At 38.1% G+C, this 57671-nt stretch carries 50 protein-coding genes (1 of these 50 only partly in view); 16 read left to right on the plus strand and 34 right to left on the minus strand.

All coding sequences use genetic code 11. From position 1 onward, the window contains the following. Nucleotides 1–81 precede the first annotated feature (81 nt). The 3 genes from TOL5_RS13950 to TOL5_RS13960 all read right to left on the minus strand — a co-directional run bounded on the left by TOL5_RS13950 (nt 82) and on the right by TOL5_RS13960 (nt 6176). Nucleotides 82–1776 carry an AMP-binding protein gene (locus tag TOL5_RS13950; RefSeq protein ID WP_121774779.1) on the minus strand — a complete coding sequence of 565 codons (1695 nt, stop codon included), beginning with the start codon at nt 1774–1776 and terminating at the stop codon, nt 82–84. A 778-nt stretch (nt 1777–2554) separates the two neighbouring features. Next, nucleotides 2555–5392, minus strand: coding sequence for an RNA polymerase-associated protein RapA (gene rapA, locus TOL5_RS13955; RefSeq protein ID WP_151780777.1), 2838 nt, complete (start codon nt 5390–5392; stop codon nt 2555–2557). A gap of 139 nt (nt 5393–5531) precedes the next feature. Next, complete coding sequence (locus tag TOL5_RS13960) at nt 5532–6176, minus strand: RluA family pseudouridine synthase (protein ID WP_121774777.1); 645 nt, start codon at nt 6174–6176, stop codon at nt 5532–5534. A 307-nt stretch (nt 6177–6483) separates the two neighbouring features. Between TOL5_RS13960 and TOL5_RS13965 the strand changes: the two genes are divergently transcribed. The 3 genes from TOL5_RS13965 (at nt 6484) to TOL5_RS13975 (ending at nt 8473) form a co-directional block, all read left to right on the plus strand. Then, nucleotides 6484–7185 (plus strand): hypothetical protein, encoded by a 702-nt coding sequence (locus TOL5_RS13965; RefSeq protein WP_004831431.1) that lies wholly within the window; start codon nt 6484–6486, stop codon nt 7183–7185. 285 nt (nt 7186–7470) lie between these two features. Next, nucleotides 7471–8043: an SRPBCC domain-containing protein gene (locus TOL5_RS13970; RefSeq protein WP_121774776.1), complete on the plus strand. Its 573-nt coding sequence runs from the start codon at nt 7471–7473 to the stop codon at nt 8041–8043. Between the two features lies 1 nt (nt 8044). Next, nucleotides 8045–8473, plus strand: coding sequence for a MerR family transcriptional regulator (locus TOL5_RS13975; RefSeq protein ID WP_121774775.1), 429 nt, complete (start codon nt 8045–8047; stop codon nt 8471–8473). A 1108-nt stretch (nt 8474–9581) separates the two neighbouring features. On the opposite strand, the gene TOL5_RS13980 is transcribed toward TOL5_RS13975, so the two are convergent. Further along, nucleotides 9582–10151: a TetR/AcrR family transcriptional regulator gene (locus TOL5_RS13980; protein WP_005029937.1), complete on the minus strand. Its 570-nt coding sequence runs from the start codon at nt 10149–10151 to the stop codon at nt 9582–9584. Between the two features lie 259 nt (nt 10152–10410). Between TOL5_RS13980 and TOL5_RS13985 the strand changes: the two genes are divergently transcribed. Then, the gene (locus TOL5_RS13985; RefSeq protein ID WP_005029939.1) at nt 10411–11259 is read left to right on the plus strand and encodes a hypothetical protein; all 849 of its coding nucleotides are present in this window, start codon (nt 10411–10413) and stop codon (nt 11257–11259) included. A gap of 347 nt (nt 11260–11606) precedes the next feature. On the opposite strand, the gene TOL5_RS13990 is transcribed toward TOL5_RS13985, so the two are convergent. Then, on the minus strand, nt 11607–12248 hold the full coding sequence (locus tag TOL5_RS13990) for a cation transporter (RefSeq protein ID WP_042090219.1): 642 nt from the start codon (nt 12246–12248) through the stop codon (nt 11607–11609). A gap of 173 nt (nt 12249–12421) precedes the next feature. On the opposite strand from TOL5_RS13990, the gene TOL5_RS13995 reads away from it, so the two are divergent. Beyond that, a complete protein-coding gene (locus TOL5_RS13995) occupies nt 12422–12826 on the plus strand; it encodes a Cd(II)/Pb(II)-responsive transcriptional regulator (RefSeq protein ID WP_004831437.1) in 405 nt (134 codons plus the stop codon). Nucleotides 12827–12891: 65 nt separating this feature from the next. Here TOL5_RS13995 and arsB read toward each other — a convergent pair whose 3' ends face one another. Together arsB and TOL5_RS14005 are read right to left on the minus strand one after the other, a co-directional pair. Continuing rightward, nucleotides 12892–13920, minus strand: coding sequence for an ACR3 family arsenite efflux transporter (arsB, locus tag TOL5_RS14000; protein ID WP_171496485.1), 1029 nt, complete (start codon nt 13918–13920; stop codon nt 12892–12894). 33 nt (nt 13921–13953) lie between these two features. Further along, the gene (locus tag TOL5_RS14005) at nt 13954–14277 is read right to left on the minus strand and encodes an ArsR/SmtB family transcription factor (RefSeq protein WP_151780779.1); all 324 of its coding nucleotides are present in this window, start codon (nt 14275–14277) and stop codon (nt 13954–13956) included. A 102-nt stretch (nt 14278–14379) separates the two neighbouring features. On the opposite strand from TOL5_RS14005, the gene arsC reads away from it, so the two are divergent. From arsC to TOL5_RS14020, 3 genes are all read left to right on the plus strand, one after another. Further along, entirely contained in the window at nt 14380–14808 is a 429-nt protein-coding gene (arsC, locus tag TOL5_RS14010) for an arsenate reductase (glutaredoxin) (RefSeq protein ID WP_004831440.1), read from the plus strand. A 164-nt stretch (nt 14809–14972) separates the two neighbouring features. After that, a complete protein-coding gene (gene yegQ / locus TOL5_RS14015) occupies nt 14973–16373 on the plus strand; it encodes a tRNA 5-hydroxyuridine modification protein YegQ (RefSeq protein WP_004831441.1) in 1401 nt (466 codons plus the stop codon). 9 nt (nt 16374–16382) lie between these two features. Continuing rightward, nucleotides 16383–16634 carry a YfhL family 4Fe-4S dicluster ferredoxin gene (locus TOL5_RS14020; RefSeq protein WP_004831442.1) on the plus strand — a complete coding sequence of 84 codons (252 nt, stop codon included), beginning with the start codon at nt 16383–16385 and terminating at the stop codon, nt 16632–16634. Nucleotides 16635–16819: 185 nt separating this feature from the next. Here the strand turns inward: TOL5_RS14020 and TOL5_RS14025 are convergent, their stop codons facing one another. After that, nucleotides 16820–17704 carry a LysR substrate-binding domain-containing protein gene (locus tag TOL5_RS14025; RefSeq protein ID WP_005029950.1) on the minus strand — a complete coding sequence of 295 codons (885 nt, stop codon included), beginning with the start codon at nt 17702–17704 and terminating at the stop codon, nt 16820–16822. A 114-nt stretch (nt 17705–17818) separates the two neighbouring features. Here TOL5_RS14025 and TOL5_RS14030 point away from each other — a divergent pair, with 114 nt between their 5' ends. Then, nucleotides 17819–18505, plus strand: a complete 687-nt coding sequence (locus TOL5_RS14030; RefSeq protein WP_151780781.1) for an FMN-dependent NADH-azoreductase — start codon at nt 17819–17821, stop codon at nt 18503–18505. Nucleotides 18506–18629: 124 nt separating this feature from the next. Here TOL5_RS14030 and ahpF read toward each other — a convergent pair whose 3' ends face one another. After that, nucleotides 18630–20195 (minus strand): alkyl hydroperoxide reductase subunit F, encoded by a 1566-nt coding sequence (gene ahpF, locus TOL5_RS14035; protein ID WP_009584885.1) that lies wholly within the window; start codon nt 20193–20195, stop codon nt 18630–18632. Between the two features lie 406 nt (nt 20196–20601). Between ahpF and TOL5_RS14040 the strand changes: the two genes are divergently transcribed. Continuing rightward, on the plus strand, nt 20602–21222 hold the full coding sequence (locus tag TOL5_RS14040; protein ID WP_004831448.1) for a DsbA family oxidoreductase: 621 nt from the start codon (nt 20602–20604) through the stop codon (nt 21220–21222). Between the two features lie 91 nt (nt 21223–21313). Here the strand turns inward: TOL5_RS14040 and TOL5_RS14045 are convergent, their stop codons facing one another. The 7 genes from TOL5_RS14045 to cxpE all read right to left on the minus strand — a co-directional run bounded on the left by TOL5_RS14045 (nt 21314) and on the right by cxpE (nt 30784). Next, nucleotides 21314–22231 (minus strand): hypothetical protein, encoded by a 918-nt coding sequence (locus TOL5_RS14045; RefSeq protein WP_151780783.1) that lies wholly within the window; start codon nt 22229–22231, stop codon nt 21314–21316. A gap of 48 nt (nt 22232–22279) precedes the next feature. After that, the gene (locus TOL5_RS14050; protein WP_085944247.1) at nt 22280–23389 is read right to left on the minus strand and encodes a toxic anion resistance protein; all 1110 of its coding nucleotides are present in this window, start codon (nt 23387–23389) and stop codon (nt 22280–22282) included. Nucleotides 23390–23443: 54 nt separating this feature from the next. Beyond that, a complete protein-coding gene (locus tag TOL5_RS14055) occupies nt 23444–24226 on the minus strand; it encodes a tellurium resistance protein (RefSeq protein WP_151780784.1) in 783 nt (260 codons plus the stop codon). A gap of 168 nt (nt 24227–24394) precedes the next feature. Then, a complete protein-coding gene (locus TOL5_RS14060) occupies nt 24395–26863 on the minus strand; it encodes a CSLREA domain-containing protein (RefSeq protein WP_151780785.1) in 2469 nt (822 codons plus the stop codon). Nucleotides 26864–26873: 10 nt separating this feature from the next. Next, a complete protein-coding gene (gene rbtA, locus TOL5_RS14065; RefSeq protein ID WP_151780786.1) occupies nt 26874–28682 on the minus strand; it encodes a rhombotarget A in 1809 nt (602 codons plus the stop codon). Nucleotides 28683–28858: 176 nt separating this feature from the next. Further along, nucleotides 28859–29566, minus strand: a complete 708-nt coding sequence (hda, locus tag TOL5_RS14070) for a DnaA regulatory inactivator Hda (protein ID WP_004831456.1) — start codon at nt 29564–29566, stop codon at nt 28859–28861. Between the two features lie 15 nt (nt 29567–29581). Continuing rightward, nucleotides 29582–30784, minus strand: coding sequence for a chloramphenicol efflux transporter CxpE (cxpE, locus tag TOL5_RS14075; protein WP_004831457.1), 1203 nt, complete (start codon nt 30782–30784; stop codon nt 29582–29584). A gap of 135 nt (nt 30785–30919) precedes the next feature. On the opposite strand from cxpE, the gene purM reads away from it, so the two are divergent. Next, nucleotides 30920–31990, plus strand: a complete 1071-nt coding sequence (gene purM / locus TOL5_RS14080; RefSeq protein ID WP_004831458.1) for a phosphoribosylformylglycinamidine cyclo-ligase — start codon at nt 30920–30922, stop codon at nt 31988–31990. 8 nt (nt 31991–31998) lie between these two features. Beyond that, the gene (gene purN / locus TOL5_RS14085; RefSeq protein ID WP_005029963.1) at nt 31999–32631 is read left to right on the plus strand and encodes a phosphoribosylglycinamide formyltransferase; all 633 of its coding nucleotides are present in this window, start codon (nt 31999–32001) and stop codon (nt 32629–32631) included. A 154-nt stretch (nt 32632–32785) separates the two neighbouring features. Here purN and TOL5_RS14090 read toward each other — a convergent pair whose 3' ends face one another. Further along, nucleotides 32786–33583 carry an alpha/beta hydrolase gene (locus TOL5_RS14090; RefSeq protein ID WP_042090280.1) on the minus strand — a complete coding sequence of 266 codons (798 nt, stop codon included), beginning with the start codon at nt 33581–33583 and terminating at the stop codon, nt 32786–32788. A gap of 380 nt (nt 33584–33963) precedes the next feature. Continuing rightward, nucleotides 33964–34995 (minus strand): signal peptide peptidase SppA, encoded by a 1032-nt coding sequence (gene sppA / locus TOL5_RS14095; protein WP_004831461.1) that lies wholly within the window; start codon nt 34993–34995, stop codon nt 33964–33966. 195 nt (nt 34996–35190) lie between these two features. On the opposite strand from sppA, the gene TOL5_RS14100 reads away from it, so the two are divergent. After that, nucleotides 35191–36150 (plus strand): lysophospholipid acyltransferase family protein, encoded by a 960-nt coding sequence (locus TOL5_RS14100; RefSeq protein WP_221260410.1) that lies wholly within the window; start codon nt 35191–35193, stop codon nt 36148–36150. Here TOL5_RS14100 and TOL5_RS14105 read toward each other — a convergent pair. From TOL5_RS14105 to TOL5_RS14115, 3 genes are all read right to left on the minus strand, one after another. Beyond that, nucleotides 36121–38577 carry a DNA internalization-related competence protein ComEC/Rec2 gene (locus TOL5_RS14105; RefSeq protein ID WP_221260411.1) on the minus strand — a complete coding sequence of 819 codons (2457 nt, stop codon included), beginning with the start codon at nt 38575–38577 and terminating at the stop codon, nt 36121–36123. The two genes, TOL5_RS14100 and TOL5_RS14105, sit on opposite strands and share 30 nt — an antisense overlap. Nucleotides 38578–38694: 117 nt before the next feature. Then, nucleotides 38695–39390: a lipoprotein-releasing ABC transporter ATP-binding protein LolD gene (gene lolD / locus TOL5_RS14110; protein ID WP_004831464.1), complete on the minus strand. Its 696-nt coding sequence runs from the start codon at nt 39388–39390 to the stop codon at nt 38695–38697. Beyond that, entirely contained in the window at nt 39383–40618 is a 1236-nt protein-coding gene (locus TOL5_RS14115; RefSeq protein ID WP_004831465.1) for a lipoprotein-releasing ABC transporter permease subunit, read from the minus strand. The genes lolD and TOL5_RS14115 overlap by 8 nt, the downstream gene beginning before the upstream one ends. 22 nt (nt 40619–40640) lie before the next feature. Between TOL5_RS14115 and TOL5_RS14120 the strand changes: the two genes are divergently transcribed. Further along, the gene (locus TOL5_RS14120) at nt 40641–41216 is read left to right on the plus strand and encodes a PilZ domain-containing protein (RefSeq protein ID WP_005029975.1); all 576 of its coding nucleotides are present in this window, start codon (nt 40641–40643) and stop codon (nt 41214–41216) included. A gap of 22 nt (nt 41217–41238) precedes the next feature. Further along, nucleotides 41239–41862, plus strand: coding sequence for a LysE family translocator (locus tag TOL5_RS14125; RefSeq protein WP_042090236.1), 624 nt, complete (start codon nt 41239–41241; stop codon nt 41860–41862). A 349-nt stretch (nt 41863–42211) separates the two neighbouring features. On the opposite strand, the gene TOL5_RS14130 is transcribed toward TOL5_RS14125, so the two are convergent. Next, complete coding sequence (locus tag TOL5_RS14130) at nt 42212–43048, minus strand: SDR family oxidoreductase (RefSeq protein WP_121774762.1); 837 nt, start codon at nt 43046–43048, stop codon at nt 42212–42214. Nucleotides 43049–43128: 80 nt separating this feature from the next. Then, nucleotides 43129–44631 (minus strand): flavin-containing monooxygenase, encoded by a 1503-nt coding sequence (locus TOL5_RS14135; protein ID WP_151780790.1) that lies wholly within the window; start codon nt 44629–44631, stop codon nt 43129–43131. 109 nt (nt 44632–44740) lie between these two features. Here TOL5_RS14135 and TOL5_RS14140 point away from each other — a divergent pair, with 109 nt between their 5' ends. Continuing rightward, a complete protein-coding gene (locus TOL5_RS14140; RefSeq protein ID WP_058968432.1) occupies nt 44741–45376 on the plus strand; it encodes a TetR/AcrR family transcriptional regulator in 636 nt (211 codons plus the stop codon). 111 nt (nt 45377–45487) lie between these two features. Here the strand turns inward: TOL5_RS14140 and TOL5_RS14145 are convergent, their stop codons facing one another. From TOL5_RS14145 to TOL5_RS14195, 11 genes are all read right to left on the minus strand, one after another. Continuing rightward, nucleotides 45488–46003, minus strand: coding sequence for a hypothetical protein (locus TOL5_RS14145; protein ID WP_009584909.1), 516 nt, complete (start codon nt 46001–46003; stop codon nt 45488–45490). 121 nt (nt 46004–46124) lie between these two features. Then, complete coding sequence (locus tag TOL5_RS14150; RefSeq protein ID WP_151780791.1) at nt 46125–46583, minus strand: lysozyme inhibitor LprI family protein; 459 nt, start codon at nt 46581–46583, stop codon at nt 46125–46127. A 325-nt stretch (nt 46584–46908) separates the two neighbouring features. After that, nucleotides 46909–48180 (minus strand): Glu/Leu/Phe/Val family dehydrogenase, encoded by a 1272-nt coding sequence (locus TOL5_RS14155; protein ID WP_042090244.1) that lies wholly within the window; start codon nt 48178–48180, stop codon nt 46909–46911. A 37-nt stretch (nt 48181–48217) separates the two neighbouring features. Next, the gene (gene hutG, locus TOL5_RS14160) at nt 48218–49138 is read right to left on the minus strand and encodes a formimidoylglutamase (RefSeq protein ID WP_151780793.1); all 921 of its coding nucleotides are present in this window, start codon (nt 49136–49138) and stop codon (nt 48218–48220) included. A gap of 33 nt (nt 49139–49171) precedes the next feature. Then, a complete protein-coding gene (gene hutI / locus TOL5_RS14165) occupies nt 49172–50377 on the minus strand; it encodes an imidazolonepropionase (protein ID WP_151780794.1) in 1206 nt (401 codons plus the stop codon). Between the two features lie 51 nt (nt 50378–50428). Next, complete coding sequence (locus tag TOL5_RS14170; protein ID WP_009584892.1) at nt 50429–51841, minus strand: amino acid permease; 1413 nt, start codon at nt 51839–51841, stop codon at nt 50429–50431. 64 nt (nt 51842–51905) lie between these two features. Then, the gene (gene hutH / locus TOL5_RS14175) at nt 51906–53444 is read right to left on the minus strand and encodes a histidine ammonia-lyase (RefSeq protein ID WP_009584903.1); all 1539 of its coding nucleotides are present in this window, start codon (nt 53442–53444) and stop codon (nt 51906–51908) included. Nucleotides 53445–53533: 89 nt separating this feature from the next. After that, nucleotides 53534–55210, minus strand: coding sequence for a urocanate hydratase (gene hutU, locus TOL5_RS14180; RefSeq protein ID WP_139419444.1), 1677 nt, complete (start codon nt 55208–55210; stop codon nt 53534–53536). 238 nt (nt 55211–55448) lie between these two features. Further along, nucleotides 55449–56030: a HutD family protein gene (locus TOL5_RS14185; RefSeq protein WP_046760189.1), complete on the minus strand. Its 582-nt coding sequence runs from the start codon at nt 56028–56030 to the stop codon at nt 55449–55451. After that, on the minus strand, nt 56027–56779 hold the full coding sequence (gene hutC, locus TOL5_RS14190; RefSeq protein ID WP_046760190.1) for a histidine utilization repressor: 753 nt from the start codon (nt 56777–56779) through the stop codon (nt 56027–56029). Before hutC ends, TOL5_RS14185 begins: the two co-directional genes overlap by 4 nt. A 328-nt stretch (nt 56780–57107) precedes the next feature. Beyond that, nucleotides 57108–57671, minus strand: the final stretch of a protein-coding gene (locus tag TOL5_RS14195) for a ShlB/FhaC/HecB family hemolysin secretion/activation protein (protein ID WP_151780795.1). 1122 nt of this gene lie beyond the right edge of the window; the window shows 564 of its 1686 coding nt (coding positions 1123–1686); its start codon lies off the right edge, out of view; the stop codon is at nt 57108–57110.

Raw genomic sequence — 57671 nt, forward strand, 5'->3', positions numbered from 1 at the left:
AATGCAAAGTAAAACCTTATTCATTCAAAAGACGCTTTAAAGCGTCTTTTTTTCAGGTTTGATTTAGTCGTTTTCAAGCAACTATTCCCAAACAATCTCTTGCTTTTGTTGCGCCCAATTATCCAGAAATGGTGCATAACGGCTTTCAATCTTATTACGTTTAATCTTCATTGTCGGTGTGAGCAAATCATTTTCCATAGTCCATGGCTCATTGACAATCACAAAGAAACTCAGCTTTTCATGTGGCTCAAGCTCTTCGTTGATTGTCGTCCTTAAAGTTTTTAGCGTATTTTCAATATCATCTTTTTGTCCATTCTCCTTTAAATGAAGCCTTATATCCTCTGCCAACATGATAAAAGCAACAGGCTGTGGTTGGCTCGAACCACCCACACATACAGACTCAATTAAAGCATTGTTACCCAATTTCTGTTCTGTCGGAACAGGCATGACATATTTTCCTTTAGAGGTTTTAAAAATGTCTTTAATCCGCCCTGTGATTTTTAAACGCCCTTGTTGATCAATTTCGCCCAAATCTCCCGTACGTAAAAATCCATCTGCAGTGATATCTTCTGCTGTCTTTTCTGGATTTTTATAATACCCCAACATGGTTCCTGGGCTTTTTACTAAAATTTCGCCATTTTCATCGATTTTACATTCTACCTTCGGTTGCACATGCCCAACATAGCCCATGGCAAACTGTCCTACTCGTGTGACATGCGAATAGCCACAGTTTTCAGTCATTCCATAGACTTCGAGCAATTCCAAGCCTAAATTCCTGTACCACATTAAGATATCAATCGGTAAAGGTGCTGCTGCTGTAAAAGCATAACGCACATGATTTAATCCCAATTTAGTTAATAATTTCTTTTTGAGTAAATTGCCTACTAGCGGAATTTTGAACAAAACTTTTTGGACATGTAGAGGAATTTTTTCATTAATTCCTAAATAAAATTTTGTCCAAAGCCGTGGAACTGAAAAGAATAAGGTAGGTTTAGCACGATTTAAATCTTCTATAAACGTTTCTAGCGAATTTGCAAAATAAACAGTGAATCCACACACCATCAGCGAGGTTTCAATAAAAATACGTTCAGCCACATGAGCCAGTGGTAAATAAGATAATGCTCGGTCATTCTCATTGACTTGATAGATGGTTTTAAGTTCCCGTGCACCTGCCAAAATCGTTCCAAAGCTTTGCATTACCCCCTTGGGTGCACCGGTACTTCCCGAGGTATAGACGATGGTTGCCAATGTATTTTTATCTGGTAAAGCTGGGTCTTGCAGCGGTTCAGTCGTCTGAACAATCTCATTCCATGAGGGTGCACTATACTCAGGTGATAAATTTAGCGTGATACATAGCAAACCTTGTGGAATGACGGGTTTGACTTCATTCCAACTGTCTGCTTTGCCGTCAAGCTTTCCAATAAACAATAATTTTGCTTCGCTGTGATTAAGTACATAGGTCGCACCTTCAGCATTTAATGTCGGATAAAGTGGTACAGAGACATAGCCAGCCATCCAAATCGCTAAATCTGCCATGATCCAGTTTGCGCTATTTTTTCCATAAATCGCAATCGCACTTTGTTCAGGTAATCCCAAGGATTGCAGGTAAGCAGCCATTCGTCGAACTTGTGATGCAACTTCAGACCATGTATAAGACACCACCTCCCCATTGGCAAGCGGCTGAACAAATGCCTGTTTTTGCGGTAGATGTTTTTCCCAGTGAAGTAAATAATGCACATGGGTATCATGAAACTCAACAAAATCCTTGTTTTCCATATCGTTTCTTCCATTTATTGTAAATTTTTATCTCTGGTAGAGGCTTTCAGCTTTAAATCTAATTGATGAATATGTGAAAAAAATATTGGATGAAAAAGTGACAATGTACAAACAAACTTCAATCCATATTCAATCCTTGAAACGGAAAGCACTTTATTTTAATAGCATAAAATGAATTGAGATGTATATATAAATTCGCTAATTATTTACGGTTGATACTGGCTCAATGATAGCCCCTTACTCAAACATGATATCTCACTGATAAAATATCAAGTGCTACAATTAAGCTAGCACATTGTGTTTTAATTTTTGGTCACAATCATACCAATCAATATGATTCACTTAATATAAATCAAATAAGCTTTGCTTTTTCTATCAGCCAATTTTACTTATCGTCGCTATCGCGGTTGGCGATATGGATATCCCCTTTGACTGACGAAAGATTTTTGTTACTTTTCATCTCTGAAAAGTAAAGTATCGCCTACGCGAATCAATTTAAACTTTAGATGTAAAGCGTGGCATTGCAAACTTTATATCATCAAGCAATATATTGATTTTATCGGTCTAAAAATTATATTTACTGTATGATTTTTTAATAGACTCGCTATATTATGCAAGTTTTCTTTAATGGTATCACTCAAAAGAAAAACAGAATGTATTTACTTAAAACTTATTCACCAGGAAACAATTCATCAATGCATTGATCCTATAAATCTCCATGAATAGATACAAAAAAGCTCCCGAAGGAGCTTTTTTAATACAACAATTAGAAATCGAATTAAGGTTTAACCACGACCAATACTTGAATGGCTTCTGGTGTTACAGATAAACCGTCCAATAAAGCTAAACCTTCTTTCTGAAATTTCTGTAAACGTTGAATTTCATCAGTACGAATACTTGGATTAAATTGTTTTAAATAGCTCAAACGATCAATTTCATATTGCCATTTACTACCGTAAATCTCTTTCGCTTGTTCTTTAAGTTGTGGTAATGCACCTTTTGCAATATCAAGCGCTTGAGCATAACGCTGCTCAATCACTTCACGACGAGCTTTAACCACTTGGCGACAGCTATTACTATCTAAATGATGCAAATACGGCTTAATGATTTCTGGATCAAGCTTCGCGGTAATGTCCTGACCTGTTTCAGTCAATAGAACACGAATCAATTGCGTCGGTAAACTTGATGGAAGATTCAAAGCTTTTGGTGCAATCACATCTACTTTAAACCAAACCTCTAACAAGATCGTCCCTTGTTTAAGCGCATTGGTTTTAAGAATTGCAACATTGGTACTGCCAAAAGATTGAGTACGAATGATTTCCATCACACTTTCAGTGAAAGGATGCTCCAGTGTTAAATATTGCGCATCTTCACGAATCTGTGCCTGATCACGATAGAATGTCGCAGTCATGCCTTCTTCATCAATATCCAAACCTTGCACTTGCATCTGGTCTGTCGGTTTAATGATGACAGTACCGTTACTTTGCTCATCGAAATCAATATTGGTCGATGCCATAAAACGCTTCATGAACATCGGCAATAAAGTGTTGTCATCATAGTCTTCTAATGCAGTGACAATCTCCTGCGCCACGATCGGACGGCATGAATTGTACTCTAACAGACGGTCACGACCATCTTGCAACTCTGCTTCAAGCGCTTGACGCTGTACATTGACCGCTTCAAGCAAGTCTTCGAAAGCCTGTCCTTTATCTGCCAATAAACATTCTTTTAAATCAACAATAAAGTTTTCTTGCAGCGTTTGCGCTGTTGGCGAAATATTACTGAAAATATTGAGTGCTTCATTATACCAACGGAACATACGCTCTTGTGCAGTACCAATCAGATAAGGTACATGAATCTGAATACGATTTTCTTGTCCAATACGATCCAAACGTCCAATACGCTGCTCTAATACATCAGGATTTGCAGGCAAGTCGAAAAGTATCAGATCCGAAGCAAACTGGAAATTACGTCCTTCCGAACCAATTTCAGAACACAGTAAAATCTGTGCACCATAAGAATCTTCAGCAAAGTAAGCCGCAGCTTGGTCACGTTCCAACAAGCTCATACCTTCATGGAACATTGCTGTACGAATCCCTGCATGGATACGTAACGCATTTTCAAGCGCTTCAACGACTGGACCACTACGTGCAATCAACAACACTTTTTTATGCTTTAAATCTGAACGCAAACGCTCCATGAGCCATGTTACACGTGGATCAGTTTCCATCCATGCGCCATCAAGCTGTCCTTCTTCCGGCCACATTTGCTCACGTAATTTACCATCTTTAGACCAGTTCTCAGGTGCTGGCAAAGCTGCTGGCTGGCAATCACGTCCAGGGAAACCTTGAATCGCTTCTCGTGTATTACGGAATAAAATACGACCTGTACCATGACGATCTAAAAGTTCATGAATGGCACGGAAACGGTGTTCAGGTTGATCTTCAATTGGATGACCCAATAGTTTTTCAACTGCTGCCAAATGCTCGGCTTCAAGAGGTAAATCCGACATCAATACTTCAGCGATTTTCGCAGTATGATGATATTGCTCTTCTTCATCCAAGAAGCGATCAAGTGAACTAAAACGTTGTGGATCAAGTAAACGTAAACGCGCAAAATGGCTTTCTACACCCAACTGCTCAGGTGTTGCAGTAAGAAGCAATACACCTTCTGTCTTTTCAGCAAGCTCTTCAACCAAATCGTAACGATCGTTGCCACCCTCTTCCTCACTCCACATCAAGTGATGAGCTTCATCGACAACCAGCAAATCAAAACCTGCTTCAATCGCTTGTTCACGCAAGTCATCATGGTCGATCATCAAGTCTACAGAAGCAATAATACATTGTTCAGTCAAGAATGGATTGAGTTCAGGATCGTGTTCTTTGATCGAAGCTGTACGAGTCAAATCAAACAGTGAGAAATTTAAATTGAAACGGCGACGCATCTCAATCATCCACTGATATTGCAGTGAATCTGGCACCAAAATCAAAATACGTTCAGAACGACCTGTTTTAAGCTGTTGATGAATGATCAATCCCGCTTCAATGGTTTTTCCTAGACCAACTTCATCAGCCAATAACACACGTGGGGCAAAGCGTTTACCCACTTCATGTGCAATATAGAGTTGGTGAGGAATCAACCCAACTCGTGCGCCAACCAAGCCACGTAAAGGAGAGGTTTGCATATTGGCTTGCATCTGCATTGCCTCAATACGCAAGTCATACCATTCTTTATAATCAATTTGGCTCGCCAATAAACGTTCTAAAGGCTTAGACAATTGAATTTGCGCACCAATACGCGTTTCATTCAATGCCTTTTTCTCTTGCTCACCATTGTCCAAGGTACGAATCACGTTATAACGAATCACACCATTGCGGTCATCAGAGGATTCGACAATCCATTTAATCCCTTCTTGATCTTGAACTTCATCATTAACATTGAAAACAATACGAGATAGAGGTGCATTATTACGTGCATAGACACGAGTTTCGTCACTTTTCGGAAAAAGAATACTGATTGAACGTTCATCGACATCAATCAATACACCTAAACCTAACTCAGTTTCTGTGTCCGATAACCAACGTTGACCTATAGCAAATTGTTGCAATTTTTCCACCTTTATCTCATGTTAGGGCTGAAACATGGTTGCTCAAATCAGGAGAATATTTGAACAAAGTTTACACCCATTACGCAATACTTTTTGACATAAAGCTCATTAAATTTTGAGCGACTTAATTTCAACTTAAAAATTTTGACTAAAACGGAACTGGACAATCAAATTGTACAAGCTCCTCTGTTTTAGGATGATGAAAACTGAGTTGTTGTGCATGTAGACATAATCTTGGCATAAGCTGCTGCTGTTCTACGGTTGCATATAAAGTATCACCAATAATGGGATGACCTAAATATTGCATATGTACACGTAACTGATGTGACCGTCCTGTAATCGGTGTTAATTGCACCCGAGTTACAGCCTGTTCTTGAATATGAAAATGCTCGATTGCTTTCCAGTGTGTTAAAGCTGGCTTGTTATGTGCAGGATCTACAATATGTAAAGGAGGATGTTCGGGATCATACACCACAGGCATATCTACAGTACCCTCACCATCTAAGGTTCCTGCAACAACGGCTTGATAAATTTTAGCGGTTTGGCGCTCTTGAAACTGCCGCGAAATGGTTTTCTGTCCCCATTTGCTTAACCCAAAAACTAAAATACCAGAGGTATCGCGATCTAAACGATGAATGAGTAAAGTCTTGGCTTCGATTTTTAATAATCTACTGATCACACAATCTTGTAAATCTGCTGTTTTTCCAGGAACAGTGAGTATGCCTGCTGGCTTATCAATCACCATAAAATCATCATCACGATGTATCAGGTGTTCGGTTAGAAAATTACTCAAAGTTCAGTTCCAATGATCACGCAAACAAGCAGGCAATTCTAAGAATCTTGGACTAAAAATACAATCAAAATTATCTGATTTATTCGATTATTCTAAAGAAACAATAATAAATCGTACAATTATGCAAAAATCATCTGAAATTCTTTAAAGCAATCATGCGTCAAGATACTTTTTGCCAATCTATTTGTCTCAAATACAGTAAAATCATTAAAAAAATAATTTTTAGCTTATTTTTTGGTAGCTTAAAATCTTAACACTGATTTTCTTAAATGCTATAAACAGAAGCATCGTTAGAAAAGAGTAAAGTATGAATAAATTCAATAATAAGTTTACATTGTCAATTTGCCTATTTTCTGCATTTGTAATGACAGGTTGTGCGACCTCTACCCTTCTAAAAAAAGATAATGGAGTTCGGACGCACAGTGTCAAACATGTTTTAACTTCGGACAATGTAGTCGCCTTTGGTAAACCCGTTTCTGGTCTTTCAGATCTCCCTGCTGACAGTATCGTCATTGCTGGGCAAAAAAATAATTATGTATTAACTCAAGGTGGTACACGATTTGCCAAAGTCATTACAGGGCTTGACCCAAAACTGATCCAAATTGATAGAGAACTTACCTTTTATTCAGCAAAGAATGATGGTGAGTTTGCAGGAACGCTTCCGTTGCGCTATATCAAACTTTCTGAAGATGTGACCAAGCAAGACCGTGAGTTTTTCATTGAAAATGGTGCGGAAGAATGTACAACCTCAAGTGACCAACGATTAAAAGCACAACGTTTCTGCTTTAATATTGCCTTGTCAGGTCGTATTTATCCACCTGCTTCAAACATTGCATCCCTAAAAGCATTAAGCAAACCCTATCAAGTCAGTATTTATACAACTGAACAGGTAACAGATTACTCAAAAGCAGGAAGTAAAACAGCAGATAAATTGGTGCTTTTCCCATTCGCAGTCGCTTTTGATGTCGTCACTTTACCGTTCCAAGCGATACATAAAATTTTTGATTGAACTTTATCATAAACCATAACTTTGATCGTGTTCTTGTAAGTGATAGGTCTGATAAAAAACTAAATTTTCGTTCTCAGTGAAAATTTAGTTTTTTGTGGCTGGCAAAATTCTATAAAAACCCCACTAAAATTTGAGCTTTACACATAGCAATCCAGATGCACTCCCCCCCAATTTAATATATTTTTCAAAACGTGGCTGGCTCAAATAAACCAATTTAACACTTGAGCTTCGAGTCAACTCCAATCTTAGAATCAAATTTAACTCAATCAACAAAGAGGTTGTTTTATGCAGATTCTATATAGCAAAGGGTACATGTTATTAAGCATAAGTTTTATTTTATTGGCGCTGTTAATCACGACTTCCATCATGCCCACTAAACATGTTCGTATAGAAACCAAAATCGTGATCAATAAGCCCATTGAACAGGTGTGGGCACAATTTAAATGTGTTGATGCTTATTCAAAATGGAATACTTTATTCAATATAGAAAAATTCCCAACACAAGTTGGACAACAGATCAAGGTTGATTTATACGATGAGAATGGAAAAGTAAAAATTCAAATGCAACCCGTTGTGCTCAGCTTAGAAAACTATCATCTTGAATGGGAAGGAAAATTGTATGTCAATGGATTGTTTAATGGTCGTCATCAATTCATTTTTCAGTCATTGGATGAGAATACAACTGAACTTATTCAAGCTGAAGATTTCAAAGGGCTTCTTATTCCATTTTTAAATCGAGCGGTCATTCAACCAACATTACTCAATTTCAGAAAAATGAATGTATCATTTAAGACTTATGTTGAAACTTATAACTTAGATTCAAATCCATGTTCCGACACTGTTAACGAGAAAAAATAAAATGAATATTAGTCAATTTTCAAAAAAGCATGGCGTATCTCCGGATACGCTACGCTTTTACGAGGAATTAAAAATACTTGTCCCAGATCGATTGAAAAATGGTTATAGAAACTATCAAGCGCATCACGAACAGCAGATCAAATCTATTATTGCGCTAAAAAGCATTGGTTTTAGCTTAATAGAAATCAAAAATATCCTTGAGTTAAGTCAACAGCCTGCATCTGAAAACTGCAATATACTTTCCAACCAACTCATTGATGAAAAACAAGCTTTGATTCACCAACAAATACAATTGCTCGAATATGGAAAAAACACCTTGGATCATCTCAAACAATATATCAAGGAGAATAGCTTTATTGAAAATCAGCACAATATTGAAGAAATGATCGAAAACTTATATCAGTTGAGTAAACAGGCGAAAGCGCAATAACGTCATCATGTAAACACTTAACTTTTGCTAAAAACAAAGTATCAGTTAAAGATTGACTATATTTATAGTCAAACCGCCTGATTATTCATACACATGATTCGATTTCAATCATACATAACCGATGCGCTTTATACTTTTATACAAATTATTAGAAGCTTTTAGAGATTCATTTATTTTTCACTTTTGAATAATCGATGATCTTTCTATCATGAGATGAAATGGATGTTGTCATGTTAAGCGGGTGTATATGAGCAAAAACCAAGCACCGCTTTGGTTGCAGCGCAAGACTACCGTTAAACAAAAATTGCTTGAGCAAAGTAAAGCATCGCATCGTATCGCCTACGTAAAACGATTTAAACTTTAGATGTAAACGGTGGCAATGAAAGTTTTTATATGATTAAACAATAAATTCATCGCATTGATTCTATTGATTAAGAGAAATATATTTTACCCTATGAATTTCTTAACAGATTAACTATCTGACTATCCATCTAGCCATCTAGCCATCTAGATTGAATGATGAAATCTAGATAACAACGGCAACTCATCTCAGTTTTATTGAAAATTTGGATTCATGCTATTTGCAACAATTAATTACAACGCTTTGGATACTTTGCTTTGGCAAAAAATTAAATACGTTTCTATCCATTAAAGATAAATATTTGTTTCAATATGGATTAAAGTCAGTAAATAATTTTTGAAGAAGCATAAAATCAGAGACAAAACTGATTGAAATCGGATATATTTTCACCAAACCTGAGTCATTTGGTAAAAGTTTAAACAAATTCACAAAGTACCTGTTGTAAAAAACAACAGATTCTTTATAATTCACTCAAACAGACAAGTCTGTCTATTTAGCTGAAATAAAATCGAATGACATGTGCATTCAGAGGGTAAAAGAAATAAATATAAGAAGACGCTTAAGCATCTCATCATCTTAACGTTGATTGTGAATGCAATAAGCGTTAAGTACATAAGAAACTTATCAGCAAAGCGCGATAGCATAAAGTTATCGCGCTTTTTTATTTTAATATTCGACAGTGAAGCTTGAACATAAATTTATGCATAAGCTTCAATTCGACATAAACTGCCCTGCGAATATTCAATATTAAGAAGCGACTGCCAATTCCATTTGGATCAAAGTTTCTACTCTTTTCCAATAATCATCTAAACTCACTTGCTTGGGATCAATTTGAGCTTGAATCGTCATTCCATCAAGGATACTCGACAAAAAACCTGCCATTTGAACATCTTGTTTGATGCCTAAATGACGTAGAGCATGACTCAAATGCCCTTTTAACCATTCCTTATAATCAATTGCTGGTTGCAATGATGAAGGATATATTTTTGAAATTTCTTCAACTGCTTTTTGGAACATACAACCATTAAAATCTGCTGAATGAAACCAAGCGTTGTACCACACAAAAATAGCTCTAATATGAGATAAATAATCGTCAGGATCACACTCGGCTATTGCAGCACCTAGTGATTGTTGCAAATTATGATTTCTAGTCACTAAACACTCTTCAATCAATTTCGCTTTAGATGGGAAATACTTATAAAACGTCATTTTTGCAACGCCAGACTCACTAATAATCCGGTCTATACCAATAGAATTATAGCTATAAGAATTAAAGAGTTTCAGCGCTGTATTAATGATGTCCTCTTTTTTTGACATTTATTTTTACCCAACGTATAAAAATTTAAGATTAAAATTAAGGCATTAGCTTATAAGAGCAGCACATATATAGGCGTTACTTCACGATATGATAGGAATTATATCTTAAATTTGCAACAACATAGATTTTTTGCACAAAACAATCTTGAACAAAGGACAAGTGTCTGAAATATAAAATATTAAAATTGAGTTAATGCTAGCAAATTAATTTATTTTTGACTATGATAAAAACGGTAAAATTAAAATTTCAATGCAGCATATGAACATATTCTCTTTTACGCAATCAGAACATACTCGTCTTGAGTTGCTGCAGTTCATCCAAAATTCTTTAAAACCTGAAATATGGCAACAAAATACTCAAGCTGTAAATCATCTCAAGCGACTGACACAACAACATCCTCTATTTAAACATCCAATATTAGAGCAACTTCATCAATGCCAATTTAGTTTGGATCAATTAAAATTTATCCATATCAATTATTTTACTGCTATCGTTAAAAATTTTACTGATGCTTTGAGCATGGTAATCTACCAAGCGTACAAGTTGGAACAAAACTCAAATATCTTAGAAGAAAATAGAATCGCATCAAAAATTTATGCACGTTACTTGCTGTCGCTCAACTTAATTGATGAATTGGGTTTCAATACCCATCAACTTGAACAAAGTTCAGCTGCTAAATCTCATCTGGTGTATTTCTTAAAATTAATGCAGCAGTTAGACCTAGAACCATTAGATCAAAGTAAAACTCAAATCGAAGCATATGCACTCGCCGAGTATATACAAAAACATTTGTCCTCTTATGCTGACCTTCTGCTGATTTTGGCGTGCACAGAACTACAGGTGATCAAATTTAGTGAAGCATTGCGAAACAATATGGCGATTTATAATAGCATCTATATCGAGGGCTACTATGCATGTCATGGTCTGGCTGACCAGGAGGCTTCAACACTCGCCAATGATGACAATCATCAAGATGATATTTGGACATTGCTTGCACAATGCTACTCATCAGAAAATCAACAACATCTACAGCAAATTCAGTCTGAATATTTAGCTCTGTGGAATAATTTTTGGAGCAAAATGAAAATTTGTACTGCAACAATTTAATGTTTTTTCATCAGCCAAATTTTATCTAACATGTTTAGTTGGCATCATTTGCTGGCACTGCGATCATATTTTGCGGTATGGCGCCATGAATACCAACGATATTAAGGGTGAGCAGGATATTTCTTTAAAACGACAGCAGTAAAATCAAAGTGAAGCTTTATTAGCAAAACTTGCACTATTACGATTGAGTGAGAATTTCTCAGTCGATATTCCCTCTGGATACGAACTCAACCAAAAACAAAAATCATCAATATTTTTCACTTCGATCCACGTTTCTCAATCAAGATGCGCTTTTCATACATATCCGAGTCGAAGGTCTTATATCCCCCATCCCCCTATACTTTAATTTAACGCGACTCTAAAGCTGGTTGTGAGGCAGTATGTTGTTTACGTTCTTGATTCGCTTTTTTAATCACCTGATATCCACCCGTTAACCCTAAAGTTGCCATAATCACTGCGACAATCAAATCAGGGAACATACTTCCCGTACCAAATACACCGATTGCAGCAAAAATTACCGCGACATTCCCAATCGCATCATTGCGGCTACACAACCAAACAGATTGCATGTTCGAGTCCCCATCCCTAAAGGCATAAAGTACAACAGCTGAAATCACATTGGCAATAAGAGCAAGGACACCAATAACGCCCATTGTGATTGCTTCGGGCGGAATCCCCTGTATATATGCATAAACAGTTTTTGCAATTACCACAAATCCAAAAATTGCCATGATTGCGCCTTTAAATAATGCAACCGTTGCCCGCCAATACAAACTTGCCCCTAAAACAGCTAAAGAAACTGCATAATTGACAGCATCACCAAAGAAGTCGAGTGAATCAGCCCATAGTGCTGAAGAGTGTGCATAAGCACCGCCTATAAGCTCGACAAAAAACATGGCAAGATTAATAAATAAAGCAATCCACAAAGCCGTTCTAAACTTACTATTCGGTTTTTGTGGTGCAGGTTCATGACTACATGTACATGCCATGACATATCTCCTGAGTGAAATATCAGTTGTTGATTTGTCTTTGCACAAGCAACCTCATGATCTTTTTTTTAATGCAATTGCAAGAGCGGTATAGACAATAATCAAATTAAGCTATACTGCTATTTAAAACTATGGAGTAAGTCCAAGGTCAAGCAAAAAATAGAGGAATAATCATGCAGCAGTATTTAATCAGTGATCTTGCAAAAAAAACTCAGCTTTCAACTGATACTGTACGTTTTTATGAAAAAAAACAGCTCATTCAGTCCAGCTATCGCGCAGAAAACAATTATAAATACTATGATGAAGATTGCTTAAAACGACTGATTTTTATCAAACGCTGTCGTTCATTGGACATGACCTTACATGAAATTACCCAACTTTTAGAACAAATTCAGCATCCTGAACAGGATTGTAAAGTGATCGATCAGTTGATCGAAGAACATATTCAACATGTCGAAACGCGTATTCATGAATTGCAAAATTTTAAATCTCAATTACAACAATTACGTCAGTCCTGTTCATTAAATACCACCATTGATCACTGTCAAATCATCAAAAAACTCGAAGCCTCTGAATAATTGATTTACTGCGATTATTCGCTCAGTCCTATGTTTCATTGAGTTCTGATTTATTGAGTTCTGGTTTATTGAATTTTTTGAAATACTGTTTTATGTAATTTCAACGATACCCCCACCAATAAAATCAGAACTGGAACTTCTACCAATGGACCAATGATCGTTGTAAAGGCAACAGGCGATGCCAAACCAAAGGTGGCAATCGCAACCGCTAGCGCTAATTCAAAATTATTGCCTGCAGCCGTAAATGAAATAGCCGTTGTTTTGGCATAATCATTTCCTATCCATTTACTCATAAAAAAGCTTAGGAAAAACATCAGTACAAAATACAGAACCAATGGAATCGCAATCCGCAATACATCTAAAGGAAGACTAATCACATCAGCCCCTTTTAAGCTGAACATTGCCACAATGGTAAACAATAATGCCAGTAAACTGATTGGGCTGATTTTAGGGATGAAAATATTTGTATACCAATCTACCCCCTTCATTTTGACCAGTATCACACGGCTCAAAAAACCCAAAAGAAATGGAATGCCCAAATAGACTAAAACAGCATGAGTAATGGTCCAAAAACCGACGTCAATGAATTTAGCTTCTACACCAAAATACGGAGGTAAAATACCTAGAAACAACCAAGCATAGCTACTAAAAAAGAGAATTTGAAAAATGCTATTGAAAGCAACCAAAGCCGCAACGTACTGATTGTCACCGCCAGCCAAATTATTCCATACCAACACCATGGCAATACAGCGCGCCAGTCCAATCAGGATCAAACCCGTCATATATTCAGGATACTGATGTAAAAAAATAATGGCTAAAACAAACATCAAACACGGTGCAATCAACCAATTTTGCAATAAAGATAAAAGCAGTGTTCGCTTGTCCTTAAATACCTGTGGTAGCGTTTTATAATCCACTTTGGCAAGTGGTGGGTACATCATTAAAATGAGACCCATCGCAATCGGAATATTGACTGAATCTAAACTTAAATGATTTAAATTTGTCGATACCCGCGGGAAAAATATGCCAATAGCAATTCCGAATGCCATAGCCATAAAAATCCATAATGTCAGATGTCGATCAAGAAAAGACATTTTCGAAGTCTGCTGGGAGAAACGCATCATGATTTACTCACAGCAATGATTAATATTCATCAGACCTGAATGTTTTTCTATCAGGTTGTGATTTGCCAAGGTGATAATATTTAATATTTGATTCGCCCAATCAGGAAGTTCAGGATTCAATCGGTAATATACCCATTGCCCTTTTCGTTGATCCAATACAATTGATAGATTTCTCAACAAAGCCAAGTGTCTTGAAATCTTAGGTTGACTTAAATTCAAAACCTCTGTGATTTCACATACACAAACACTGTCTTTTGCCACCAACATTTTTAAAATATCTAGACGTGTCGGGTCAGATAAACATTTAAAGAAATCTGTTTGATGCATAACGATTGCTCAATTTATTCATTCACCATATTCAATATTGCGAATATACGCATATCCATATATAAATACAAGATCACAAATCACTATGGCGCTTTAAAATCTATGTCATCTCAAATTAAAATTTATCACAATCCTGACTGTGGGACTTCCCGCAATACTCTTGCACTGATTCGCAATGCGGGAATAGAGCCAGAAATCATTGAGTATTTAAATCATCCACCCAGCAAACAACAGTTGATTCAGCTCATCCAACGATCGGGTTTATCTATCAAAGATGTACTACGTAAAAATGTTGAAGTTTACACAGTTTTAAATTTAGAACGACAACAATACAATGATGATCAGCTCATCGAGCTCATGCTGCAACACCCTATTCTGATTAATCGTCCTTTCGTCGTCACTGAATTAGGTGTTCGTTTATGCCGTCCTTCTGAAATGGTTTTAGATATATTATCTGCCCCACAATTACATCCATTTTCTAAAGAAGATGGTGAAATTATTATCAATCAAGCATTAAAAAGAGTGAAATAATTCTTATCGACCTGCATAAAAGAAATATAAATTAAACATAAATGATTGAATTAATTTATTTTTAACTGCAAATCAACCTAATAATCCTGAGTGTTTTACTAGGTTGAATCTTATTTTTAAACCCTTACAATAAAACCATATTTTTAGTATGCCTTTAGATTTTTATGCGCATCTCTCACATTACAGAACTTCTCTCTCCAGCAGGTTCACTGAAAAATATGCGTTATGCATTTGCCTATGGTGCAGATGCTGTATATGCAGGTCAACCTCGCTATAGTTTAAGAGTTCGTAATAATGAATTTGATCATGCCAATTTAAAAATTGGAATTTCCGAAGCACATGCGTTGGGTAAAAAATTTTATGTTGTGGTCAATATCCAACCGCATAATGCTAAATTAAAAAACTTCATTCGCGACCTTACACCTGTCATTGAAATGCAACCTGACGCGCTCATCATGTCGGATCCAGGCTTGATTATGATGGTTCGAGAGAACTTTCCACAGATGCCGATTCATCTATCTGTACAAGCAAATGCAGTCAATTGGGCAACAGTGAAGTTTTGGAAAAATATGGGACTCACTCGTGTGATTTTGTCACGTGAGTTATCTATCGAAGAAATTGAGGAAATTAAGCAGAATGTACCCGATATGGAAATTGAAGTTTTCGTACATGGTGCACTCTGTATGGCTTATTCCGGTCGTTGCTTACTTTCAGGCTATATGAATAAACGTGATGCAAATCAAGGCGCTTGCACCAATGCATGTCGCTGGGAGTACAATATTCACGAAGCAGCAGAAGATGCATCTGGGGATGTCATTCCAGTCCAATCACTGGAGACAGCATCCGTATGTTGCAACAATAAAGATGCCGACGAGCAACACGCCATACAACAACATCAATTTGGCGAGCCGGTTTTATTACAACGTCATGAAGAAGATATGTTTGCTGCTGAAGAAGATCAGCATGGCACCTACTTCATGAATTCTAAAGACTTACGTGCCGTTCAACATGTAGATCGCTTAACCAAGATGGGCATCCATTCTTTAAAAATTGAAGGACGCACCAAATCTTACTTTTATTGCGCAAGAACGGCGCAAATCTACCGTAAAGCGATTGATGATGCACAACTGGGTAAACCGTTTGACTGGGCGTTGATGACACAACTCGAAGGTTTAGCAAATCGTGGTTATACCGAAGGTTTTTTACGCAGACATGTGCATGCTGAATATCAAAATTATGAAACGGGCTCATCTCGTTTTGACCATCAACAATTTGTAGGCGAAGTGCTAGAAAGAAATGAGGATTACATCAAAATTGATGTAAAAAATCGCTTTGTAGTCGGAGACTCGCTGGAGCTGATGACAACATCGGGCAATATCACCTTTACGCTTAATCAGATATTGGACAAAAAGAGACAGCCTATTGTGGATGCAAAAGGATCTGGGCATATTGTCGAAATCCCAATCCCTGCGGATGTTGATATGCAATATGCTTTATTAATTAGAAACTTACCTAATTCAACTGCTGATATTTCAGCGTCATCATTGGCTTACCAAGCAGTATAGGATATCAAAATGGCTTTAATGATTACTGATAAATGCATCAATTGTGATATGTGCGTTGCAGAATGCCCCAATCAAGCAATTTTTGAGGGTCAGGATATTTATGAAATCGATAGCGAACGTTGTACAGAATGCGTTGGATTTTATGATCGCCAAACTTGTGTAGATGTTTGTCCTATTGAATGCATCGTTCAAAATCCTGAGCACATTGAAAGCCAAGCGCAATTGTTAAATCGTTTTCATTATCTAAGTTTCTTTGGATAGAAAGTTTTTTTAACAAGTGCTGATCTTGGAACGTATTTTGCTTTATTAATATATCAGCAAATAACAAAAACAATAAACAACATGGAATTGGGCAGTGGCAGCGCAGCTCATTAACAGGGTAAAACAATAAAATTAAGGAGAAGCCAAAGTGTATTTGGGGAACACTTTGGCTTTTTCTTATTGAATTAGTCCAAATAATCCTGTGAAAATTTCTCTCTGCACCATCTTTTGACCTCTTCAACAACAAAATCTGCGTTAGGCAATGTCAATAAATAATAGTTCCATGCTGTTTCAATATGTTCAGAAACAATTTTCATACGTCCGTGCTTTAAGTCATTGGCAATTGCGGTACGACTTAATAATGCCACACCCTGCCCTGACAATACCGCCTGAATTGCATGGCTTTCCTGCGTATAAAACACTTGTGGTTGTCCTGCATGTATATGTAAACCTTGTTTTTCAAACCACTTTTGCCAATTAACACGATTGGGGCAATATTCATCTCCCCAAGTGAAGTGAATCAATGGTACGCTTGACCAATCCATTGATTCTATATCTAAAGAAGCATATCCAACAGCAACATATTCATCCGTTGCAAGAAATTCAGCATTGACATGTTGATAGCCTCCAGAACCATAACGAATCGCTAAATCATATAAACCAGAAGCCATATTGACCAAATCATAACTTGCATGCACCCGAAACATAATATTGGGGAAACGCTGTTGCAATTCAGGCAAATGCGGAATGATCCACTCACTTGCAAAAGATGGTGTCGTTGTGATGGTGAAAAGTCGTTGCTTATGCTGTTCAAGTTGATGTAGAGCAAATTGAATCTGTTCAAATCCAGACCGCACATGCTTCAACAAATAAGCCCCTTCAGGTGTCAGCGTAATTGATCTTGTGCGTCGTTCAAACAATTGTAAATTCAATTGCTGTTCTAGCTTTTTGATGCGATGGCTTAAAGCCGTTGGCGTTAAAAAGAGCTGATCTGCTGCTTTCTTAAAGCTCAGTTCTTCTGCGACATATTGAAAAGCCAACAATTGTTCGAGTGTATTGTGTAAAGCCATGAAATCACACACATGGATGAATTAAATTCATTTATAACATGTATTTTTATCGTTTGTCGTTTTTTTCAAATTAAATAAAAATCATAATGAATACATCAACAACAGCGTATTAATATGACGAATATACTTAAAATAGACACCAGTTTAAGAACTGGTATTTCTGGAACACACCCACATGGTTCTTTAAGCAGACGTTTGACGGAATTATTTATTCAACAATGGCGTGAAAATGATTCATCTATTGATGTTAAGTATCGTGATTTAGGACAAGATCCCATACCTTATATTGATGAAGAATGGATCATTTCTGAATTCGGCTATGCAGAATCCGAAGAAAAAGCACAACAACGTTTAAAACTCAGTGATGAACTGATTGAAGAAATACAATGGGCGGATGTAATTGTACTGGGCGTACCCATGTATAACTTTGGACCTCCTGCTCATCTAAAAGCCTATATTGATCATCTTGTGCGTATGAATAAAACCTATTCTTTTGATATCACCCAAGCACAGCCATATTCAGGTCTGATCGATGATCAAAAAAATCTGGTACTTCTTTCTGCTCGTGGTGGACATGATTTTGATTCAGCTGATGCGCCTTTTGCCAACCATGTAGAGCCTGCTATAAAAACAGCATTTAATTTTATCGGGATCAAAAAAATTCATGAAATCGCCATTGAACATCAGGAAACTGGCGGCACGTTGCTAGAAAACTCTATACTTGCTGCTGAAGAAAAAACCCGAACACTCGTTAAAAATCTACAGACAAAAACAACCCATAAAGTCATTCAACATTTATGACAAAAAAAGGAATTGAGCTGTTAGCAACTCAATTCCTATCAAGGGTAAAGCCATCAGTTTAACAGTGCTAAAGTCAGTATCATCGAGACTATGCTGACTTTACACTTCAAAATTGTTCAAGTCATTATTGACCTGAACGAATAATATAATCAAATGCAGATAAAGAAGCTTTTGCACCTTCACCAGCGGCAATGATGATTTGTTTATAAGGTACGGTTGTACAGTCACCTGCAGCAAAGACACCTTTCACATTGGTTTCATTGCGATCATTCACCACAATTTCATTTCGATTAGAAAGTTCTACAGCAGTTTCTTTTAGGAAATCTGTATTTGGTAATAAGCCAATTTGTACGAAGATTCCTGCAAGTTCAAGGGTATGAAGTTCATCAGTGGCACGATCTTTATATTTCAAGCCTGTCACGACAGAACCATCACCAATCACCTCCGTAGAAAGTGCATTCATGATCACTGTAGTATTTGGCAAGCTATTGAGCTTATCTTGAAGTACTTGGTCAGCACGTAGTTTAGTATCAAACTCGATCAAGGTAACATGCTCAACAATACCCGCAAGGTCAATCGCTGCTTCCACACCAGAGTTACCACCACCAATCACAGCAACTTTTTTACCTTTGAATAATGGACCATCACAATGTGGGCAGTATGCAACACCACGTGTTTTATACTCTTTCTCGCCAGGTACATTCATTTCTCTCCAACGTGCACCTGTTGACAAGATGACTGTTTTTGATTCAAGTTTTGCACCATTTTCCAGTTCAACTTCAACCAAACCATTGGTTGTTTGATCCGCACCTACAATGTTTTTTACTTTTTGTAAGTTCATAATGTCCACACCGTACTCACGTACATGTGCTTCCATATCAGAACCAAACTTTGGACCTTGAGTTTTCTGTACAGAGATAAAGTTCTCAATATCCATCGTATCCATAACCTGACCACCAAAGCGCTCAGAAACAATACCTGTACGAATCCCTTTACGTGCGGCATATACCGCAGATGTTGCACCAGCAGGTCCACCACCAATCACCAATACATCAAACGCGTCTTTAGCATTCAGCTTTTCAGCATCTTTAGCCGCAGCACCGCTGTCTAATTTCGCAACGATTTCTTCCAAAGTCATACGACCTTGACCAATATGTTCGCCATTTTGGAAAACCATCGGGACAGCTAAAATTTTGCGTTCTTCAACTTCATCTTGGAAGAATGCACCATCAATCATGGTTGCAGTCGTACCAGGGTTATTAATCGCGATTAAGTTCAATGCTTGAACAACATCTGGACAGTTATGGCAACTTAAAGAAACAAACACATCAAAGTTTGCTGTAAGGTTCAAGCCTTTCACTTGCGCCAAAACTTCATCAGAAACTTTTGGTGCATAACCAGAAACTTGTAACAAAGCCAAGATCAGTGAAGTGAACTCATGTCCCATTGGCAAACCAGCGAAGAATACACGTGGTTGCTCACCTACTTTTGCGATACCAAAGCTAGGTTTACGCTCATTTTGACCATCAAAACGTGCTGTGACTTGATCTGAAAGTGCCGCAATTTCTGTTACCAACTCTTTAATTTTATCTGATTTCTCAGAACCATTTAAAGAAGCAACAATTTCAATTGGGCTTTCAAGACGCTCTAACAAAGTTTTTAATTGAGCAGAAGTATTTGTATCTAACATGCTAACAATCTCCAAGGGAGTAAATTTCTTTCGTTGAATATATATTACGTCTATTTAAAAAATAGATAAAACAGTTTGTTTTCATTAAATCAATCGGTTTTTTAGTTTAACCTTTATCTGTTTAATATGCATCATTGCTTCCCCCCTTATCATACTTAAATTTTTAAATTCCTTTTCTATATCGGGGCATTGTCGATAAAATCAATCGAAATCATTGCAACCTCGAAACTTAAAATTAAATTAATTTTCAATAAAAATAATATTTCTTCGACCATCTTTCTACAAAAAAACGTGCGCGACGATTGCACAAAGTTTTAAGCTAAATTGATGTTGTCGTTTCTCCTATTAAGTACAACAACGTGTACTTAATCACAATTTCTAAATACATCAGTGATGAGGTAAAACAATGAAAATAGAGTTCGTATTCGATATCGTCTATCCAATGAGCTATGTTGCGTTTGAAAAACTTAAACAGCATTGGAATCAGCCTACGGCGAAAAAAATCGAATTATTACCTGTGCAAGTTTTACCAGAAATTCCGGAACAAGGCCTCGATATTTACCAATATTTGACTGAAAAATACGGAACTAAAGAGGCAAATCGTAAACTCGATATGGCAAAATTTGCTGCATATAGTCAAGACTTAACCGTTGATATTGAGCATATGAAACGTATGCCCAATAGTCGCTTGGCGCATCAGGCAATTTTAGCTTTAGATAATGTCTTTGATCAATTCGCTTTAACCCAAGCTTTATTTCACGCTATATTTGCGCATGGTAAAGACATTGCTAATCCTGAAGTGTTGAAACAAGTCATTGAAGGTATGGGGCTGGATGGCAATAAGGTACTACGTTCAATTCAGCATAAAGAAGTTGCGGATAAACAGGCTGAAATTACCCATTATGTACAGAGCTTTGGTAAGCACCCAACCCCTTACTATTTAGTTGATGGTGAAATTTGGGATAAAACTTTCGATACACTTGAACTCAAGGAACTCATTACCCAACGAGCAAAAGATGTAGCTTAGTTAATTCCAATCACACCATAAAAAGCACTTTTTCATCAAAGTGAAAAGTGCTTTTTATTCGCTTGAAATCCGGGCTATCACAGTTACAACATTAACTCATCCGATGACCGATCCGCTGTAAACGTTTGCTCATCCGATAAGCAATCAAATAGAAGAATAACCCTAACACTAAGCCAATTGCCCCAATTCCCCATAATATCTTTTCGACAATATTAGACCAAAAATTTGCACGATTTATTTGAACTTCAACGCCTTTGGCAAGTGGTGAAACCGCTTGATCAAATACTTGATGTTGAATCGTCCATAACTGTTCTGGCTTAAATCCATATTCTAAGAATTGAGGATCGCCTTGCTCTGCTTTGATGAGCTTTTCTGCATAGACTGTTGCAACCACTTGATCTACAGGTTTGTGCATTAATGCGGTCTGTGCCAATAAATAATTTTGCACAGGCTCTGGCAATTCAGATTTACTGAGATATTGATAAATATTACTGTGTTGAATATTTTGATCATAACGAACAAAAGCTTTGAGTTCTTTATCGCCCTCATCTTTTAGATCATATTGTACATAGGTCAAACCTGACCATATGACAATAAAAGCGATGAGCCATGCAACAAATTTGAGTATAAATGACTGAAAACGAACCAAGAAAAATCGTAACTTTTTAAGTAATTTAATAACAAAAAATGCCCCAATAAAAGAAACGATCAATTTTAAAATTAACCAACCCAACCATGAAAAAGCGTTCATCAAATAATCAGGTTGATAAATTGCGTCTCTTAATTGCTGATCCACCATATAAGGCAGATGCAATTGATGCACATGTTGAGCCACCCCAAACATGTTAAAGACCCATTCCTGCTGAAAAAATAAAGAAATCAAACTTGCTACACCAACAGCGGACAGTACCACTGCTGCTGCCGTGAGATTCCACTTACGGCGTTGCAACATTTTTAATCCATGTTCTATTTGCTGAATATCTACAGCATGTTGATTTTTTTCAGTCAAGTATTACACCTTTATTCAAGACATCAATGAGCACATTTAAGATTGATTTCAAGATTGCTGCGCAGTATTGTCCAAGACCAACTGCTGTAAGTTCGACTGCAAAGCTTTGATTCGGGTTGAAGCCTCTTCACGCTTTTGCATGCCCTCTTTTTGGATCTGAATCACATCATTCACTGTTTTAATGAGGGTATTTTGAACATGTTCAAGTGTTTCAATATCAATCACTGAACGTTGATTGGCTTTGGCTGTATCTACTGAATTTTGATGGAGCAAATCGGCATTGCGTTTTAACAGCTCATTGGTCGCGTCATCAATCGTATTGGCAAGTTGTACGCTGTTGCGTTGTTCATTTAAAGAAATCGCTAAACTAATTTGGTTTTTCCATGCTGGTAATGTGATGTTTTTAATGGCATAGAATTTATCAACCAACATCATATTATTTGACTGAATGATTCGAATCATTGGCAAAGTTTGCATCGCAGATTGTTGCAAAACTTGCAAATCACTGACTCTTTTTTCTAAATTATTGGCTAAATGATTGAGGTCATAAACACGTTGATTGGTTTTTTGATCTTGTTCTTGAGCAGATAAAGAGGCAATCTCTTGTTGTACCTCTTGTTGCTTAATCCGCCCAGCGGCAATGTAAATCCCCAATTGACGATATTCTTCCTGTACACCGTTAAACATACGGTCCAAGGTATCTACACGTGCTTTTAAACCCGTTTGCGAAGTTTCAATTTCTTTAACCAGTGAATCAATTTGTTCTTTGGTGGTATTAAAATGTTGGTCAAAACTTTGTTTTGCGCCTTTAAACTTATTTAAAAGACTGCCAATAAATCCTGAACTTTTTGATTGGTTCAAAATACTCGATGTGTTGAGCTGTTGTGCAACTTGTACCACTTCATTCAACTTTTGCCCAGTCACATCGAGGTCTTTATTTTTAACCAGATTCAATAATTCATCAGTATAAGAGGAGGTCTTGCTTGCAATATTTTTTCCATACTCAGCAACTGCTGCATGGTTAATATTTGCCAAGTCTTTATGGGCATTAACAACCTCATTAAAATCCTCTGTATTTAAACCAATCTCTTTGAGATTCAATTGTTCAAATTTTTGGATTTCTAGTGGAGAATTTGATTCTGTTGTTTTTGCTGTCATAGAATCTGCTTGTGTTGTTAATGGTTGCTGATTCGAATCGCTCATAGATCTACCCTATTTATTTTCTAATGATTTCTTTAAAGATTGAATTAATTTATCACGACTTTTATCAAGTTCTTCAGTCGTCACCAAAGAATTCTGTGCACTGCTCTGTTTCACATGATACTGCCATGCAGGAATTAAGACGTGTTGCGCTTCATTAAAACGATCCAATAATGTTAAGGAAAGTTGTTGCGTTAACTGCATCTGTGCCAATGCAATATCATTACTGGCTTGTAAAGTCTGCAAAGTGTTGATCTTTTTTGACAAACGCTCGGAAAAATTATCCAAAGGATGACGTTGTTGCACAAACACAGGATATTCATCTAAAAATTCCTGTGCTGCACGAATATATTTTGCCATTTGCTCTCTTAGACCATTGGCTTGTTGAAAACGAGATTCTGACTTTTGAATTTCAACTTGCAATCGTTGGCTTAATTGTTTGGCTTCATCAATTGAGCTCTCTAAATCTCTTAAATACTTTACTTGACCAACACTAAACTCTAAATCTAAGCCCAACCATTTTTGTATGGCGTTGAATTTTCTTTGGTTCAACTTTTTCTTTGATGCTGATAACTGTTCAATAATTTGCGCAATAATTTGACTTAACTTTTGTGTCAAATTCGGATCAATACCTTTTAACAGTACCGACTGTGCTTGGATTAATTGATCCGCATACAAATTGAGTCGGGTTTGATTATCCAACAATGGAACAAGGTCATTACGTTTAATTGAAAGCAATTCATCAGCATTACAAGAAATCTGTTCAAGTGGAGTCAGTACAGTAAATTGTTTCATATCAGTTCAAAATGAATAATTTTTCAATGATTTAAGGGCAATCATCAGACTCACCCTGTCTAATTAAAACTTATAATACAAATTCAGCTTAAAGCCTAACTAAATAGCAAAAAATATACAGATATAAAAAAACCAGCTTCGAAAAGCTGGTTTTATAAACCTCAATCGTTATTTCGCTTGTTTATGCATCTGATAGCGACGATACCCGACCAATCCAAACAAACCAAATAAACTCACCCATCCAAACGCCCCACCACCACTGACACGTGGACTGCCTGGTGCTGTTCCAGAGTTTTGCAAAATAACAGTTGATGCACTGTTACCACTCGTATCAGCCGTTGCTGAATTAGAAATTTTTCCATCAGCATCATACACATAGTAAGTAAATTTATAACTGAATGGGTCAAGTGTGCTCCTGAGCTGAATATGAATCTTACCACCATAGCAGGTATATTTACCGTCATCGCCAGGACATGGTCCACTACGATCTGCTGTAATCACCACAGGGTCAATGGTATTTGCAATTCGAATAGGTAGCTCAATCCCTTCTGGATTGACATAGAATTTTGGTTTATTCGGTTTTGCTGTTAAGGCTGCAACATTTCCATCACCGTCATCATTGGCATATTGCAGTAAATCAACATCTAATGGTTTGGTTGAACCATATTCAATATTCAAAGTCACATCTTTTGTAATCGGTGCAATATTGGTGAAACTTCCAATGATATACGCTGAAGATTTTATGCTTGGATCTGCAATTAATTGCAACTGATAACTACAGAACTCATTATCACCTGATGGTGTAACATTATCATTGATACGCCATAACATGATTCTCTTCAGATTTGGATTCCATTCACATTTAAAGTTTGGATCTTCTTTGCCTACAAATACCTTTTTATCATTCAATGTGCCTACACCAAGCGCTTTTACAGTTACTGTATAGTTATCCGTATTTAAATGTTTTACTACACGTGTATCTTGACCAGTTGCATTTTTCGTTACAATCTCAGCAGGAAGATTCGCGGCAAAAGGATCCACAAATATTGTCCGATATTTCTGATCAGATTTGGTGTATTTGATTAAATTACTATAGGTTTCAACTTGTATTTTATAGAAAGGTATATAATCTTTATTGGTCGCTGGATCTTCCAATAACTTATTATAATTATCCAGTACAGTTTGATACGAGTTCAACATTTGTACGACAGAACTATTAGTTGCGCTAAGATTATTCGCTGTTAAGCGTAAAACCTCAGTTGAGCCGATATCACAAGAGTTGGCAACATCATTTATGCCATTCGAATTTTCTGCAATGACACGAGTTACACCACGCTGATCTTTACCACTACAGCCTGTATAACCGATATCCACCAAATCTTTGTCTGTCCCCAAGTTTTTAGGAAAATACATCGGCATAAAACCAGTAGATTCAGTAGGTGGCTCAAGTTCATTTAAAAGTGTTGAGAAGTTAATATTGCTGACGTCAAAGGTATTGTCTTTGCCATCTTTCCTAACTTCTTCTGCAACTTCGCATTGATCATTTCCAGCAGACATTGTCAAAGCATTATAGTTCAATACAACACTTGTTTTTTCAACCTTGCTGACATCACCATCTGCATAACGACAAGACTTGCCAGTATTGTAGGCCAAAATATTATTACTTAATGCTTTTACACCATTAAAACCATATAACAATGTTGACCAAGCTGTGTTTTTGACAATCGTATTGCTGGTTAAAGACAATGTTGCGTAGTTACCTAAACTCACATTACCTTGAGGCGTCTTCTGCGTAAATTGAATAATGCTGCCTTGATTTGAATTTGCTATATTATCAGTAATGGTATTTGCGGTGAGTGTAATAGCAGGTTGTCCACAAAAGCTAAACATACTTAGGCTATTTTCGGATCCATTTCTCAGAAAACTTGCATAGTTAATTCCAATGGTACGTGTCGTAAATCCCAAATTATCTGAGCACGTCATCCCAAGTACACTGCCTTGATCCGCACTATTCCCATCAATAACACCATAATTTATATTGAGTGAACTGGTCACATCATTTAAATAAATCGCACCACCTACTTTTGCCTTGGAATTCAGGATATTGACATTATTTAAAGTCAGTGCTCCACCTGCATAAATTGCCCCACCAACACTGTAATTACTGTCACCTAAACTTGAACCATCCTTTAAAATTAAATCATTGAGCACTAAGCCTGGCTTATTTTCATAGATGGTATTAAAAATACGTGAATTGCCTTGACCAGAAATTGTGGTTTTGATTGGCGTTGCCGCAGGAAATTGGTTGGTGAGTACATCAGGGCGACTGTAGTCTCCTGGTTCTTTTCCAACGATAGAGACATCAGAATTTGGTCTTAACTCTTTGTTTAACTTATACTCACCTGCTTCTAACTGAATCACGTTCGGCACTGTTGAATATATTTGCCCAGCACTACAGCCACCATAAGCTTTGTGTATGGCAGCAGCGTGTAATGCTTCTCTCAAAGAACACTTGTCAGGATTTGTCCCATCTTCATCATCAAAAGTCGTGACATAAATCGTTTTATCTTCTGCCGCCATTAATGACATGGTCGACAATATAACAAGTGTCAGAAATCCTTTTTTATAGTTTTTCATCGTTAATCCCTTACTTATTTTTTAAACGTCTATAACCAGCTAATCCAATAAGACCTACGATAGAGAAAAACCCTAAACTTCCGCCAGATGTTTTGACTTTATAATCTTTAAAATCATCAGGTTTTCTTTGTACAACTCGTGCAGGTATCGTGATATAAGGGTTATCTGATTTATTAAAACTTGTTGTCGATGTCACTATACTAATTTTAAATTCATCTGAACCTTGCCAATTCCCATTCGGGGTATAAACCAGATCACCCGCTTGATCAATCACTAAGCTACCCTTAGAAGGTGTATTGGTTTGCACTGTTTTAAGACAACCGATTTGCCATGGTTTACCATTGTCATCCACATCTCGATTGAAGATCTGTTTACATTTTTCAGGGCTCACCAACTCCCCATCTTGCAAATGATCAGCAATGGAAAATTTAGCTTTTTCACCATACAGAATGTCTTGTCCAACGAGAGAGATATTACTCGTGTCAATCACCAATTCAACTGAACCACGATCACACAATTCAGCATTTATGTCTCTATTCTTGCCACGCTGGTCAGTTGCTGAGCATGACAATATTTTATCTTGTGCTGCAGGTCCATGATTAATAATCAACGAGTCTTCTGCTGAATTATAGCTCGGTAAAATTCTTGGTAAAAAATATCCTAAGGCAATCGTAGGAGACTCTGCAAAAGGACACAAAATACCATTGCTACTATAGTCACATTTACCTTCAGTTGTTGCGCCTGCAATCAGTTGAGCATTACCCATTGCAGTCGATTTAAATCCAGCGCAGCCTGATGAGTAGAGGTTATTACTGATTTGCTCAGCTTCTCCACCAGCCACCACAGTACAATCTTGTGCACCATTTTGCGCAATAATACTATTGGCAACATAACCCTTCTTCTGCGGTGCATTCACAATCAACCCCATACTATTTAAAATCATGGTGATGTTATTAACTTGCATCGCATCATAAATTTTAATCACATAGCCTTTATTGTTAAAAATCGTGCTGTTTACGACTCCAAACAAAACAGAAGCACCTATCGCTTTTAATGCATCTTCTGAAAATTGATTTTGTGTTTCAAAATTTGAACTGCTACTGTTGCTTGTTTCATTGTCTCGAATCAATGATTGAGAAATAACAAATGATGGCAGTTCAGTATAAATGACGCCTCCCTCTGCTGCCTTATTGCCTTTAATTAAAGTTTTTGACAATACCACAGAACTGAGCGCGGTATTTGCGCTATATATACCCGCATTATAAATTGCGCCACCTTGTCGGGCAGAACCATCTAAAAGCTGACCGTTACTGATACCCAACGATTCTTTGTTATAAATCAAACCACCTTGATCCGCACAATTCGACTGCCCGCATCCTTTTAAAGTGATCTCATCAAAAGCAACACTAAGCATTGCAGGAGGAGTGGTTGCGTTTGGATCAATTGCTTTTTCAATTCGAAATAAACGGTCTTTACCTACCATTTTAATGATGGCATTTCTTCGTCCAACAATAGACTCAGTATCATTAACATTGGTTTGATAATCGGAGCCAAATGCCACATCTTTTAAAATACGTATTTGGCTATTCAGTGAATATTCTTTATTTGCCTGCAACATGATTTTTGCTGTTGCATCTTTACCACCACATCCGTTATAGCCAACTTCAGGCATGCCCTGATTGACGTATTCAACTGCTTCCCTTAATGAACACTGATCGTCTGCTTTTACAATATCATCTGTTGTAGTGACAGTAATATTTGCACTGAATGCATGACCAGTAATACATAATAATCCTAAGCCTATGCCCCGTTTGAGCATTATAGTCTCCTTGATTTCTTTTAATTATTTCTTATTAGCCAGCATAATGCTTTGCTATCAGTCCTTTTTGCGTACTTTGTCACAGCTAATAAAAATTCTCAAGAATTTTTATTTATACGCTGTCGATCACATATCAGATTAAATATAGATCAAAAATCACTATAAAATACAAATAATTATTGTCTATACTCATCAATCAATGCATAGAGTTGTCTTAGTGTCGCATGAGATAATTTAGTTTTCTCACCCTTCAATAATTTTTCTAGTTGATCAACAGATTGCAGTAGTGTACTCGTTTGATGTGGTCCATGTAATAGCAAATATTCCGTTATTTGCGGGTCAAAATGTACACCCCGACGTTCCAGAACAGAATGTAATAATGCATGACGATCTGCATAAGACTGCCCACTCGGTACTTTTACACTTACTGCTTGGGTTAAACGTGATTGTAAATCAGGAAGTTCGAGCTTTAATTCAATCGGCGCAAATCTCGATGAGAATACCAACTGCCCGCCATCTTCATTATTATTATTGATTAAATGGAAAACTGCTTTTTGCCAATGTGGCACACCACTGATCGCCTCAATATCATCTAAGGCAACCAGATCATAACTTTCAAGGGAAGTAATTGCTTCTATGGGAGCGTCCAACAACTCCAGTAAAGATACTTTTATTGCAGACTTACCAATTTCTAAATAAGAATCACAAATTGCAGAGAGTAAATGGCTTTTTCCAGTTCCAGCACCACCATAGATATAGAAACGATTCATCAAGCCCGCATGAAGCTGACGCACAGCATCAATTACAGGTCCCCAACCCGGTCCAGAAAAATCACTAATTCTGGCATCCAGTTGTGGTTCTATATCCAACTGTAATTGACGCATATATTCAAATCATTCCTAAAGTGGATTTTGATCAGTTTTAATCGATTCATCAGTATCTTGCGTGTTTTTTACTTCAATATCAAGATCAACTTGATCGCTTTCAACGGAAATTGTCTCAGAACTTCCAGTATTTTGTATGGTGACCAGTGTACTTTCTGACTTATAGAATTGACTGCGTTGATATAACTCTTTGAGATGTTTCAGTAAAACGACGATCACCGCAGCAACAGGAAGCGCAATCAACATCCCAACAAAGCCGCCTAATTGCGCACCAGCAAGTACCGCAAAAACCACAGCGACTGGTGATAAACCAATTTTATCTCCAAGAAGGAAAGGTTGCAGAATGTATCCTTCGATCAATTGCCCAACACCAAATACCGCTAAAACCATCAATAAATGTTTTACATCAAGACCAAATTGGAAGAAACAGGCAATAATGGCGGCAATAATACCTACACCAAAACCCAAATACGGAATAATGCTGCATAGACCTGCAATCATCCCAATAATCAATCCGACTTCCAATCCAACCAACTGTAAGCCAACGGCATATACGATGCCCAACAAGACCATGACTAAAAATTGACCTTTGACAAAAGCTCCCAAAACACTATGACATTCAGCAACGATGTTTAGAACGCTGTTTTCATATTGGCGCGGAATAAATCCCTTCATGCTTTCTAACATGCGGTTCCAATCGAGCAAGAAATAAAATGCGATAATTGGAATTAAAACAATCGTACCGCCAATCGAAATAAAACTTAATCCAGACTGCGCGATTTTTAACGCCATCGATTGAATACTGTCTGCACTATAGTTGGTTTGTACATAGTCCATGACCACTTTAGAAATCTGGTCTGTATCAAGCTCCATGTGCTCTACATTAAAATTATTGGATAACCACGGTAAAAAAGTCGCATTCACCCAATGAATTCCAGCAGGAATACTGTCGCGCGCATAGATTAATTGTTTCCAAACCAAAGGCACCACAAACCAAATTGCCCAAGTCAGCAATACACCTATTCCGATAAATACCACTGAAATAGACAGCCAGCGTGGTAAAAATTTAGTCAGCTTTTCAACTACTGGGCTAAACAGATAAGCGACCAGAAATGCAGCGACAAATGGAATCACGACTGGTTTCAGTAAGTACAAAATCCATAGAACAAAAGCGATTGCAGCAAGAATAAAAATTCGTTTTAAAGTCCGATCATGCATCGAATCACGCCTTTTTCAAATTTAATCATTATTGAGAGTAAAATATTTTAATAAAGATAACATTTTGGCGCATAAATAACATAAGAGTTTCGTATATTCAGGTATAATCCTCGCGCGAATGCGGAGACTTCAATTATGAGCAACTCAACTTCTACCCCAAACACTGGTTTAAGCTATAAAGACGCTGGTGTCGATATTGAAGCGGGCGACGCACTTGTCGATCGAATCAAATCAGTCGCTAAACGCACAACACGCCCTGAAGTAATGGGTGGTTTAGGCGGCTTCGGTGCACTTTGCAAAATTCCTAAAGGTTATGAAGAACCAGTTCTTGTATCAGGTACAGATGGTGTCGGTACAAAACTACGTTTAGCATTAAACTTAAACCGTCATGACACAATTGGTCAAGACTTGGTTGCAATGTGTGTAAACGACCTTTTAGTGTGTGGTGCAGAACCTTTATTCTTCCTTGATTATTATGCAACAGGTCATCTCAATGTTGATGTTGCTGCAAATGTAGTGACTGGTATTGGTCAAGGCTGTGAACTTGCAGGCTGTGCTTTAGTCGGCGGTGAAACTGCTGAAATGCCAGGAATGTATGAAGGCGAAGACTATGATCTTGCAGGTTTTTCTGTAGGTGTTGTTGAAGCAAGCAAAATTATTGATGGCTCTAAAGTTAAAGCGGGTGACGTTTTGATTGGTTTAGCATCTTCTGGTGCGCACTCAAATGGTTACTCTTTGCTTCGTAAAATTCTGGATGTGAAAAACGTTGATTTAACACAAATCATTGATGGTCGCCCACTTGCAGATGTTGCAATGGAACCAACGCGTATTTATGTTAAGCCAGTTCTTGAACTTTGCAAGCAAGTTGATGTACATGCCATGGCTCATATTACCGGTGGTGGCTTACCGGGTAACTTACCACGTGTACTTCCAAACGGTGCTCAGGCTGTAATCAATGAGTCTTCATGGGAATGGCCTGAACTGTTCAAACTTTTACAACGTGAAGGTGGTGTTGAACAATTTGAGATGTACCGCACTTTCAACTGTGGCGTGGGCATGGTGATTGCCGTTGATGCGAATGATGCAGATAAAACCATTGAAGTGTTGACCGCTCAAGGCGAAAAAGCTTGGAAAATTGGTCATATTCAGGAAAATCCAGCTTCTGTTGAAGGCGCTGACGAAAAAATTCGTGTCATTTTTGCCTAAGTTTTCGCATGATTAAAATTGCTGTACTTGTTTCAGGCAGTGGAAGTAATCTACAAGCCTTGATTGATGCCAATCTTTCAGGGCAAATTGTCGGGGTAATTTCCAATAAACCTGAAGCATATGCTTTAGAGCGCGCGACAAAAGCAGGTATTGCGACTCGTGTAATTGAACATAAAAATTATCCTAATCGTGAAACATTTGATGATGTTATGCATCAGCAATTAAAAGATTGGGATGTTGATTTGGTCATTCTCGCGGGTTTTATGCGCATTTTGAGTGCTCCATTTGTAAATGCTTGGCAAGGTAAAATGGTGAATATCCACCCTTCTCTCTTACCAAACTATAAAGGTATGCATACCCATGAACGTGTTTTAAAAACTGGGGATGTGTGGCATGGTTGTACTGTGCATTATGTCACCGCTGAATTGGATGCAGGTCAGGCGTTAACACAAGGCATTTTAAAAGTTGATTTGCATGACAATGTACAATCTCTTGCAGCACGTGTACATGTTCTTGAACATTTAATTTATCCTCAAGCCGTTGAGTGGATCTGTAATGGCACCCTTCAACATTTGGATAATGGTCAAGTGTTATATAAAGGGCAAATGCTTGAAAAACCAATTCAGTTCTGTCAGTTTTAAACAACTTTTAGGTTGAAATATGCTCCAAAAATGCATCTTAGGATGCATTTTTTATTGCTCAACATCATTCAATTCAAAATTATAAATTTCCAAAACAAATTCAATACGCATGTAATCGTCTGTCTACAGAAAAATCTATATCCCCTTAAAGCAATTATTTTTTTCGTATCAATTGCTTGACGAGTTCAACTGTTTCAACTGGATGCTCCAAAGGAAACATATGTCCCCCTGATGTGACTGTAAAAGGAATATTAAATTTCTTTTTCACGATTTGAGGAAATTTACGTTTTAAAAATGGACTCTCTGAACCAATCACCAAATCTACAGGTATTTGCGGTTGTGGATGCGGCAACCACCAATAAGATGGACCACTTCTAAAAATTGCAACTTCCACATCTTTAGGAATGGTTAAAGTGACTCCACCTCGTACATGATCTTCCGTTAAGGCATGATCAATATATGCTTGAAAACAATCTCCATCAAAATGCTGATAAAAACCTTTGGGTCTCAGTAGCTCTGCTGCTTGTTGACGTGATTCCCAATGATCTCGTCGACGTAAGCTTAAATGCGCTGGGGTAATTTGATCGACTTTTTTTGGAAAAAAAGTTTTTGCAAGATTAAAAAATAAAGAGGCTTTCCCCATAATTAAAGGGGGATCTAGCAAAATCGCTTGCTCAAATAAATCTGGGCGCTTAAACGAAGCTAAAAATGTCGCAACAGAGCCTAAAGAATGCCCTAGCCCAATGACTTTACGACCATTGGATTGTTGCACAATGCTATCAATCACTTGATCAGCAAAGTTAGACCAATTGTTATCGATCGGATAACGTTGATCAGTTCCCAGTAAAGAGACATAAATGACATCATATTGATCTTTTAACAAATCAAACAGTTTTGTATATACCTTTGAAGGTACACCGTTGGCATGAGCAAAGTGAATAACAGGTTTCATCTGAGATAAGCGAGTCATGTGTTCCTTTTACATTCAAAAATCTAGGCAATTGAAAACACTGTATAGGATAACTTGGCTTGCGTTAAACACTTTTTTAGACTGCTTAGATTATTCTTTTGAATTCAGTTTGAATCTACTGATAATAAATAAAGATAGGAGAACTTTGATTTTGCTTAATTTTCTTTCATTAACTGGTGGTGTTGATTATTGAGGGTCTATTCAATATTTGTATATTTTTAACTATTGATCAAACATAGTTGGTTTTTCTCTGATCGCATTAAATTTGTATAAACACGAAAAATTGGCTTTTTATAGTATGGTTTTCATGCTGTAAAGCGTGATCAATCACAGATCACGCTTTACATATCAAGTGTTTAAAACTATTGCATTTTAACATCTTGGTTGGTACCCAGTTTTTGGTTGATTGCCTCACCGAGACCATGCCCCATTTCTGAACCCATACGTCCGATAATCGAATCAAATGGACTCCGTTCAACTGTGTAATTCACTGTTTTTTTGACTTTTAACTCACGTTTTAAACTTTCAATATTGCCGGCTTTATCGGCGATGCCGAGTTTGATTGCTTGCTCACCTGTCCAGAATAAGCCAGAAAAAATTGCAGGGTCTTGCGACTTTAACTTAGCACCACGACCTTGTTTCACAGCATCAATAAAATGATCATGGACATTGTCTAATAATGCTTGAATATGTGCACGTTGTTCAGGATTAATTGGCTTGGTCATACTCAGAATGTCTTTATTATTACCAGACGTCATCGTACGATCTTCAACGCCTAACTTCTGCGCTAAACCACTGACCCCATAGTTAGGCATAATGACACCAATAGAGCCAACCAAACTTGATGGATTTACCCAAATTTCATCAGCAGCAGAAGCAATATAGTAAGCACCTGAAGCCCCCATATCACCAATCACGGCATAGACTTTTTTATCAGGATTCTGCTTTTTAAGATACTGAATTTCCTGCCAAATATCATCAGATTGAACAGGAGAACCACCAGGTGAGTTCACATTCAATACCACAGCTTTTGCTGATTTTGCTTCAAATGCTTTCTTTAACGATTTGATCGTATCAGTACTATTAACACCCTGACTACTTGAGTCAATTGTGCCCACAATATTGACCACGCCTAAATGATTTTCAGAGGTCATTGAAGCATCATCCGCACTGGATAAAGAACAACTTTTTACTAATGCAACCAAAACAAAGAGAATGTAAAGAAAAGTCAGAATTTTGAAGAAAATTCCCCAACGTCGACTACGGCGCTGTTCCTCTACAGAGGCAAGAACTGCTTTTTCTAAGATCTTCCATTCCTGCCCTGTAGGTTGCTGACCTACATTCGAGTTTAAATTTGTATTGTCATTTTGAGGTTTAGGTGGCCAATCGGACATTTATACCATCCAAATTAATTATTCATGCTTCATTATATACACGGAATCCGTATAATCTATTTAATCATTACGATTTAACTTATAATATTTCGCTAAATCTTAAAATTAGGGCTTATTGATATAGTGTAGTGGCTTGCAAAAGCCTGCTAAAACCAAGTTTACCCTATTCACCTCAGTAATAAATTCTTGATCCAGATGACTGATAAACATAAAACCATAACCACGCGATTGCTCAATTTCTTCAGCCAGCTTCCTATTCCTGTGGCTCGTTTTATTGCCCGAATTTTAGCTGGATTAGTGAATTTGTTACGTATCACCAAGACATCTGAAATTATTCGTCTCAATGTCGAAATATGCTTTCCAGAATTAGACAAAGCGCAACGCGAAAGAATTACAGAACACGCCATTCGCAATGAATTACAGTCTTATATGGAGTTTTTTACCGTTTGGGGTGGATCAAATCAAAAAAATATTGATCGTATTCATCATATACAAGGTGAACATTATTTTCATGATGCCATTGCAGCAGGTAAAGGCTTAGTGCTAATCGTGCCGCATTTTGGAACTTGGGAAGTTATGAATGCTTGGTTTGCACAATACACTCAAATGACCATCATGTATGAACCGATCAAAGATGTCAGTGCCGATAATTTTGTACGTGCTGCACGAAGTCGTGAAAATGCTACCCTTGTACCCACGGATGAATCAGGTGTGCGTCAAATTTTTAGAGCCTTGAAACAAGGTGGAACAACCGTAATTCTGCCTGATCATACCCCTCATCAGGGAGGTGAACTGATTGAGTACTTTGGTATTCCTCTTTCTTCAAGCAATTTAAGTGCTAAATTGATTCAAAAAACCAAAGCCGAAGCACTGTTCTTATATGCCATCAGAAATGACAATCAAGGTTTTGACATGGTCATTCAACCTATTGATGAAGAAATCTATCAAGTCGATGCCAACCAAGGCACACGAATGATTTATCAATTATTGGAACAGCTTATTTGCCGATATCCCGAACATTATCATTGGAGTTATAAACGCTTTAAGGCCCATCCACTGCTTAAACAGATTTATAATGTTCCAAATAAAGAAGCAATGGAAATGACAAAGCTCATCCGCAATGGCTCAACTTTCAGCCCTGCCCAGCCATTTTAGTCTGTCACGAAAACTGTTTATTTTCATTTCTCCATGGCGATCAAGATCAATTTGAATAGTGCCCTGTTGACTAGTAGATTTTAGTGGAATATTCAAATGAGCCAGACGTTTTAATACGATCGGATGAGGGTGACCATAACGATTGTTGTATCCTGCCGATACGATAGCAAGCTTAGGCTGTAGTTGTTTTAAAAAGGCATAAGAGGAACTGTTCTGACTACCATGATGTCCCAATACAAGCACATCTACGTTTAACTCAGGATATTGTTGTAATAAATTAAATTCAGTTTCCCAACCTGCATCACCCATCAGCAAAAAGTTTTTAAAGGACTTTGATTGTGGTACTTGAATATAGACCACACAGGACTGTTCATTTTTATTATATGCCACCTGACTGAGTTTATTCTGGGCAGGTGATAATATCGAAATACGAATCTCACCATATTGCAAGACTTGTCCTTGCTGACAATATTCAAATGAGTACGGTTTAAAACCTTCATGCTGTTCATTGGAAAAAACTTTATCAATCTTGATCTGCTTTGCAATCTGTGTAAATGCCCCACTATGATCTCGATCTAGATGCGTTAAAATCACTTGATCAAGCTGGCTAACCCCTTGTCCCATCAGATAAGGTAACATCACCTGTTGCCCGATGCTCAATTGAGTTTCATCCCATGAACCGCCAGTATCAATCAGCATGTTATGTTGGGGTAATCTGATAAGCACGGCCTGTCCCTGTCCAACATCTAGAACATTCAACTGAAAAATTGAAGCGCTTTGTTGAGGTAAAAATAATGGGCTTAAGCATAACAAAGCCCAAAATTTAGGAACTGTTCCTTGAGGAAGAAACACAATAAAGATGGCAAATGCGATACATAAAATCTCGAGTTGGCTCAATGCCCACCAGCTCAACTCTCCCCCTAAAGATTGATCGAATAGTTCTAATACTGTGACCAAAATCGAAAGAAGCAGATCAGAAAACTGAAATATCCATAATCCAAGAGACTCAGAAAAAAAACTCAAAGAGGCTGCGATTATTTCAACAGGTACAATCAACGCCATCATTGGAATTGCAATCAAATTACTCAGAGGTGCAAGCCAAGAGAATTGTTGAAAGACCCATAAAACCAATGGCATGAGTGCAATAAAAATTTTCCATTGGGATTCGATCAAGAGATAAATAAAACGTTTGCTTTGTGTTTTCCATGTATCAATCTGTTGTTGATCTTGTTGCTGAATCGTTTGATAAATTCGAATCAAAATAAAACATGTTCCAAAAGACAAGACAAATGCTGCTGAAAGAATGCTAAAAGGATCAAACAATAATAAAATGCTGGCAGCCAACAATAGATGTTTAAGCGGTTGAATTTTTTGTTTTAACAAAATGATCAAACTTAAAATGATGATCGTCAACATGGTTCGAAGTGCTGGAATTTCAAAACCGACAAAAGCGGTATAAAACACCACACAGATTAAAAATGGGTAAACCAGTAAATACGGTCGTGGCACTTTTAAAAAGATAGCAGGGAAAAGTTGCTTGATGACCACATTGAATAAAAAGCAAAAAAGTGTCGCAAAAATCAATACATGAGGACCCGAGATTGCCAATAGATGGGAAATTCCCATTTTTTTAAATAAATCTTGGGTCGCACTGGGTAATAAACTTTCATCACCTGTTAATAGTGCTAGTAATAATCCTTGATGCTGTAAAGACGAATGAGCAATTAAGTTCCTAAAATCAAATCTTAATTTTTCGATTTTCAATTGTGCTTGTTTCCACCATGTGTGTTGATGGTCAACAAATGCAGCATACCCCATCTGTTTAACCTCATCAGAATCAATGAGATCAATTGACTTGGGTTGCAATATACCCAAAATATTTTCTTGAATACTCCATTTTTCTTTATCGAATGTGCCGTCTACTGCATAGCCGTGGATGGGCTTAATTTGTCCAGTCACCCGATAGTACTGCCCTAGTTGTAAAAGCTCTGCTTGGGATGGATTGGCATATAGTATGAGTTGTGTGGTCTGTTTAGGTGCTAAAAGCTGAACTTTTTGTTGAATCGTAGCAGTATTTGAAAATTTTTCGCTAGATGTCGACGTTTTCTGTCTAACTTTATTGATATGAGCAATATAGATAATTTGATCAATTTGATGGTGTGGTGTATCTCTTAACGTCAGTCGCTGCGACAATGCGCTATCTGCATAATGCCAGCCGAGTAAACCACTGACTAAAGTGATTAAAGCTGTTTGAAGAAGCTTAAAATATACAGAGGTAATGATTTTATAGTTGAAATAATGACTTACAATCAGCAGAAGATTTGCTCCGATACCTAAACAAAGTAACAGATTAATATGTTGCGGCAACGGATATCCCATCAATGAAACACCCAATATCCATCCGATCAAGAGGCAATATAGAGACATATAATTGTTCGATTTTATTGTTTTCAGTATGTTGGTGTTGATTAAGCCCAATTTTTGAACTTAATCATGGATGATCAATATACACTTAAGATTCAATCATGAAAATGACTAAAAGCTTTATTCACCTACCCAGATACCATCTTGCATATGCAAAATACGATCTGCAGATTTTGCCAATTGCTCATCATGGGTCACGATTAACATTGCCATATTGAATTCCTCACGTAAATCACGCAGTAACTCAAAAATAGATTTTGCTGTTTTTCGATCAAGATTACCTGTTGGCTCGTCCGCAAGCATCAACTTCGGCTGGGTCACCAAGGCACGCGCCAAAGCCACACGTTGACGTTCACCACCGGATAGCTCCCCAGGTTGATGCGTTAATCGGTGTGATAGCCCAACCCTTTCAAGCAAATACTCAGCGCGAGCTTTGACCTGTTTAAACTCGGCATCCTTTCTTAACATCAACGGCATCGCAACATTTTCAAGCGCAGTAAATTCTGGCAATAAATGATGAAATTGATAAACAAAACCTAAGTTTTCGTTGCGCAGAAAACCACGCTCGGCTTCACCTAAGTTGTCAAAACGTTTGCCATTGAGGTTGACCATGCCCTGAGTTGGACGATCTAAGCCCCCTAAAATATGCAATAAGGTACTTTTACCAGAACCACTTGAACCAACGATAGAAACAAATTCACCTTGATGGACCTGTAGGGACAAGTCTTTAATCACATCTACATGTGATTTCCCATCTGTAAACGATCTATAAATATTTTCCGCTTCGAGTACCACGGGTTGTACTGCACTATTCATAACGAAGCGCCTCCGCAGGTTGAATTTTGGCAGCACGCAATGCTGGATAAATAGTGGCAATAAAGCTTAGACCCAGTGATAGCGTCACAATAATCACAACATCTTGCCATCTTAAATATGATGGTAAATAGTTAATGAAGTAAGCATCAAAAAGATGTAAGCCAAATGCTGTATTAAGCCAACCGATAAAATTACTAATACCTAAAGCTGAGATTACCCCTAAAATTGCGCCAGTAACTGTACCAACAACACCAATCACTGTTCCCTGAACCATAAAAATTCGAGTAATAGTTGCTGGTGAAGCCCCCAGTGTTCTAAGAATCGCAATATCAGATTTCTTATCAGTCACCACCATCACCAATGAAGAAACGATATTGAATGCAGCCACCAAGACAATCAGAAAGAGCAATAAACTGACCATTGCCTTTTCCATTTGAATTGCACTAAACAAATTCCCATGTGTATACGTCCAGTCAGAAGCATAAAAACCACTTGGCAAATCACGCACAATTTCATTGGCAACTTGAGGTGCTTGGAAAATATCATCAAGCTTCATTCGAATCCCTTGCGCACCATCTGGAAGACGTAGCAAAGTCGAAGCATCATTTAATGCGATGTAACCCAAGCTAGAATCAACCTCTGCACCAATACTAAAAATTCCTACAATTTTAAAACGCTTAAAACGCGGAACAACGCCTGCTGGAGAGGGTGTTGCTTCAGGTAAAACCAAGGTGACATTGTCATTCAGACTTAAACCAAGTGCATCTGTCATTTGTTTACCTAAAACAATGCCATATTCACCTTTTTTCAGTTGATCTATGCTGCCTTCCACCATATGATTTTGAATAATTGAAACCTTTTTCTCATACTGTGGTTCAATCCCAGTCACCATGATGCCTGCAACTTGCCCCTGAGCAGTGAGCATGCCTTGTAATTGGGTAAATGGCGCAACACCAGTCACGTGTTGATGTTTTTCAATTTTTTTCGCAAGAACTGGCCAGTCTGTTAAAATTTGTGTTGAAGAAACAGTAGCTTGAGGTATCATACCTAAGACACGGTTCTTAAGCTCTCGGTCAAAACCATTCATAACAGATAAAACTGTAATCAGTACAGCAACCCCTAGGGTTAGACCGATCATGGAAACCAGAGCGATAAAAGAAATAAAGTGATTACTACGCCGCGCGCGAGTGTATCTCAACCCTATATACAGCGAGATTGGTTTAAACATACCATCTAGTCCGAGGTGTTTTATGGAAGCGTTACAGCAGCAAAATGAAATGATTGAACGTCGTGTCATGTCTCGAATTGATGCTGCATTGAGAATCAACTATCAAATCATTTCTGAAGAAGTTGCGCTGAACGATCCATATGATCCTAATTTTGTATTACCGCGCTATTTTCTACTACTTGCAGAATTAGATCAATTTGATCATGCACTTCACTACGAATTAGAACAATTAAATGAAAAAGATCAACAAATTGCTCGAATCTTATCCTTATTCAACCAAAAGTTAAACCTTATTACAGGGTCTCTTTACGATTCTATTGTACAAACCATGTTACCAACGCCACAAAACGTGAATTTTTCAGAAAGTGGCTTTAGTTTTATTAGTCAGCAATATCTTAAACAGGGCAGTTATATTCATGTGACCTTAAGTCACCCTGAAAATTTCTTTCATATTGCTGCCACAGCACAAATTGCATATTCGGAAACCGTTGAAAATGAACAGTATCGTGTAGGTGCTTATTTCATTACCTTACATCCGCAAGATAAAGTCAAACTTGCTGAATGTATTCAACAAAATACGATTTCATCCAGTGATTAATCTTTAAAATCGAGATTTGAATATGGATACCTCATTATTTGCGTTTTCACTCATTGCTTTGGGTATGGCACTCACGCCAGGTCCAAATATGATTTATCTTATTTCAAGATCATTGTGTCAGGGTCGTACAGCAGGTTTGGTTTCCTTAGCAGGTACTGCCCTTGGTTTTGTGTTCTATATGTTTTGTGCAGCGTTTGGAATTACTGCCCTGTTGATGACGATTCCACTTGCCTATGACGTATTAAAAATAGTAGGCGCAATTTATCTGGTCTATTTGGGTTGGAAAGCCATCAGCTCACCACAATCGCCCTTTGAAATGCACCATGTGCAGTCTTATTCCAATTCAAAACTGTTTTTAATGGGTTTTCTGACCAATATACTGAATCCTAAAATTGCCATGATGTATTTGGCTTTACTTCCTCAATTTATCCAACCGCATGAAGGTGCTGTACTTGTACAGACCTTGAAATTAGGTTTTGTACAGATTACTGTAAGCTTACTCACCAATGCCTTTTTTATTTTCTCAGCCAGTTCATTTACACAATTTCTAAATCGCCATGTACTTTGGTTAAAAGCACAGAAATGGTTTATGGGAACTGTGTTTTTTGGCTTAGCCACACAAATCATCCTGAGTTCAAAAAAGTAAAACTGTTAAATAGTCACAAGATACTAGAGTCAAGCTATTGAAAACTTATAAGGTAGAATATAATTTTTCTTGATCAAATAAATACAATGCGATGAAGCTATTGCTTAATGATATAAAGCTTTCATTGACACACTTTATACCTAAAGTTTAAATAGATTTGCGTAAGTAATACCTCACTTTGTACAAGCACTGTTTTATTTAAGCGCACTCTTACGCTACAAACAAATTAGTGTTTTGTTTTGGCTCATACACTCACGCTCAAGATGGCGACATCCATGTCAACTCAAGATACAAAGACCACCAATGATTCAAAACTGCAAAAATAAATGAATCACTTAAGTTAAAACACTTATTTGGCTAACTTATGAATTCGTTTGGCATAACTCGAATGTGCAGAATGGTCAAGTTTAGTCAGTATTCCATCATCACCTAAAACACGGCGTGCCCCTCTTTGTAACCATTGGGGCAATAAACCATAAGCGCCATGCACAGTTTGTAAATAATCAGGAACTGCAATGAATAAACGTGGCTTAATTAAAGCACTTACGACAGCATTGGCAACTTGCTGTGGGCTCACGGCTGGGATCGTTTTTGCCGCATTTTCAGTTCCCAAGGTTAGTTCAGTCAGCACCTTACTGGGAAGAATTGCAGTAAATTGAATATCTGAATCACGAAACTCGCCTGCAACTGCTTCAGTCAAACCAATCACCGCAAATTTGGTTCCAGAATAAATAGCTGAACCCGGTAAGGCAAAACGCCCTGCAAGTGACGCAATATTAACAATATGACCTTGTTGTTGTTTGATCAGTTCAGGCAGTGCCAATTGCATTCCAATGACTACACCACGAAAATTAATATCAATTTGCGCATCTGCCATTGCTGGATCTTCATCAATAAATGCCCCCATTGGCATAATGCCCGCATTATTCACCAATGAATATAAACTGCCGTAATGTTGAATCGTGTTGTCAATGAATTGGGCAAATGATGTGCGATCTCGTACATCAACTTGAAAAGCTTTAGCACCAATACGTTTTGCCTCTTTTTCAGCAAGTGCCAAATCAAGATCACCAATACTGACTTTTGCACCCAGTGCGATCAAAGCTTCTGCTGTAGCCAAACCTATACCACGTGCTGCACCTGTAATCGCAATCACTTTGCCTTTTAATTGTTGTTTTTTAAACATGGATTTGTCCTTTATCTTATCAGCAACTTAAGTTGCTTATTTTAGTGAATTAGCACGCTATATCTTGATCTTGTAAAAAATCATGATGCTGATTTTGTCTCTGGTTTATAATCAACACGATATTCTCGGAGATTAAAACGTTTCATTTTTTCACGCAGCTTAAATGTGGTCCATGGCCAGACTGTACTGTTACGACCATTTCGATCAATGAAATAGCTTTGACATCCACCTTTATTCCAGACTGTGGTTTGTAATGCAGCTTGAACTTCCTCATTGAACATTTTGGTCTTTTCTGGATGAGGCTCGATGGTTTGAATCCCCAAACGGATCGCCTGCTTTAAAGCATCTATGATATAGCCCAATTGCGCTTCAATAATGATAAAAGCAGAAGAACTCACCGCGATATTCGGTCCAAACATTAAAAAACCATTCGGGCAGTTTTCTACCATTGTTCCCATATAACCTTCCGGACTACCTTGCCAAACATCCGACATCCGTTGTCCAAAACGGTTATATACCCGTTTGGCAATCGGTGGTTCAGCAATTTCAAAGCCTGTTCCAAGAATGATTACATCTGCTTCACAACTTTCACCATTTGAAGCAATTAAAGTATTGCCTTTAATTTTAGTTAAACCACTGGCAATGACCTCTACATTGTCTTGTGCCAATGCTGGATACCAATTGTTGGATTGTAAAATACGCTTACAGCCAATGATAAAATCAGGAGTGAGCTTCTGGCGTAATTGCGGATTTTTAATATGATAGTTCAAATGCCATCGTGCTAGTTTTTGAAATTGCTTCATGGCTGCTGGACTTTGAATTCCACCATTAATGGTTTCAAAAATTCCATACACAGATCCACGCATGAGTTGTTGCGTCATCGGCAATAACTTAAACATGGCACGTACTGGAGCCAGTAAAGGCATATCAGATTTTGGCAATACCCATTGTGCAGTTCGTTGAAACACCGTTAATTGTTGCACCATCGGCTGTATTTGCGGTACAAACTGTAGTGCAGATGCCCCTGTTCCAATTACAGCAACTCGTTTTCCTGTTAAATCAATATCGTGACGCCACTGTGAAGAATGGAAAATCTCGCCTTTAAAATGTTCAATCCCTTTGACATTTGGTAATACAGGTTCATGCATAGGACCACAAGCAAGAATAGCAAATTGTGATCTCAATTCACCTTGATTGGTTTGGATGATCCAACAATCTTCTGCATCCGACCATTGTGCTTCAAGTGCCTCACGATTTAAGTGTACATGAGGCATGATCTTGTATTTATCTACGACATCAAACAAATACTGTTTAATTTCCTTTTGTTGAGCAAAAACTCGAGACCAAGCAGGGTTTTGTTCAAACGAATAAGAATACAATGCCGAAGGAACATCACAAGCACAGCCTGGATAAGTGTTTTCTCGCCATACACCGCCCATTTCTGCCGCTTTTTCCAACAAGATAAAATCTTCAATGCCCGCTTCTTTCAATTTGATCGCTGCACCCAGACCCGCAAAACCACCACCGACGATAATCACTCGATAAAAGATTTGATCCTTTGCATTATTTTTCTTTTGTTCCATATTAAAAATCGCTTAGAATGTGATCGACTGGAATAAAATGTCAAAAACGGAATGGCTTGTCAATTTCTATTGTTTAACAATTTAAAAGATTATTTGGTAGTTTTTGCCTATGCGTGAACAATTCAGTTTAAGCCGTGCTGAACGGCAACGATTACAGTTACAAGCAGAAATTTTAGAAGCTGCTTTTTTAGAATTTTCTGAACGCGGCTATCATCAAACAGCCATTTCAGACATTGCTAAACGGCTCGGTATTGGACATGGGACCTTTTATCGTCATTTTGAAAATAAGCGCGATATTCTCCAGCATGTCATTTCAGACACGATGCAAAAAATCATGGCGTTGTTGACTGGTGAGAATGCGCCTCAAGCTGTAAAAAATATTGAGGAATATCGGGAACAGTGTCAGCGTATTTCTGAACGTTTAAGGGCTTTTGCTCAAGAAAACCCACTCACCTTAAAACTAGTATTGCTCGAAGCAACATCGATTGATGCTGAAATGACACAGTTTATTCAAAATTTAATGCACATGGCTGGCATGCTTACAGCTGATTATCTTGAACATGGTGTGGAACAGGGCTTTTTTAGAGAAAATTTAGATTGTGAAAATACAGGACATAACATCATCGGTATGATCATGAATGGTGCCTTACGCTTTTTAGCCAATCCTGATGACTTAATTGGTTTAGAAAATTATGGAAATTCAATTATTGATTTAATTATCGGAGGTGTTGCTAAGACGTCCTGAATAGCAATATTAAAAAATATGTCCAATTTAGACATTGCTTGAAACAAGTCTGACAGCGCGCCATCATTGAATGTTGCTGTCAGATCACTGTCCTCAGTCAGTATTTGAAGCTCATAAACCATCTTTAGTCTGTTTACAGCCAATCACCATAATATTGGTAATGATGTCACCTGGACCAGTTAATGCCGTAATATTGCATAAATATTGTGCACGCTCTTGTACAGCGTTTTGATAGTATCCAGTAGGTCGATATTGGTTTTCATAAATCGCACCCACAACACCTTGCCCTCCAGTTTGTCCAACAACTCGCTGACCTGCATATTCAGAGCCAGTTTGCACAAACTGTTGTACCACATGTTGAGAAACTATAGAATTTTCCCACATTGCTGAACCGCCTAATTTGCTGGCAGGAACTCGGTAAGTCGGTGAACCAAAAATATCAATCGCTTTGTTTACATGTTGCCCAACCAATTTATCAGCAGCTTGTTTTACTGGATTCGGTGTAGTTACACAACCACTGAGTGACAACCCCAATGTCAATGCAGCCAAAAGACCGATCAGATTGGGTTTCAATCGACTCAGTAACTGTTGAGGAACATGGTTTAGCGTTTGTTGTTTTATCCACATAAGAATTTCCTTTTATTCGCTTTTGATTTTACTTTATTGATCTGTATTCAAGATCATCCAATGGATTTTCACAAAATATTGCTTCGTTTTTAGATAAAATTTAAAAGTCAGAAGCTCAATTTTATGGATCTAAATAATATTCAGCTCTCACCTTACCTTGCTCTAATTCAATCGCTCGTTCAGTCACTCGTTCAAGAAATTGCTGATCACAGTCTAAACCAGTCATTTTTTTACTAGATGTCGTTGGCGCATTTTCATCATCAAATGCAGTCTGATTACACTGATTATCTTTAAAGGTATGAATTGCTTGCCACTCTTTTTGTGCATCTAACAATCTTTTTTGTTCATTGGCTGTAAGTGTTACCGACAGTTTTTGCTCAGCATTTTTTAACCTTTGATTCTGACGTTGGTACTCTGCACTGATACATTTTTGCTTGTTGGTTGCTGATTTAGCAGCATACGTACATTCATCATATGTTTTTGAGTATTGTAATGTCGGTCTAGCCGATAACGCAGTTGCAACACTAGATAAACTCACAAATCCCCAAATATATAGCCATTTTGAAAAGATATTGTTCATACAATTCACTCATTGATCTAAAAATTTTATTGAAGACATTTAAATGTATTGTTCATAGATTGGTTTATTTATACGCTAAATTTTAATTCATGTGAAATTTAAACTATAATTAAGGGAATCGGCATTCAATAAAATTAAAAAAATTGAATCTTAGCTCAATATTTTTTGCGATGATTTGGATAATTTGCAGCCTCAAAAATGCGTTGTGTCTAACCCATCAGTTCAATAATTTAGGGGCATTAAGACTATTCCTGCTGGCTTTATCTTCTTCAAAAAAAGAACTTCCATGTAAATACATAAAAGTTCTTTTTGATTGTGAACATGATTAGCCAGGGAAAATACCACGTTCCATACGTGCTTTTAAGATCCGTTCACAACCCAAAATAAATGCTGCCGTTCTTAAACTACATATTTTTTCATTTGAGGTATGCCATACATCATTAATCGCCTGAACCATTAACTTATCCAAACGTTGGTTAATTTCTTCCTCAGACCAAAAATAGCTCGACATATCTTGTACCCATTCGAAATAACTGACGGTGACACCACCAGCATTACAAATCACATCAGGTACAACCGTCACACCACGCTGAATTAAAATATCATCTGCTTCTGGATAAGTTGGACCATTTGCACCTTCTAAAACTAATTTTGCTGTTAATTTCTGTGCTCGCTCAACTGTGATTTGTCCTTCCAATGCAGCAGGAATTAAAATATCCATCTCGACATCCCAAAAGTCCTCATCTGCAATTAACTGGCTATCGGTAAAATCTGCGACCCCTTGGTGAGTTTCCAAATGTTTTTTTAAACTTTCTAAATCAATACCTTCTGGGTTAAAAATGGTTCCAGTATGATCTTGGATTGCCACGATAAGTGATTGTGATTCTGCAAAAAGATAAGCTGCTTCACTACCCACATTACCAAAGCCTTGTACTGCAACTTTTGCACCTTTGAGTGGCAGCTTAATTTTTTCAGCGACCTCTCGACCAGTGACAAAGACACCACGACCTGTAGCTTTAATACGACCTAAAGATCCGCCCAAATGAATCGGCTTACCTGTCACAACGCCTGTGACAGTATGTCCCTGTCCAGATGAATAGGTATCCATAATCCAGCCCATTACATTGGGGTTAGTACCTACATCAGGTGCTGGAATATCTTTTTGTGGACCAATAATATGACTGATCTCACTGGTATAACGTCGAGTTAAACGTTCTAACTCACGCGGAGAAAGTTGGCGTGGGTCGACTCGAACACCACCTTTAGCACCACCAAAAGGTAGATTTAACACCGCAGTTTTAATGGTCATCCATGCTGAAAGTGCCATAACTTCATTTAAGTCGACATCTGGATGATAGCGAATCCCCCCTTTTCCCGGTCCACGTGACAAATTATGTTGTACACGGTACCCCTCAAAATGCTGAATCGTTCCATCATCCATCACGATTGGTACATCAACAATCAACGCGCGTTTGGGACGTTTTAATGTATCAATATAGCCCTTGAGATGTTCTAAATAAGGCGTCACCCGTTCGATTTGTTCAAGATAAGTCGACCATGGACCATGATTTTGAGCAATATAAGATAAATTCGACATGTATTGTTTTGTCCTTTTAATGCGTTGTGTTCAGGCATCAATCAAAAAGATAATTAAAAATAATATAAGCCGCTAATTTGGCAGTTCTGTTGTCCAAATCAAATTTTGGATTACACTCAGCCACATCAAAAACTTTAATTTTTCTAGAATTTTTAATGGCTTGAAATAAAGGATCAAATACTGATAAATCAATTCCTTTCACCGCAGGAGCACTCACACCTGGTGCGATACTGGCACTAAAGACATCTAAATCAACCGTGACATAAAGCACATCAACCTTTTCAATAAATTGATTTATTTTCAGTGTGATTGCATCCAAATTGCTTTCTCGTAATGCTTGATCATAAATATAGCGACAATTCAAACGATCTGCTGTTTCAAACAACACTTGAGTATTTGCATGTTTGGCAACACCAATACATAAATAATGAAATTCTTGCTGATATTGTGCTAATAAATGGGCAGCATTTAAAAAAGGTGTTCCCGAGCTTACATGTTCAGCTTCACGCAAATCAAAATGTGCATCAAAGTTGATAATGCCAATTGTTTGATTGGGTTGATGCTTCTGTACATATTGAAATAATCCAGAAAAACTTCCAAATGCCACTTCATGCCCACCACCTAAAACGATGGGTTGGCTTCCAGAGGAAAGACAAACTTCAACCTGATCAGCCAATTCCGCCTGTGCCTTTTCAAGATCACCATCTACACACATTACTGTGCCTAAATCCGCGATTGAAAGCGCTTGATGTACGGGTAAATTTGCCAATTGGGCACGTATTGCATCAGGCGCATCTGCCGCACCCAAACGACCTTTATTGCGCTTCACACCTTCATCTGAACCAAAGCCAATCAAGGCATAAGATGCATCAGCTTGAGTATTGATCACTTGATGGATACGCAAATGTGCTTCACCCTCACCATCGTTGCGTCCTTGCCATATAAATGAATGCTTCATAATAAATACAACTCTGTGAAAGTGTGCTTAGGGCTAAAATGAAACTTCTGTGCCATGTCGAATAATCCGCTTAGATAAATCACCACCCAGCCAGTAAACAATTTCAGAGGGATGCTCAATATCCCAAGCTATAAAATCGGCGAACTTACCTTGCTCTAAACTGCCGTGTGTATCTTGCAAACCGAGTGCAAAAGCAGCATTGATGGTGACAGCCGCCAAAGTTTGTTCAGGTGTCAATCGAAATAAAGTACTGCCCATATTCACCATTAAACGTAGGGACAGTGTTGGAGAAGTTCCTGGATTTAAATCACTCGATAGTGCAATACGCACACCATGTTTATGCAAGCTATCTAATGGTGGATACTGGGTTTCTCTCAGAAAATAAAATGCGCCAGGCAAGAGCACTGCAACAGTTCCCGAAGCGGCCATCGCTTTGGCATCATCTTCGGTCATAAACTCCAAATGATCAGCAGAAAGTGCGTGGTAACGTGCAGCAAGGCTTGAACCACCCAAAGATGAAAGCTGTTCAGCATGTAATTTCACAGGAAGATTTAACTGCTGTGCAGTTTTAAAAACACGCTCAACTTGAGCAGGTGAAAATGCCAAATGCTCACAAAAGGCATCGACGGCATCAACCAAACCTTCCTGCGCTAATTTCGGCAACATCTCATTGCAAATGTACTCAATATAAGCATCACTTCGCCCCTGATACTCTGGAGCTAAGGCATGCGCAGCCAAACAAGTACTACGTACTGTCATTGGCAAAGCATCCGCGATTTGACGAATAACGCGAAGCATTTTTCGTTCATTTTGATAGTCCAGACCATAACCTGATTTAATTTCAATCGTGGTTACGCCATCTTTGAGCAAACACTGAACTCGTTTCAAGGCTGTATTTAAAAGCTGTGCTTCACTTGCTTCCCGCGTGGCACGAACCGTACTGGCAATTCCACCACCGCTGGCGGCTATTTCTGCATAACTTATCCCTTGCAAACGTTTTTCAAACTCAACGCTGCGATTCCCCCCAAAGACACTATGTGTATGGCAGTCAATCAGACCAGGGGTTACCCATGCAGCATTGAGATCAATTGTCTCAGCATAATCATCTGCAGGAAGATTCTTTTGAGGACCAATCCAGTAGATATGTGGTCCTAAAGTCACGATTGCAGCATTTTCAATTATGGAATAATGCCCATTTTGCATGGTAGCGATATGACAGTTCGTCCAAAGTTTTTTCATTCACATTTCCTCATACTGCCTATGCAATGCCATGTATAGGCAGTTCCAGTATTAGCTTTCCATTTCAATGTTTTGTGCTAAGTTTGATTTTTCTTTGGCATTATTTCGCTTTGGCTTTACCCAGATCGTGTAAGCAACCCAAAGAATCAACAGCCAACTTGCACCGACATAGATCGCGGGTCTGGAGTCTGGAAAATACCCCATCATCAGTAAAATGAAGACCATGAATACAATCGCAAATGCAGGTGCATATGGCCAACCAATCACTGGAAAATCTAGAGCTTTAATTTCTGCTTTAGATAACTTGCGACGCATTGCAACTTGAGAAAGTAAGATCATCAACCACACCCAAACCGTTGCAAAGGTTGCAATCGACGCAATGATGATGAAGACATTTTCGGGAATCATATAGTTCAGTACCACACCAACCAGCAATACCCCTGCCATCACCACAACCGTCATCCAAGGCACACCATTTTTGGAAATTTTTTGAAAAACCTGAGGTGCTTGACCCCGATTTGACATGCCAAACAGCATACGACCTGCACCAAACACATCACTGTTGATTGCAGAAATCGCAGCAGTAATCACCACTATATTTAAAATCGTTGCTGCTGATTGAATCCCTAGATTTTCAAAGATTTGGACAAATGGGCTGCCTTTGCTGCCAATTTGATTCCATGGAAAAATTGACATCAATACAAAAATAGTTAAAACATAAAATAATAAGATACGTACTGGGACAGCATTGATTGCACGTGGAATCGATTTTTTAGGATCTTCAGATTCACCCGCCGTAATTCCAATGATTTCAATACCACCAAATGCAAACACCACTACAGATAAACAGGCGATTAATCCTGCGATGCCATTAGGCATAAACCCCTCATGAATCCATAGATTTTGGATACCTGTGGTAAAACCGCTATGTTCAGCATGAAAACCATAGAACATCAGACCAAAACCACCAAGAATCATGGCAACAATTGCACTGACTTTAACGATGGATAACCAAAACTCAAGCTCACCAAAAACTTTGACATGTATCAGATTAATTGCACCTAAAAACATGATCAGTGACAGAATCCAGATCCAACGTGGTACATCGGGATACCAAAATCCCATATAGATGCCAAATGCAGTGACATCTGCCAAAGCAACAATGATCATCTCAAAGACATAGGTCCAACCTGTGGTAAATCCTGCAAGCGGACCAATATAATTAGATGCATATTCACTAAATGAACCAGATACTGGATTATGTACTGCCATCTCACCCAATGCTCGCATCACGATATAGATCGCAATCCCGGCAACCATATATGCAAGCAGTACTGATGGACCAGCCATTTTAATGGCTGTTGCAGACCCGTAGAACAATCCAGTTCCAATGGCTGAACCTAATGCTAAAAAACGGATATGACGGGTGTTTAACCCCCGCTGTAATGTGGAGTGCTGTGACATTATAATCTCCAATCCTTGAGGAAATTTAGATAGATGCGGCCACTCCATGTGGCCGTTTTATTGATCACACTTTAGACAAACTCGGTAATAGCTTTGGAATGATTAATTCGTTTAAGCAACCACTGGCAAGCAATTCACTCGCTTGTTCGATATCTGGAGCAAAGAAACGATCTTCACTGTAGTAAGGCACTTGATCACGTAGCACTTTGCGTGCTTGCTCAAGTTTTGGTGAACTTTTTAATCCTTCACGGAAATCAAGTCCTTGACATGCACCTAACCATTCAACTGCTAAGATACCGCGAACATTGTCCGCCATATACCACAAGCGTTTACCAGCATTTGGTGCCATAGATACATGGTCTTCCTGATTGGCAGAGGTCGGTAAGCTATCAACACTTGCAGGATGTGCAAGTGCTTTGTTGTCACTTGCCAATGCCGCGGCAGTCACTTGTGCAATCATAAAGCCAGAGTTAACACCACCATTGGCAACTAAAAATGGTGGTAGTTGAGACATATGACGATCCATCATCATTGAAATGCGGCGTTCAGACAATGAACCAATTTCAGCTATTGCAAGGGCTAAATTATCAGCCGCCATTGCAACGGGTTCAGCGTGGAAATTGCCTCCCGAAATCACATCACCTTCTGCGGCAAATACCAAAGGATTATCAGATACAGCATTTGCTTCGATCTCGAGTACTTCTGCGGCTTGACGTATTTGAGTTAAACAAGCCCCCATAACTTGCGGTTGGCAACGTAATGAATACGGGTCTTGAACCTTGCTACAATCTTCATGTGAATGGGCAATTTCACTCGAATCAGTTAATAAGTCACGATAAGCTGCGGCAACATCAATTTGACCACGTTGACCACGGACTTCATGGATGCGCGCATCAAATGGTGCCCGTGAACCCAACATTGCTTCGACACTTAAACCACCACATACAGTCGCTGCTGCAAATAGATCTTCTGCTTCAAATAAGCCTCTTAATGCATAAGCAGTCGAAACTTGTGTGCCATTTAACAACGCCAAACCTTCTTTGGCTGCTAAAGAAATCGGTTCTAAGCCTGCTTTTTTCAGTGCTTCAACCGCAGGTAACCACTCTCCTTGGTAACGTGCCTTACTTTCACCAAGTAAAACCAAAGACATGTGTGCCAATGGTGCCAAGTCACCTGAAGCGCCAACCGAACCTTTTAACGGAATATGTGGATATACTTCAGCATTGATCAAAGCCAGAATTGCATCGATCACCTTAGGACGAATACCTGAAAAACCACGTGCCAAGCTATTGGCTTTCAACAGCATGATTAAACGTACCATCGCATCATCTAAAGCTTCGCCAACACCAGCGGCATGAGAAAGTACTAAAGAACGCTGTAATTGTTCTAAGTCTTCAGGCGCAATTTTTGTTGAAGCAAGTAAGCCAAAACCTGTATTGATACCGTAAGCTGTACGCCCTTCATTGACAATTTTTTCGACACAAGCAACGCTCGCATTGATGCCTTCATAAGCACTGTCATCGAGTTTAACTTTGATTGGATTTAAATAAGCTTGACGGAGATCTGCAAGCGTAAGTTTGCCAGGTTGAATTAAAAGTTCCATTATTGACGTCCTGTTTTGCACTATATTGTTCGCTTACAATGCCTTTTGCTCAATTGCAAAAAGCATCGTAATCAGTATCCTTGTATTTTTTATTGCGTAATCATTGGCAAGTTCAAACCTTGCTCTTTCGCACAATCAATTGCAATGTCATAACCGGCATCTGCATGACGCATCACTCCTGTTGCAGGGTCATTGGTCAGTACACGAGCAATACGTGCTGCTGCTTCATCCGTACCGTCACACACAATCACCACACCTGAATGTTGAGAGAACCCCATACCCACACCACCACCATGATGCAATGACACCCAAGTTGCGCCACCCGCAGTGTTTAACAATGCGTTGAGTAATGGCCAATCAGATACCGCATCTGAACCATCTTTCATGGCTTCAGTTTCACGGTTAGGACTAGACACTGAACCTGAGTCTAAGTGATCACGACCGATCACGATCGGTGCAGAAAGTTCTCCACTGCGAACCATTTCGTTAAATGCTAAACCCAATTTTGCACGTAAGCCCAAACCTACCCAACAAATACGTGCAGGCAAACCTTGGAAGCTAATACGTTCACGAGCCATATCTAACCAACGATGTAAATGCTCATCATCTGGAATCAATTCTTTGACTTTGGCATCTGTTTTATAGATATCTTCTGGATCACCTGAAAGTGCAGCCCAGCGGAAAGGACCAATACCACGACAGAATAGCGGACGGATATATGCTGGAACAAACCCAGGGAAATCGAAGGCATTTTCTACACCTTCATCTTGCGCCATTTGACGAATATTGTTGCCATAATCAAATGTAGGAACGCCCATTTTTTGGAAATCCAACATTGCTTGCACATGCTTCGCCATCGATTGTTTTGCCGCTTTTACGACAAACTCTGGTTCAGTCTGAGCACGTTGACGATACTCTTCCCATGTCCAACCAATCGGTAAATAACCATTTAATGGATCATGAGCGCTGGTTTGATCTGTCACCATGTCAGGATGCACACCACGACGAACCAATTCAGGTAAAATTTCAGCAGCATTACCATGTAATGCAATTGAAATTGCTTTACCTTCTTGCGTGTATTTTTGGATACGAGCTAAAGCGTCGTCCAAGTCGGTCGCTTGCTCATCAACATAACGTGTGCGCAAACGAAAATCGATGCTGGCTTGTTGACATTCGATATTCAGTGAACACGCTCCTGCCAATGTTGCAGCTAAAGGTTGTGCGCCGCCCATACCGCCTAAACCTGCAGTCAGTACCCAACGCCCTTTCAAATCGCCGTTGTAATGTTGGCGTCCAGCTTCAACAAAAGTCTCATATGTACCTTGTACAATGCCTTGACTACCAATATAAATCCAAGAACCAGCCGTCATTTGCCCATACATTGCTAAGCCTTTGGCATCCATTTCATTGAAATGCTTCCAATTTGCCCAATGAGGAACTAGGTTTGAGTTTGCAATCAATACACGTGGTGCATCTTGATGAGTTTTAAATACACCAACGGGTTTACCTGACTGTACCAATAGTGTTTCATCAATTTCTAAATTTTTAAGTGTTTCAACAATCTTGTCAAAACATTCCCAGTTGCGCGCGGCACGACCAATACCACCATACACAACCAATTCTTTCGGGTTCTCTGCGACATCAGGATCAAGATTGTTCATCAACATTCGAAGTGGAGCTTCAGTCAACCAGCTTTTTGTATTGAGCTTTGTACCACGAGGTGCGCGAATCTCTACATCACGAAATTTTGTTGTCGTTGTTGTCACAATAGGACTCCTTCCTTTGAGTTTAAAACAGTGAATGAAATCACTTTCACTGTATAGCAATGTATCAACTTGTATATACATCTATATACTACACAAATCTCTAAACTTGAAAAGATGATTTTTAAAATATTTTGCAAAAAAAGATTTAATTGACTGAATTTATTAAAAATTATTTTTTAATAAAAATAAAAACGCATACAACTTCAAGTTGAATGCGTTAAAACAACATCAATAAAATTTAAATTTTTGTGAGTTGTATTAGACAAGTTTGAGGCGAAAACTGTGGATTCAAAATCATTATTTTTGCTAAATTTTCATTTTGTATTTTTAGACAATTCTGATGCTGTAAATAAAAAATCTTTTCATCTATCGTGACTTCTAATGGTTTGATTGACTGATTAAAAACAAATATAAAATCTGAAAAAATGGGAATTTCCAATCGTTCTTGAGTAAAAATCCATTGATATTGTGCCGATATTTTTTGGGGATCGTAGATCAAATTAAAATCTCGAATTTGACCCGCCAATAATTCACAATACACCTCACTTTCACCATTAAACGAAACACTTTGAAGCGTATGCAAATATTTGAGTTCACTATCAATATTCAGTGAAATTCCTTGACCTTCCAATACTGTTAAAAACCGCTGCATTCCATTGAATTTAGAGAAGCTTCCAGCGCTTTTGATATCTGCCATCGAAATGCGCCACTCAAACTCATCCAAGCTTTCTCCTAAACTACGGGCAATTTCAAGCGTATAACCTTGACCGTTTTTCCAACGCATTTTTTTATAGTGCGGTATTTCTAACAGCTCGATCATTGAGTAAATTTACCCTCAAGATAATAACGGCTTCCCGGATAGATTAAACGGGCACTTGAAATCAACTGTTTATTTGACCATGTTCTACGACGAATCAGTAAACATGGTTCTGTTTTATTGATTTTCAACCACTTACATTCTTGTGCAGATGCCAAAATCGCAGTTACCACATGCTCACCTTCTGTAACAGGTGCTTTTGACATTAAATACGCATTCGGGGTAATCGCTTTGAAGTCTTGTGCAAGATAATCAGGAATCAGAATAGGATCAACCAAACGATCTTCAATTTGCACAGGTATGTCATTTTCATAATGTACAATGATAGAGTGGAATAACTTTTGCCCTTCTCGAATCTGCATCAAGCGACTTTGTTCTACATTGGCGTGTATTTGTTCGAGTACCAAGACTTCCGCATGGTGTTTATGATTTCTTGCAATAATTTCTTCGGCGATATTATTGACATGAAATAAAGCAGTACGCCCCTGACCTTCAGCAACAAAAGATCCAACACCTTGTATACGTACCAATAAACCTTCGCTGGTGAGTTCACGCAAGGCACGGTTCACAGTCATACGGCTACAACCGAGTAAATTGACCAATTCACTTTCAGAAGGAATTTTTTTATTGACTGTCCATGTTCCTTCATAAATTTTTTGTGAAATCATTTGTTTCACACGCAAATACAATGGAACAGGACTATCTTCTTCTAGTGATAAGTCTAAATCCTTGTGCTTTGACACTCTTGACATTGACTAAAACTCATACAAAATATATTAAATCATTGTATATGGTCACAACCTTGTTTGTATATACAAGCCTATACAAATAATTATGATAAAAATATCTATGTCTAAATGAAGATTATGATTTTTACATGTCATTGCTATCGCGTGGCAACATGGATGTCGTCCAATGAGGGGCTACAGAGGTACATGAGCAAAAAACAAAGCATTGCTTTGTTTGCAATGCCAGAGTGAGGCATCTTCTATGAAAAGAGGTCCAAACTTTAAATGTATCGTGTGGTATTCAAGCTTTATCGGCAAAGGAGGCTTTTGCCTCCTTATTTATCCAGTCAAATTAAAAAGTCTTTCTGAAACTCAGCCAATATTGTTGATTATCTCGATCCTTGAGTTGTTCAGGTGTGCTTCCTATTGGAAATGCAACTTCGGCATTGGCTTGGATATTCCATAAACTGCTCCAGTTTAAGCCTAATCCAGCACTGCTGATTTGTACTTGATTGTCGCCTGTGACTCCTGCCCAACGTTGCGCATTTAAAGTTACTTCTGCTGTATCTACAAAAACTTTACCGGTAAGTTGATGTTTGGCATTTGCAAATAAGCTTTGTCGCAGTTCTGCTGTGGCTAAATATCCAGTCGAACCTGCGAATTGGCTAGATTCATAACCGCGAACATTAAATGGACCGCCTCCTAAATATTGTTCTGCACTATCTAGATTATAAGGGCTATATTGACCATAAATCCCCAAATAACCTTGTGTACCCTTGCCACCCAGATTTTGTAGACGTGAAAGATTGAGTGTTGCAGTGTAGTAATCTCCTGCTGTTTTTGCTGTTTGGCTATCTAAGGCAGCAGCATCATCATTTTTAAATTTCACACGACCATAACTCGTTGAAGCACCATA

This window comes from Acinetobacter sp. Tol 5 (assembly GCF_019702905.1).
In the GTDB taxonomy this organism is placed as follows: domain Bacteria; phylum Pseudomonadota; class Gammaproteobacteria; order Pseudomonadales; family Moraxellaceae; genus Acinetobacter; species Acinetobacter bereziniae.

Excerpts from the sequence above, each read along its gene's own strand:
- TOL5_RS14155 (WP_042090244.1), bottom strand. The coding sequence starts at position 48,180 with ATGTCGAATTTATCTTATATTGCTCAAAATCATGGTCCATGGTCGACT.
- TOL5_RS13975 (WP_121774775.1), top strand. The coding sequence starts at position 8,045 with ATGAATATTAGTCAATTTTCAAAAAAGCATGGCGTATCTCCGGATACG.
- TOL5_RS14060 (WP_151780785.1), bottom strand. The coding sequence starts at position 26,863 with ATGAAAAACTATAAAAAAGGATTTCTGACACTTGTTATATTGTCGACC.
- TOL5_RS14025 (WP_005029950.1), bottom strand. The coding sequence starts at position 17,704 with ATGGCTTTACACAATACACTCGAACAATTGTTGGCTTTTCAATATGTC.
- TOL5_RS14050 (WP_085944247.1), bottom strand. The coding sequence starts at position 23,389 with ATGACAGCAAAAACAACAGAATCAAATTCTCCACTAGAAATCCAAAAA.
- TOL5_RS14105 (WP_221260411.1), bottom strand. The coding sequence starts at position 38,577 with ATGTCTCTATATTGCCTCTTGATCGGATGGATATTGGGTGTTTCATTG.
- TOL5_RS14170 (WP_009584892.1), bottom strand. The coding sequence starts at position 51,841 with ATGTCACAGCACTCCACATTACAGCGGGGGTTAAACACCCGTCATATC.
- hutI (WP_151780794.1), bottom strand. The coding sequence starts at position 50,377 with ATGAAAAAACTTTGGACGAACTGTCATATCGCTACCATGCAAAATGGG.
- TOL5_RS14185 (WP_046760189.1), bottom strand. The coding sequence starts at position 56,030 with ATGATCGAGCTGTTAGAAATACCGCACTATAAAAAAATGCGTTGGAAA.
- hda (WP_004831456.1), bottom strand. The coding sequence starts at position 29,566 with ATGCGTCAATTACAGTTGGATATAGAACCACAACTGGATGCCAGAATT.
- hutG (WP_151780793.1), bottom strand. The coding sequence starts at position 49,138 with ATGAAGCATTCATTTATATGGCAAGGACGCAACGATGGTGAGGGTGAA.
- TOL5_RS14135 (WP_151780790.1), bottom strand. The coding sequence starts at position 44,631 with ATGGAACAAAAGAAAAATAATGCAAAGGATCAAATCTTTTATCGAGTG.
- TOL5_RS14130 (WP_121774762.1), bottom strand. The coding sequence starts at position 43,048 with ATGTTTAAAAAACAACAATTAAAAGGCAAAGTGATTGCGATTACAGGT.
- TOL5_RS14120 (WP_005029975.1), top strand. The coding sequence starts at position 40,641 with ATGGAAGCGTTACAGCAGCAAAATGAAATGATTGAACGTCGTGTCATG.
- TOL5_RS14115 (WP_004831465.1), bottom strand. The coding sequence starts at position 40,618 with ATGTTTAAACCAATCTCGCTGTATATAGGGTTGAGATACACTCGCGCG.
- TOL5_RS13995 (WP_004831437.1), top strand. The coding sequence starts at position 12,422 with ATGCAGCAGTATTTAATCAGTGATCTTGCAAAAAAAACTCAGCTTTCA.
- hutH (WP_009584903.1), bottom strand. The coding sequence starts at position 53,444 with ATGGAACTTTTAATTCAACCTGGCAAACTTACGCTTGCAGATCTCCGT.
- TOL5_RS14055 (WP_151780784.1), bottom strand. The coding sequence starts at position 24,226 with ATGAAACAATTTACTGTACTGACTCCACTTGAACAGATTTCTTGTAAT.
- yegQ (WP_004831441.1), top strand. The coding sequence starts at position 14,973 with ATGCGCATCTCTCACATTACAGAACTTCTCTCTCCAGCAGGTTCACTG.
- TOL5_RS13950 (WP_121774779.1), bottom strand. The coding sequence starts at position 1,776 with ATGGAAAACAAGGATTTTGTTGAGTTTCATGATACCCATGTGCATTAT.
- TOL5_RS14140 (WP_058968432.1), top strand. The coding sequence starts at position 44,741 with ATGCGTGAACAATTCAGTTTAAGCCGTGCTGAACGGCAACGATTACAG.
- hutC (WP_046760190.1), bottom strand. The coding sequence starts at position 56,779 with ATGTCAAGAGTGTCAAAGCACAAGGATTTAGACTTATCACTAGAAGAA.
- arsC (WP_004831440.1), top strand. The coding sequence starts at position 14,380 with ATGTCATCTCAAATTAAAATTTATCACAATCCTGACTGTGGGACTTCC.
- cxpE (WP_004831457.1), bottom strand. The coding sequence starts at position 30,784 with ATGCATGATCGGACTTTAAAACGAATTTTTATTCTTGCTGCAATCGCT.
- TOL5_RS13970 (WP_121774776.1), top strand. The coding sequence starts at position 7,471 with ATGCAGATTCTATATAGCAAAGGGTACATGTTATTAAGCATAAGTTTT.
- purM (WP_004831458.1), top strand. The coding sequence starts at position 30,920 with ATGAGCAACTCAACTTCTACCCCAAACACTGGTTTAAGCTATAAAGAC.
- purN (WP_005029963.1), top strand. The coding sequence starts at position 31,999 with ATGATTAAAATTGCTGTACTTGTTTCAGGCAGTGGAAGTAATCTACAA.
- TOL5_RS14020 (WP_004831442.1), top strand. The coding sequence starts at position 16,383 with ATGGCTTTAATGATTACTGATAAATGCATCAATTGTGATATGTGCGTT.
- TOL5_RS14090 (WP_042090280.1), bottom strand. The coding sequence starts at position 33,583 with ATGAAACCTGTTATTCACTTTGCTCATGCCAACGGTGTACCTTCAAAG.
- TOL5_RS14145 (WP_009584909.1), bottom strand. The coding sequence starts at position 46,003 with ATGTGGATAAAACAACAAACGCTAAACCATGTTCCTCAACAGTTACTG.
- TOL5_RS14125 (WP_042090236.1), top strand. The coding sequence starts at position 41,239 with ATGGATACCTCATTATTTGCGTTTTCACTCATTGCTTTGGGTATGGCA.
- TOL5_RS14100 (WP_221260410.1), top strand. The coding sequence starts at position 35,191 with ATGACTGATAAACATAAAACCATAACCACGCGATTGCTCAATTTCTTC.
- rbtA (WP_151780786.1), bottom strand. The coding sequence starts at position 28,682 with ATGCTCAAACGGGGCATAGGCTTAGGATTATTATGTATTACTGGTCAT.
- TOL5_RS13990 (WP_042090219.1), bottom strand. The coding sequence starts at position 12,248 with ATGGCATGTACATGTAGTCATGAACCTGCACCACAAAAACCGAATAGT.
- TOL5_RS14005 (WP_151780779.1), bottom strand. The coding sequence starts at position 14,277 with ATGCATCAAACAGATTTCTTTAAATGTTTATCTGACCCGACACGTCTA.
- TOL5_RS14150 (WP_151780791.1), bottom strand. The coding sequence starts at position 46,583 with ATGAACAATATCTTTTCAAAATGGCTATATATTTGGGGATTTGTGAGT.
- ahpF (WP_009584885.1), bottom strand. The coding sequence starts at position 20,195 with ATGTTAGATACAAATACTTCTGCTCAATTAAAAACTTTGTTAGAGCGT.
- lolD (WP_004831464.1), bottom strand. The coding sequence starts at position 39,390 with ATGAATAGTGCAGTACAACCCGTGGTACTCGAAGCGGAAAATATTTAT.
- TOL5_RS14030 (WP_151780781.1), top strand. The coding sequence starts at position 17,819 with ATGACGAATATACTTAAAATAGACACCAGTTTAAGAACTGGTATTTCT.
- TOL5_RS13985 (WP_005029939.1), top strand. The coding sequence starts at position 10,411 with ATGAACATATTCTCTTTTACGCAATCAGAACATACTCGTCTTGAGTTG.
- sppA (WP_004831461.1), bottom strand. The coding sequence starts at position 34,995 with ATGTCCGATTGGCCACCTAAACCTCAAAATGACAATACAAATTTAAAC.
- arsB (WP_171496485.1), bottom strand. The coding sequence starts at position 13,920 with ATGTCTTTTCTTGATCGACATCTGACATTATGGATTTTTATGGCTATG.
- TOL5_RS13965 (WP_004831431.1), top strand. The coding sequence starts at position 6,484 with ATGAATAAATTCAATAATAAGTTTACATTGTCAATTTGCCTATTTTCT.
- TOL5_RS13980 (WP_005029937.1), bottom strand. The coding sequence starts at position 10,151 with ATGTCAAAAAAAGAGGACATCATTAATACAGCGCTGAAACTCTTTAAT.
- TOL5_RS14040 (WP_004831448.1), top strand. The coding sequence starts at position 20,602 with ATGAAAATAGAGTTCGTATTCGATATCGTCTATCCAATGAGCTATGTT.